Genomic DNA, 57671 nt, shown 5'->3' with positions numbered 1-57671 from the left:
CAGGTAGATTAGCTTGCCCTGCGGATTGGCAACAAAGCTGCCACCCCAAAACTTCATGGCGCCATCCTGCTCAAAGCCCACGCGGTTAACGCTAACTACGTGAACGCCGTTTGCTACAGCATGGGAGCGTTGAATAATTTGCCAGGCATCGTACTGCTCTTTGTTAGTGTCTTCGTCCTGATCTGTAGCCCAGCCAATAGCGGTAGGGTAAAACATAACTTCGGCACCCATAAGGGCTGTTATGCGGCTTGCCTCAGGGTACCACTGGTCCCAACAAATAAGGATACCAATCTTGGCATACTTGGTCTGGAACGTTTTATAACCCAGGTCGCCGGGTGTAAAATAGAATTTTTCATAAAACGCCGGGTCATCCGGAATATGCATCTTGCGGTATTTGCCAAGGTAGGTACCATCGGCATCAATGACGGCAGTAGTATTGTGGTAAAGGCCTTCGGCACGTTTTTCAAAAAGCGATGCAATTATAACTACATTAAGCTCTTTAGCTACAGCAGTTAAAGACTCGGTGCTCGGCCCAGGAATGGCTTCTGCCAGTTTAAAGTTCTCGTAATCTTCTACATCACAAAAATAAAGCGATGTAAACAACTCCTGTAAACACACAATCTGTGCGCCCTTAGCGGCGGCATTGCGCACTTCGCGTATTGCTTTTTCAAGATTTTGCTGCTTATCTGCAACACAACTCATTTGCACTAATCCTATTTTTACTTTACCCATGGTATGTATATAAAATTGAGGCGCAAATTTACGTAAAAAAGTTGGTTTTTTAAATAGGGTAGGGTGTTAGGGTTTGGTTAAATGAGGATGTAGTTAGGTATTATTTTAAAGATTTTCCAAAAATATATCCGATACTAATTCCAAGAATATGCTCTTTATTGATTTCTTTCCACTGTAATTCAAAATTTACACTTGGTTTATCTTCTTTATCTTTCAAGCTAACTGGAATTCCTAGTTTCCAGTTGGTGCTTTCAAAGGTTTTATAATTACGCTCTACATATGCGCTAAGACCAATAATATCTTTTATAAAAAAACTAATACACTCTAATTTTATGCTTTTTGTAATACCTTTTTTGAATTCTCCAACGTATATATTATCCTTAGATTCTACTGCTTGGTTTAGGCCTCCCTGACTTTGAATGGTTTGAAAATCATATGATTTTAATTCCTGAGACATAATATTATTATTATTAAAAACAGAAGCAGATCCGGTAAGATAAAGTACTCGGCTTGAATTCCATTTTTGCATAAATGTTAATAGTCCCGCAAACTTATAGTTTAAAACATTATTTGTGCCAAAATTTGAATTGGTAATTGAAGATGAAATTTTATATTCATGCTCAGTAATAGGGAGGTAACCATATATAGTGAACCACCATTGTGAGATATGATTATAAAGATTATTATCTGTTAAAAATTTTTCTTCTGCAGTGGCTATTTTTTCGTAAGTTTTGATATAAGTTTCCTGAACCTCATTTTTTCTATCTTGATCGTTAGGTTTAGTGTATTCTATTTTTGCTTCAAGTTCAGTATCAATAGTAATTGTATCTTTAAATTTTGCCAAATCTGCTGCAAACTCTTTTTGCAGATAGTTGATTCTATGCTCTTGCATAGCTACTCTTTGATTTCGACTAAAATTAATATTTCTACCAAACAAATAAGTATATCTAGCACTAAAACCAAGTTCTTTAGAATACTCTTTTTCTTTATAAATGGTAACAAAACCATCTTTTGATTTTGCATGTGCACCAATATTAAATATATGTTTTAGATTATCGATTTTGCTTTTGGCGCCGACGTTAATATTATATCCAAAAAAAAATGCTCCTTCGTCTGTATCAAGTACTGCGTATGTCTTTTGTAAAGATAAATCTTTAGAAGAAGTTACATATGATGCTATGTTATTTGCAAAGAACATATTTAACATCTTTGGGTTATATGCTTTATCCTTTATTTTTTCAATTTTTGAATTTAGTTCTGAATCAGTTAATGAATTTCCAGTTATTTTAGAATTTAAATTATTAAGCAATTTTGATTTATTACTTGAGACCTTAAAATCATTATTATAATTAATGAATGTATTTGCAATTTCTGATATTTCTGTAGGAACTTCATGAATACCATTTTGTTGTTGTGCAAAAATGTTGACATATATTAATATGAACAACAATGAAAGTAATTTTGTTTTCATAAGTAAGGGTTTTTAAATTAATTACTCTCCAAAACTACCTCACTCCCTTTACTTCTACAACAGTATAAAACCTATACCCAATAATATTTTGCCTAATTAACTTAAAAACAATACACTATGTGCTATTTGTTAAGAAAAAACTCATATTTTAGCTACATACTATGTAGGCATATAACTATTGATTATTAGGGTTTTACCTATTGTGGTTTTAATGCAGTTTTAGCAGCTTTACATGAAACCAATTATTAACCAATAAAACTTTTAATTATGAAGAAAATTTTACTAGCTGTAGTGTGTCTTATTGTTGGGCTTGTACTAGGAATTCTTTTCTGGCATGGCGATGATAAATTAAATTGTTCTATTTGCTCAGATGTTGTTATTGTTGATAAACTTTTATTGTCGGGTGATAACTCATGGAGACAAGCTAACGAGAAATTTATATGCAGCGAAGATCAGAACTATATATCTATAAATCTTCCATGCATTGGGAATGTGCAAAGCCAGGCCGAGTGGATAAAAAATAATAAGAATAAATTAGAATACATACTTACGAGAAGACATGCAGAAATCGATCATAGGGTACCGATATTAAATTATGCAACAGGAGATGATAGAATAACTCTTAATGACCTAAAAAGTAAAATTAAACTTGGTGGAGGTAATTGGGATACTGATAAATATGATAATTATTTAAATTTTTCGTTTGACACAACTAATAAACTTAGAGTTGATTTATCGGTAAATCATGACCCTCAGGCATTTTGCTTTTCAATTCAGCTTTTCAAAGCAATAATAGAAAATAATGCACTTCCTGCAAATCCAACATTTGAATTCAAAAAAATTAACTTTGCTAGTAAGGATATACTTGTATTTTGGGTTTTAGGTGCAGGGGGTGCTTATTATGATTTTTCTGAAAATCCAAAATTTACAAAAGACAGTACTGGTGAAAAAATAATAAAATCTGTTAAATAAGGATGTTAGAAATCTTACATATTTACTTCGGTAATTTTGTGAGAACACTTGTTTTCATAACATTTTTGGTATGTTCATTTTCCTTAAAATTTAAGAAAAAAGAACATACCATATTATTTTTAATATTATTAGTTTGTTTTTGTGCGGAAGCCTTAAATGCAATTTTTAAATTTTACGGAAAGAGTACTGCTGCAGGTTCAAACATTACCACCATTTTATACTATGGGTTATGGCTCATGTTAATAGGTTATGAAGTACAATTTAAAAAAATATATAGTTTTATTCTATGTTTATTTTTTATTGTTGCGCTTCTAAATATAACATTGTTTGAAGGGATAAATGAATTTGACTTTTCAACATATATAATAGGCGCATTCGTATATATTTCAACTTTTATATATGAGAGTTTTCGGCAGTTAAAAAGGGAAAATTTTAATTATTTTTTATCAAATCGTTTTCTGCTTTATTCGGCTCCAGTTCCATTAATGCTTGGACTAAGTTTTTATTTTGGTTTTAAAGATATATCACTTGGAGAATACATAGTATTTAGTAGATTTAAATTTTATGATTTTATATGCTACTCGGTAAATTTCATTTCCTATGCATTGCTAAATATTTATGTTTATCGCGAAGTAAGAAAGAATGAAACACCATAGTAGTATCGCATTCGGAATCATTATTGGTTTACTTTTTGTAAGCCTTTTGGTGCTTTTTTGTGCGCTTATTATTAAACTCTACATCCACAAAATAAAAACCTATACAAAGGTTATTTACCAAAAAGACCTCGACTTCCAGAAAACGCTTACTACTACAGTAATAGAAACCCAGGAGCAGGTGCTAAATAACATCTCTCAGGATCTGCACGACGATGCTGGTCAGCAGCTTACCTGCATCAATTTCTTTATAGAAAACCTTAAGCTGGATAGCCCGGAGCTTACCGATGTTTTGCAACCCATATCAAATTCGGTTTACCAGCTTTCCAATTCCATTCGCAGTATCAGCCACTCTTTAAACAATCAGTTGCTAATGCAGCAGGACCTTTTTAAGGCTATTGAAGCTGAAACCGACCGCCTACAAAGCAATGGCCGTATTACCATTAATTTTGTACAGGAAGGTATTGAGACTAAAACATTTGGCACCAATCAAAAAATTGTTGTTTACCGTATCTTTCAGGAAATTATTAATAATATCTTTAAACATTCTAAGGCTACTGAAGTGGAGGTTGCTTTAAAAAGCAGTCCCATTTTTACAATGATCATTAGCGATAATGGTACCGGGTTTGATTATAATGCGGTTAAAAACAGCGATAAAGGCATTGGGCTTAAAAACATTGTAAGCAGGGCGCAAATTATTAATTTTGATGTAGATATAGTTTCTAAGCCGGGCAGGGGCACTACAATTACGGTATTTGAAAATAACACACCTTAAGTATGGAGAAAATTACAATTGGCATTATAGACGACCATAAAATTGTGAGGCAGGGCTTAAAAGAGTTGCTGGAAAAAATAAGCAATTATAAGGTTACCCATGAGTTTGAAAGTGGTAACGATTTTATTGCTGCCCTACCGTTACAAGATGCTCCCCAATTGTATATTGTAGATTATTCTATGCCCGGTTTAAACGGACTCGATGTGCTTAAATTTTTAGAAGAAAAGGAAGAAGAATATAAAGTGCTGCTCCTAACGCAGCATTTTGATGAAGATATTATAGATGCTGCCTATCACTATGGGGCAAGAGGTTTTTTACATAAAAACTGCACAGCCCAGGACCTAAAATATGCTATAGATAACATTGCAAAAATTGGCTACAACAATGTGGTGGAAATTTTAAAGCGGGTACGCAAATATGATGCATCGCAATCTAAAAACCAAACCAATAGTATTGTGCTTTCGTTCAGGGAACAGGAGTTTTTAAAGCTGGTTTGCGATGAGCGCGAACTGACCTATGAACAAATGGCCGATATCATGTCGCTTTCAGTAAAGTCTATAGAGTCATACAGGACGGCTTTGTTTGAGCGGTACAACATAAAGTCGAAAGTTGGGCTGGTGCTGTTTTCGTATAAAAACAAACTGACCGACCCGTTTTTATAACTTAAAACACCGACTTGTAAAGCGTATACCCCGACGTTATTATAATAAGAGTACCCACCATAAAAAATAATACCCTTTTGTTAATACGCGATGCCGCATAAGCACCTATAGGGGCGGCAAGAGCGCCACCGGCAATAAGGCCTAATATTATCTGCCAGTGTTTTACGCCTAAAAAGAATACAAAAATGGCCGTTGCAAAATAGGTAATAAAAAATTCAGCAGTATTAACGGTGCCAATAGCCTCGCGCGGATCTTTGCCCTGACTTAACAGATTAGAGGTTACAATAGGGCCCCAGCCACCACCGCCTATGGTGTCTAAAAATCCACCTACTAAAGCCAGTAATGGTGCTTTTTTAACTGTTTTGTTTTTGGTAGATTTATTAGCTATGCCCTTGTAAATTATATAGCTGCCCAATAGTATTAGGTAGGCCGATATATAGGGTTTAATTATGTTACCATCAAAATAGTCGCTTATTAAGTAGGCCCCTAAAACAGCACCCAGCGTACCTGTAATTACAATTTTAAAGAACAGGCCCTTATCTATATTATTAAATTTTATGTGCGACAGGCCCGATATACCCGTAGTAAATATCTCTGAGGTATGCACACTTGCCGAAGCCAGGCTGGCCGGTATACCAAAGTTCATGAGCAGGGTAGTACAGCTAACGCCATAAGCCATGCCCAGTGCGCCATCTACCACCTGCGCAAAAAAGCCAATTGCAAGAAATATAAAAAAAGTACTGTCAAAACTTAAAGTACCATTAGTTACTTCGCCAATTAACAGGTAAGCAAAGTAGCTTATTATTATAAGTTTTAGTAATAGCATTGTAATGGCTATTTGCCTGAATGTTATATTATTTGTAGCCCTTTCAAGCTGTAGTATTATCTTTGTCATTCTCAAAACCGTAATAGTATACTAATTCTATAGAGTAATAGTGTTGCAAATATAGTAAAGCAAATTAATTAACGGTGTATTTAAATGATAATAGTGTTATAATAAAAAATTATTTTGCTGTAAGCCGTAGATTACATTTTGTTACTTAACTTTATGGTTAAATCAACAATTACATTTTCTATGGAAAACACAAATGCATCATCTGATATAATTGACAATATTTTTACAGATGAAAGCCAGATACCCGAACAGTTCAGAATACCCGAAATACACCAGCGGGAGTATCTTTTAAACGGAGAACTGGTACAATGGGATGGCGATGTAACCGAGGTTTTATCTCCGGTTTATATTAAAACTGCCGACGGGCTTAAACGTAAACTTGTGGGCACCATACCGCACACTACCCCAAAAGAATCTATGGAGGCTTTAGATGCCGCCGTGGCTGCCTATAATAACGGGCAGGGCGTTTGGCCAACCATGAGCGTGGATGACCGAATTAAATGCATGCAAAAGTTTGTGTATTTAATGATACAGCAGCGCGACCTGGTTATTAAGCTTCTAATGTGGGAAATTGGTAAAACGCTGGGCGACTCTACCAAAGAGTTTGACCGTACTGTTGAGTACATTAACGCTACCATAGATGCTCTTAAAGACCTTGACAGGGAATCATCGCGCTTTCAGGAGGCTGAAGGTACAATTGCACAAATAAGGCGTGCGCCACTGGGTGTGGTGCTTAGTATGGGTCCGTTTAACTATCCGCTAAACGAGATATTTACTACCCTTATCCCGGCACTTATAATGGGTAATACCATATTATTCAAGCTGCCTAAGCACGGTGTTTTGGCTCACTACCCATTATTACAGGCATTTAAAGAGGCTTTTCCTGCAGGAACGGTTAACACGCTTTACGGTAAAGGATCTGAAATTATTTCGCCATTAATGGAGAGCGGTAAAGTTAATGTGCTTGCATTTATTGGTACCAGTAAAGTGGCTAACGGACTTAAAAAGCTACATCCTAAAGTAAACAGGCTAAGGGCTATTTTAAGCCTTGATGCTAAAAATGCAGCTATTGTTACTAAAAACGCCGACCTTGATGTTGCCGTTAGCGAGTGTATTTTAGGATCGTTATCGTTTAACGGTCAGCGTTGTACGGCACTTAAGCTGATCTTTGTTCAGAAGGATGTGGCCGATGAATTTGTGAAAAAACTGGCTGCTGCCGTTGCTGCCCTTAAACCGGGATTACCGTGGGATAAAGATGTAAAAATTACCCCGGTGCCCGAAGCTGATAAACCTGCTTATCTTAAAGCCTGCCTTGATGATGCCATTGCAAACGGTGCAAAAATTATTAATGAAAATGGTGGTTATGCCAACAACTCGTTCGTGTTCCCATCTGTAGTATATCCGGTTAATGATAAAATGACATTGTACCATGAAGAGCAGTTTGGGCCAATTGTACCGGTTGTGCCTTTTGATACTATTGAAGAGCCTATAGACTACCAGATAAACGCATCACACGGTATGCAGGTAAGTATATTTAGTAACGACCCTATGGAGGTTGCTAACCTTATAGATCCGTTTGTTAACCTTGTAAGCCGGGTAAACATTAACTGCCAGTCGCAGCGCGGGCCAGACGTTTTCCCTTTTACAGGAAGGAAAGACAGCGCCGAAGGTACACTATCGGTATTTGATGCGCTTAGGTCGTTCTCTATCCGTTCATTAGTTGCTACAAAAGCTACCGATGCCAATAAACAATTGTTCAATACCATTGTTAGGGATCACGATTCTAATTTCCTTAGTACCGATTATATTTTTTAATTGTAGTACAATATACAAAGCAAGGGCAGCCAATTGGCTGCCTTTTGTTTTAAAGTATAGGTTTTAGTGGTATGCATTAACATGCCTTTCGGGTAATATTACTGTAAAGGTAGAACCCTCATTCTCTACGCTATGTGCCTGTATATCGCCGTAGTGGTTCTGCATTATTTTTTTACAAAGTGCCAGGCCTATACCCGTACCGGTATATTCGCTCTTGCTGTGCAGCCTCTGAAAGATATTAAATATCTTATCGGCATACTTTTGGTCAAAGCCAATACCATTATCCTTAAAGTCAATTTTATAATAATGACCTGTTGCTTTAGGTCCGAAAGTTTCTATAGCTTCGGCAGTGGTAAGTGCTTTACTTGTAATGGTAATTACTGGGGGTACACCCGGTTTATTGTATTTTAATGCGTTTGATATAAGGTTGCCAAACAACTGCGACATTTGTAGCGGTATGGCATCTATAACCGGCAGGTTATCATAAATTACCTGTGCGTGGCTTTGCTCTAATATCAGCTCAAAATCGCTTATAATATCATTGGTAATTTTGGTAAGGTTTACCGGCGTAAACACCTGGTGCTCTTTAGATAGTTGCGAATAGCCCAACACATCGCGCACCAGGGTTATCATCCTGTCTGCCGACTTGTTTATTTTATTTAGATAGCTTTGCGAACGTTCATCTATACTATTCAGGCTTTCGCTAAGCATATTAGCAAAGATGCTTATTTTGCGTGCCGGCTCTTGTAAATCGTGCGATGCAATGTAAGCAAACTGTTCCAGCTCCTTATTGTTTTGCATCAGGGCATTGTTGGCATCGGCAAGCTCTTCGTTAGTGGCCTGTAACTCCTCGGTACGCTCTGCTACCTGAAACTCCAGTTCCTGTTGTAATGTTCTTTCTTCGGTTACATCCTGTGCTACCCCCGTTAAAAATTCGGGCTTACCTTCACTATCATAAAATACCTGTGCTACGGCGTGTACTATCCTTACCTGGCCGGTAGTGCGGTTTACAATAGGGTGTTCATTATCATATACACCCGACTCGCTTTTTATAGCTGCCACTATAGCATTGGGCACCACGTTGCGGTATTCCGCAGGCAAGGGGTTGTATGCACTGTCAATATCTTTGGTAGCTTCGGCAAAGCCCAGCCAATCCATAAAGCGTTCAGAATAGGTAAACGTATTATCCTTTATATTATAACGCCAGTTGGCGAGCTGTGCAAGTTCTATAGCGCTACGCAATGATGCCTGTGTATTTTCCAGGTTTTGCCTTGCAGTAACGGCTTCGGTAACATCTATAGCAATATCTAATATTGCGTACACCTCGTTATTTTCATCAAAAAGAGGGGTGTAGGTAATGTTGTAATAATTATAGGTCATTACACCGTTTTGAACGATCTTAACCTGCGAGCCGTAACTCTGGAACATTACACCGGTGGTAAAAACATCGTCTAATATTTTCAGGAAGGGCTGGCCTTCGGTAAGCAGTTCGGGCATGGCTTCGCGCAACGGCTTGCCCACAATATCCCATCCTTTGCCCACAATATCTATAAAGGTTTGGTTGGGCAGCTCTACAATAAGGTCGCGCCCCACAAACAGGCCCATGCCCGCTGGGGCAGTAGCTATAATAGATTTTAACCGCGCCTCACTGGCCTCAACGCTTTTGCGTGAGCGTACCTGCTGGGTAACATCGGTAGCTACAACAAGTATGTTTAAAAATGTTCCGTTTAAATCATATCTTGGCTGGTAGGTAAGGTTTACATATATTGCCTCAAGTATGTTATTTCTAAGAAGCGTAACTTCTACCTCATTAGCAATATATGCATTACCTGTGGCAATAACATTGCGCAATATGTTATCAAAGCCCTGGCCGGCAAGTTCCGGTAGTGCTTCAAGCAATGGCTTGCCCACAATATCTTCGGGTTTACGGCCTACAAGTTCACCATAAAAAGGGTTGGCCATTGTAAAAGTAAGGCCTTCTTCTATAATGGTTGCGATACCCACGGGCGAGTCTACAAACGATGCTAACAGCTGGCGCTGGCTTTCCTCTATTTTTTGCTGGGAAAGTATCTGATCTGTAACATCAATAGCCATATCCATAATGGCATATACTTTACCTTCGGCATCAAAAAGTGGCTTGTAAGTATAGTCAAAATAATATGTACGCAGGGTACCATCAAGGTTAAGCATTGCCGGGGCGGCTTTTTCTTCGTGGGTAATCCCGGTTTCGTATATTCTATCTAAAATATCTAAAAAGGGTTGGCCTATAAGTTCCGGTACGGCTTGTGCCAAAGGCTTGCCAATAACTTTTTTAGTTTTGCCCCAGTAGCTAATCATAATATCATTAGCCACGTCTATAACCATGTCTTTACCGGTAAACAGGCAGGTAGCCACAGGAGCTTCCTCCACCATAGACCTAAAGCGCTCTTCGCTTTGCACAAGGGCAATACGCTGGTTTTCCTGTAGTGTAACATCGCGCACCGTACCGGAAAACATTACTGCGTTACCCGCAGAATCAAAAGTATTGGCACCCATAACTACAATGCGGTGTACAGAGCCGTCATCCCAAATGGTGCGCGGAGAGTAAATAAACTCGTTATTAGCCTTACCGCTTTCCAATGCAGCTGCCCTTGCGGCCATGTCATCCGGGTGTATACGGTCTATAAACGATTTGCGGTGCAGGTCTTTATTATTGCGGTTGCCTGTAAGTATACCAGCAAATGTAGGGTTATATTCCATACGGCCGCTGCGCAAATCTACCTGAAACAAGCCCAGACCGGCACTTTTAATAGCCAAGTCGGCCATGTGGTTGGCGTTATCTATTTCCTTTTGTGCAAGGCGGCGTACTGTAATATCCTGTAAGGTACCGTTAAAGCGATAACATTCTTTATCATCGTTAAACCAGGCGCGGCCTTTAGCGCGCACAATTATTTTTTTGTTGGTAATAGGGTTAAGGATGATATATTCTACATCATAATGCCCACCCGACTCATAATTCATGGCAAACTCAATGGCCTCCTTAACGCGCCTGCGGTCTTTTTCTACAATAACATCGGTAGCGGCACTAAGCGGAATTTCTTCCTCGGGCTGTAAGCCAAACCAGGCTTTTAAGCGCGAATTGCCTTTAAACCTGCCGGTTTCGGGGTTAAGGTCCCAAGTACCGAGCTCGGTGGCATCAATGGCAAATTCAAGCTGGTTCTTGCTATCCTCTAAATTTTTTATAGTAGTAATTTTCTCGGTAGTTTCGGTACAAACCACAAGTACACCCTCTATTTCACCGCTATCGCCATTGACGGCGCTGTAGCTAAACGTCCAGTAGCTATCCCTGAATTCGCCGTCCCTAAAACGGGGTAGTTTCATATCTTCAAACCAAACGCCATCGCCTTCGGTCATTACTTTATCTATAAGCGGCTGTATGGTATCCCATACCTCCGGCCAGCATTCTTTGGCTTTTTGCCCAAGTGCAGACGGGTGCTTGCCGTCAAAGCCAAGGGTTTTGCGGTAATCGTCATTATAAAATTGTATGTGGTGCTCTCCCCAGTATAAAAACATAGGAAATTTAGAAGCCAGCAGCATGGCTACTGCATTACGAAGGCTTATAGGCCAGTTTTCTATTGGGCCAATGGGTGTTGCAGCCCAGTCATGGTTGCGTATAAGCGCTCCCATTTCGCCACCGCCCCTCAAAAAAGTATATACGTTACTTTGGTTTTCCAAACTCAAAAATTTATAGTAAAGTGCTAATGTAAATTGAAAATCTAAAAAATTAAATATACTATTATTTCTTAATCCTTATGGTATAAGGTATAAAAACACCCCTAAAAAATGCAGGGTGCTGCCGCCCAGTACAAACAGGTGCCAAATGGTATGGTTATAAGGTATTTTTTCTTTGGCGTAAAAGTAAATGCCAAAGGTATAGCACAGCCCTCCGCTTAAAAGATAGAACAACGCCCCGGCAGCCATATTTTCTATTAAAGGCTTAATGGCAATGATTATAAGCCACCCCATAAGGGCATACAGGGTTAGCGATATTTTTTCTGACTTGCGCAATGGCGAAAACTTGAAGATAAATCCGGCAATGGCAAATGCCCATATAAGCCCAAAGATCGTCCAGCCCCAAACGCCTTTAAGCCCTAAGAGCGCTATTGGAGTGTAGGAGCCTGCAATTAACACGTAAATACAAAGATGGTCTATACGTTGCAGTATGCGCTTCCATTTAAGCCTCCAGGCGGCATGATAGCAAGCAGATGCCGAATACAGTAAAACAAGGCTTACGCCAAACACTATAGATACTGCTATGTGCAGCATTGTTCCTTTAATTACCGAATAGGTTATCATGGCTATTAACGCAGCCACTGATAGTACTGCCCCCGTGCCGTGGGTAATAACGTTCCACATTTCTTCGCGTTTCCTGTTCTTTTTTGCCATGATAATTAGTGTTACTACAAAGATAATTAAAGTTTTGCGCCACCTTATTAAAGAAATTGTAAATAAGGTTACCATGCCAAAAAACGTGTTATCACATTGCAATTGAAATACCAGTTTAGCGATATCCTTCTTTTTATATGGTCTTTTCGACCTTTTGAGTAAAAAAACTTTATATATTAAGAAAAATGCAATAGTTTTATGCTTTGGTGCAAACGATGTAGCACCGTTAAAAAATAACCAATCTTTAATAGTTAAAATGAAAACGTTTAAAAACAGTTTTTTAATTGTACTCGTAGTGGTTTTAGGCATGGCAAATAAAGCTATGGCCAAGGTAACGTTACCTACTTTTTTTACGGACAACATGGTGCTTCAGCAAAAAAGCAGCGTACCGTTTTTTGGTGCCACCAGTGCGGCAACCGTAAAAGTTACCACCTCTTGGGATAACAAATCGTATTCGGCTACAGCCAAAAACGGCAAGTGGGAGGTTAGCCTTGCCACGCCAAAATTTGGTGGCCCGTATACCATTACCATTAACGATGGCGATAACCTTGTGCTTAAAAATATCCTTATTGGTGAAGTATGGCTGTGCAGTGGACAAAGTAATATGGAAATGCCCTTAGAAGGTTGGGGTAAGGTAGATAATTATAAAGAAGAAATAAAGAACGCTAATTATCCTGAAATACGCCTGCTACAGGCAGAGCATGTAGACAGCGCAGTGCCGTTAGAGACGCTACAGGTGCAAAACGGCGGTTGGCAGGTTTGCAGCCCCGCTGCCATTGCAGGGTTTTCGTCTACCGCATACTTTTTTGCAAGAAAGGTGTATAAAGAAAAACACGTTCCCATTGGGCTTATCCACAGCTCCTGGGGTGGGACGGTGGCAGAAGCTTGGACAAGCGCCGGTGCCCTGAACACCATGCACGATTTTGATGAGGTACTTAAAGGCATGGCATCTGAACCTAATAAAAATGACCTTCAGAAAAAATTTGATGCTGAAATAAAAGTTTGGAATGAAGAGCTTGAAAAAGCGGATAAAGGCGGTTTGCAGGGTAACACTGCAGTTTTTGCAGGTACTGATTATAATGATGCATCATGGAAAACCATGCAGTTGCCCAACTTTTGGGAATTTGATGCCCTTGTGGGTTTTGATGGCATAGCGTGGCTTAGGAAAAAAATTACACTGCCCGAAAGCTTTGCAGGCAAAGATGCCGAGCTTGAATTTTATGCCGATGATAATGATAAGGTTTGGGTAAACGGTACCTACATAGGCGGTACCGATGGTTACACGGTACAGCGCCACTACACCATTCCGGGTAAATTATTAAAAAAAGGCAGCAACACTATAACCATACGTGTGTTTGATGGTACGGGCGGTGGCGGTATTTACGGCAACCCCGGCGATATGTTCATAAAATCGGGCAGTGAGAAAGTTTCCCTTGCTGGTGACTGGAAGTATGCCGTGGGTGTAGATACCAAAACATTGCGCCCGGCACCTTATCTGCCGCAAGGCCAAAACAGGCCATCGGCGCTCTATAATGCCATGATCCATCCGATATTAAAATACAAACTGGCCGGTGTTATATGGTATCAGGGCGAGAGCAATGCCGACAGGGCTAAGCAATACCAAACACTTTTCCCATTACTTATAAGCGACTGGCGTGCCAAATTCGGCAATAAAGATCTTCCATTTTATTTTGTTCAATTAGCTAATTATATGCAGGTAAAAGACCAACCGGGTTCATCGGCTTGGGCAGAACTGAGGGAGGCACAGCTTAAAACGCTATCGGTTCCTAATACAGGTATGGCGGTAATTACCGATATTGGCGATGCTAAAGACATTCACCCCAAAAACAAGCAGGAGGTGGGCGAGCGCCTTGCCCGTATTGCGCTGGCTAAAACCTATGGCGAGAAGATCGAGTATTCGGGTCCGGTGTATGCATCACACAAACAAATCAATAACATTATAACCTTAGAGTTTAAAGATAACAAAGGCCTTAAAACAGCCGACGGTAAATACCTTAAGGGCTTTGAAATTGCAGGCGATGACCAAAAATTTTACTGGGCTGATGCCAAAATAGAGAACGGTAAAGTGGTGGTTTCGGCAGCACAGGTGGCTAAACCGGTAGCGGTGCGTTACAATTGGGCCGATAACCCACAGGGCAATCTTACCAATGCTTCGGGATTGCCGGCATCGTCTTTCCGTACTGATACCTGGAAGGGCATTACTGAAGGCAATAAATAGATAGTAATCAATTTGATATATGAAAAAAACAGGGCAGTGGGTTATAACGGCGGCACTCGCTTTCATGGCGGGCATCACACCGCTTGTGGCGCAGCAAATTATCCCCGTAAAAACAAAAAATAACGCATTGGTATTGCAGGTAAATGCCGCTAAAGAGGTTAACACACTGTACTTTGGCGAAAAACTTGCTAACGATTCCGATTATACCAAAATACCGGGGCAGTACCACCAAGGCAACGATTATACCGGTATTTATAACGCTGCTTACACACCCTCCGGCTCCAAAAATTTACTGGAACCCGCCATTACGGTAACGCATGTAGATGGTAACACATCGTTAGATTTGCATTACGTTACCCACAAAACAACACAGGCAGGAGAGGGTGTATCGCAAACCGATATTACCCTAAAAGACCCGGTGTACCCGTTTGAGGTGCATTTGTTTATAACCGCTTATTTTGAGAATGATGTTATAGAGCAGTGGACTACTATTAAACATGCCGAAAAAGGTACGGTTACGCTAAACAAGTATGCATCGGCAAACCTATATATTAAAGGTAACAACAACTTTTGGCTGAACCACTACCACGGCGAATGGGCTAAGGAAATGCAACCCGAAGAAACCCGTTTAACACACGGTATTAAGGTGCTGGACTCTAAACTGGGTACGCGTGCCAACTTGTTTATGCCATCGGTATTTATGGTATCGTTAGAAAAACCGGCAACTGAAGATGAGGGCAAAGTACTGTTTGCAGGCTTGGAATGGAGTGGTAACTTTAGGACCGACCTTGAAATAGACCCGCTTAATAATTTAAGGATCATATCGGGCATTAATAATGCCGCTGCTGATTATAAACTGGCTAAGAACGAAGTGTTTACTACCCCTAAATTTTGGTATACACTCTCAACCAAAGGTAAAGGCTTTGCAAGCCGCAACCTGCACGACTGGGCACGAAGCTATAAAATTTTAGACGGTAAAGGTACTCGGTCAACCCTGCTTAACAATTGGGAGGCCACTTATTTTGATTTTGATGAAACCAAGCTTAAAGGCCTTATTGCCGATAGTAAAACTTTGGGTGTTGACCTGTTTTTGCTGGATGATGGCTGGTTTGGCAACACCCACCCGCGTAATGACGATACAACATCGTTAGGCGACTGGGATGTAAATAAAAAGAAACTGCCTAACGGTATTGCCACGTTGGTACAAACCGCTAAAGATAATAAGGTAGGCTTTGGCATATGGATTGAGCCCGAAATGGTTAGCCCTGCCAGTAACCTGTACAAGCAGCACCCGGATTGGGTTATTAAACAACCCGAAAGGCCGGAGCATTATTTTAGGAACCAGTTGGTGTTAGACCTTTCTAACTCTAAGGTGCAGGATTTTGTTTTTGGCGTGGTAGATAACCTTTTTACCCAAAACCCACAACTGGCCTACATTAAATGGGATTGTAACGCAGTAATTTACAATGCGTATTCAAAAAATTTAAAAGCGAATCAGTCTAATTTATATACCGATTATGTAAACGGTCTTTATAAAGTGCTGGAGCGCATTCGTACCAAATACCCTAAAGTGCCTATGATGCTATGCTCAGGCGGGGGTGGGCGTGTAGATTATGCTGCGCTTAAATACTTTACAGAGTTTTGGCCCAGCGATAATACCGACCCGTTAGAGCGCGTGTTTATGCAATGGGAGTACTCGTATTTTTATCCCGCGCTTACGCTCTCTGCCCACGTTACCGATTGGGGCAAACAGCCTATTAAATACCGCACCGATGTTGCCATGATGGGCAAACTGGGTTTTGATATCGTGGTAAAACACCTAAGTGAAACCGACCTGGCATATTGCCAGCAGGCTATAAAAAACTATTCGGCATTGGGTGCCACCATCTGGCAGGGCACGCAGTACCGCCTGCAAAGTCCGTGGGGCAACGATGCTGCATCGGTACTATACATAAACAAGAATGGCAATGAAGCGGTTATGTTTAACTATTTGGTAAACAGCAGGTATGATGCAGGCAGCCACAACCCGATAAAATTGAAAGGATTACAGGCAAATCAAAATTATCGTGTTGAAGAAATAAATGTATATCCCGGCAAAAAGCCATCGGTTGCAACCGAAACATTTAGCGGCGACTTTTTAATGCAGGTGGGCTTAAACCCAAATGTTAACACTACCAACACCAGTGTGGTTTTAAAGTTGACGAAAGTTTAAATTTACTATTAGTAGTGTATTATTTTAACCGGTAGTTTAAAGCTGCCGGTTTTTTTATGGTAACTATTTTATATTAGCATAGTAATTTACAATACGTCTCAAAACTCTTCCCTTACCCGATGCAAAATTACAACAGGAATTAAATCGCAGTACTGAAGTGGTTCTTTCAGTAAACAGGAAATCGCTTTTTTTTAAATATGATGCATTGTAAAGTATATACATGACCATTTTTATACTTTCTTGAAAAAATGCAAAAAAAGGGCGTATTCCAGAATCCAAAAGTGAAATATTAAAATGTAGTTTTTTGTTTATCAGTTGAATGTGGTTTCAATTTGTGTTGAAAATTATGTCTTAATTTTTCTTGCTAATTTTGTATACATTGTAAGTTTTTACATATAATTCTTGATTTTTAATTGATTATATTTGTTTTACAGCGAAACATTATGCAATACAATGTATTAAAAAGGTCGGGTTTAAAAGTCAGTGAAGTTAGCTTTGGGTGCATGTCGCTAAAATCAGAAAGTGCTGATAATGATATACTTATAAGCAGAGCGATAGAGGCAGGTATCAACCTTTTTGATACGGCAGACCTGTACGAAAAAGGCGCTAACGAGACACTGTTAGGCAAGGCTTTAAAGGGCAGGAGGCATGAGGTTTTGATTAGCACTAAGGTTGGAAACCGTTGGAAGCCAGATGGTTCAGGTTGGGATTGGGATCCTTCTAAGAAGCACATCCTCACGGCGGTAGACGATAGCCTGCGCCGACTTCAAACTGACCATATAAACCTGTACCTACTTCACGGCGGTACTACCGAAGACCCTATAGATGAGGCTATTGAAGCCTTTGAGCGCCTTGTAGATAGCGGAAAGATAAGGAGTTACGGGTTGTCATCCATCCGCCCGAACGTGATTAGGGAGTACGTAAACCGCTCTAATATCTCGGCCGTAATGACACAGTACAGCTTATTAGACCGCCGCCCTGAAGAAGAAACACTTAAACTGTTGTTAGATAATGAAATAGAAGTTTTGGCAAGGGGCGGTTTAGCCTCGGGATTGCTGGTAGATAAGCCTGTAAAAGACTATCTCGGACTTACTAAAGAACAGGTAACCAATATATTAACCGGTTTTGCAAATGCATTGCCCGAAGGCAGGTCAAAATCAGAAACTGCATTGCGCTATGTTGTTGACAACGAGGCGGTAACTACAGCGGTTGTTGGCATCAGGACTTTAGAACAGTTAGAAGATGTGCTGGCTTCGGCTAACGCTTCCTGCTTGACGGATAGCCAGTTAGCAGCACTGCGACAGGTGTGGCCGGGAAACAAATACCAGGAGCATCGATAATATAATTAATTAGCTATCTGATAGTTACGCTAAAAATGAAGAAACGGCACGAACAAAAGCTCATTATCCTTTCCATATTGATGCTCATGGCATTCAATATGCCGTTGCTGTTGCTTTTTGACAGCTCCGGTTCGGTAGGTGGGGTGCCGTTAATATACGTTTATTTCTTCTCTATATGGCTGATATCTATACTTATAAGTCTGTTTGTAATTAAAAGGTACTATGAGTAGCGCAACCCTTTTGCTCATATTATCGGTCTATCTTGGCCTGCTCTTCTTTGTGGCTCATTGGGCTGAGAAAAAGGCCAACGCCAAGTGGACTAACAATCCCTATGTTTACTCGCTCTCACTGGCCGTATATTGCTCAGCGTGGACGTATTACGGTAGCATAGGCGTAGCGGCAAAGTCGGGGCTTAATTACCTGCCTACCTACATAGGCCCTATCATCATTATACCTGCCTGGATGGTGGTACTCAGGAAGATAATCAGGATATCGCGCGTAAACAAGATATCCAGCATAGCCGATTTTATCTCACTCCGTTACGGCAACAGTCGGTTCTTAGGCGCTTTAGTATCAATGGTTTGCCTGTTCGGAATCCTGCCTTACATAGCGCTGCAACTAAAGGCTATAGCCGAGACTTTTCACGTGGTGACCAAAACATCGTTAAGTTCTAATTTCTTGAACGATACCACCACTTATGTGGCTATTGCACTTGCCTTATTTGCATCATATTACGGTACCCGTTATGTAGATGCTTCTGAGAAAAGGAAGGGAATTGTAACTGCCGTTGCAATGGAATCGCTATTAAAACTGTTCTTCTTTTTACTGGTAGGCCTTTATGTAACCTTCTTTGTTTTTGATGGCTTTGAAGACATCTACCTAAAAGCCAGCGTTATGGAAGATTTCGCCCAAAAGAATACTATAGGCGGGCTGCCACAGGCCATCAACTGGTTTTTGCTTTGTATAGTGTCGTTATTTGCCATTTTTTTGCTGCCCAGGCAATTTCAGATGAGTGTGATAGAAAACAACCGCGAGAGCCACGTGAAAACAGCGGTATGGCTATTTCCGTTATACTTACTACTCATAAATATATTTGTGTATCCCATAGCGTGGGGCGGCAACATTTTGTTTGAAGGCAGCCACGTAAATGCCGATACCTACTCGCTGCTTATCCCCCAATTAATGGGCAATAAAACCATTACGGTACTGGTATTTTTAGGCGGATTTTCAGCAGCGATATCCATGATTGTGGTATCGTCTATAGGCTTGTCTACCATGTTGAGTAATAACGTGTTGATACCCTACGGATTTTTAGGGGCATTAACCAGCGGCAGTACAGAGCAAAATACCAGGCGTATTGTAAACATAAGGCGTGTGGGCATTTTTAGCCTTATTATATTGGCATACTTTATATACCGCGTAGTGGTGCTGGATTATAATCTGGTGTCTATTGGGTTGGTATCGTTTGTTGTAATTGCACAGCTCGCCCCCTCGTTTTTTGGAGCCATAACCTGGAGGCGTGGTTCAAGAAGGGGCGCCATCTGGGGTATAATAACAGGCTTTGCTGTGTGTACCTACACGCTGCTTATACCGTATGCTACAGGAGCTTCGCACATTGGCAGCAGCTTTATTACCGATGGGCCTTTTGGCTACGCATTGCTAAAACCGTTTGCATTGTTCGGGCTTGATTATTTAACGCCCATTCCGCATGCGCTGTTTTGGAGTATGTTCTTTAACATCTTTGTGTTTATGGGGGTTTCGGTCAACTTTCGTGGAAACTACCGCGAGCGTAACTATGCCGAAATGTTTGTAGATATAGACAAGTATATTACCATGCACGAAAGCGCTTTTATATGGAAAGGTACGGCCTACACCAGCGATATTAACAAGGTCCTAAAGCGGTTTTTAGGTGAGGAGCGTACCAAACGTGCCATGAGCATCTTTCACACTAAATATGGCGTAGATAACAACCAGGATCTTGCCGATGCCCGGCTTATTAAGTTTGCCGAGAACCTGCTTACAGGGCACATTGGTACAGCTTCGGCTAAAATATTAATTGCCAGCGTGGTTAAGGAAGAAAAGATAACCCTACCCGAAGTGCTTAAAATATTGGAAGAGTCGCACGAGAACATCATCATCAATAAAAAGCTAACGGAAACATCTAACGAGCTTAAAGCCATTACCGGCGAGCTTAAAGAGGCAAACAATAAACTGATACTGAAGGACAAACAAAAAGATGAATTTTTAGATACCGTTACCCACGAGCTGCGTACGCCCATAACAGCTATTAAAGCTGCCAGCGAAATTTTGTATGATGATGACGAAGTTCCGGAAGAGTTGCGAAAACAATTTTTACAGAATATTATATCCGAGTCGGACAGGCTGAACCGCCTTATTGACAAAATACTCGACCTTGAAAAATTTGAGACCGGTAAGCAAAAGATAAATTCGGCGTACTACAACCTGGATCATACCATAGAAAAGGCTTTGGAGCCATTGCAGCAACTTATTCGCAACAAGGGCATAAGTATCCACCAGGTGCAATGCGGCATTACCGATGCGTTTTATGATGAAGACAGGATCGTGCAGGTTATTACCAATTTGATATCTAACGCTATAAAATTTTGCCCGGAGCATAATGGATGCATTTATATTACCGTTAATGAAGATGATACCCTGATTACAACCATAATTAAAGACAACGGCAAGGGTATTAACCCGGAGGATATTGAAACGATTTTTGACAAGTTTTACCAGTCTAACAACCAGAATATAAAGAAACCCGTGGGCAGCGGACTGGGCTTAGCCATTAGCCGCCAGATAATTGAATACCACGGTGGTAAAATTTGGGCAGAAAATAGGGAAGAAGGCGGTGCCAGCCTTATATTTACACTGCCAAAAAGCTAATTAAAAAAGGGAAACATACTTATTTGCAATGAAAAAGATACTGATTGTAGACGATGAGCCTAACATTGTGATGTCGTTAGAGTATACGTTTAAGAAAAATAATTTTGAGGTTTTTATAGCCCGCGATGGTCAGGAGGCACTGGACTTACTAAAAACGGAGAGTCCGGATGTGATAATATTGGATGTTATGATGCCTATGGTTGATGGCTTTGCCACGCTGGAGCAAATTAAAAAAGACGACAGGTTAGGAGACTGTAAAGTAATATTTTTATCGGCTAAAAATAAAGAAAGCGATATAGAGAGAGGCCTTTCGCTTGGGGCTAACCTTTATATGACCAAGCCATTTTCTATAAAAAAACTGGTAGAACAGGTTAATGAGCTTGTGGGGGTGTAAAATAACATTTCAATGTTTATTAGCCTCTGGATTTTCTTTTCCTGACCAATTTCCATTTGCCATTTTCACCTATATAATCAAAATCTGTAGTGCTATTCCTTTTATAACGCTCCTGTCGCGATTTTTTTAAGGGAATTGCGATTAGGTTGTCTAATTTATAAGTACTCTCTTCTGAAGCCCCATAGGCGCTTCCATCTAAAGTACAATGAATTATACCTGTGTCCGAATCAAATTCCGGCCTGTTCCAAATGGCAGTATTATCGGCCATATCGTAAAGGTTAACCAGTTTATTTTGAGCGGAATCATTTAAGTAGATACTAGTCCAGTCATTTCCATTCATATTTGAAGCCACTAATATAGTAAGATCTTCATCGCCATCTTTATCAAAGTCAGTAATTTTAAATTCAGAAATGATATGGCTGTCAGTTATTACTCTAATAGTCCACTCAGAAATATATATGTTTTCCTGAAAAGTCGATTTGTCATTATGAAATTGAGACAGGCTGGCTGTCGTGTCATTTATTATTTTAATTGAATAGTGCAAAGGTATATTTCCCTTTAGTACAAAATCTGAAACAAGGTTTTCTTTTTTCCAATCAATACCAAATGCCGATGTAGTATCCGTTGCGAATTCAAGTTTAAAATCAAGATGTTCAATGCCATCTGACAGAACAGTTTGGGCATAGATTCCGATAGACGAGATTAGACAAATTGCAGCAATTAGGAGTTTCATTTACAAAGAGATTTACCCTCCAAATGTAAATAATTGTTTGATATAGAGGCATAAAAAAACCTCCCGTTTTGGGAGGTTCTATATAAAATAATCAGGATTGATTACTTGTTTTTTCTTTCCATAAGTGCCATGTAAAAACCATCAAAACCACTATCAGATGCCAGTACTTTGTTGTCTTTTACAAAGGTAAATGCTTTACCGATTTCGGTAGCAAGGAACTTTTTAACCTGTTCCTGGTTTTCAGATGGTAGTACAGAGCAGGTAGCATATACCAGTTTACCGCCCGGCTTCACAATTTTAGAATAGCTCTCCAACACTTCTGCCTGAACTTTCCTTATGTTGTCTATAAATTCCGGCTGTAGCTTCCACTTACTGTCAGGGTTACGTTTAAGCACGCCTAAACCGCTGCATGGTGCATCTATAAGCACACGGTCGGCTTTTTCATGCAGTTTTTTTATAACCTTGGTACTGTCTATAATACGATATTCAATATTAAAGGCACCATCGCGCTTCGCACGGATTTTAAGTTGTTTAAGCTTGCTTTCATACAGGTCCATTGCAATAAGCTGGCCTTTATTTTCCATAAGCGATGCCATGTGCAGCGTTTTACCACCGGCACCGGCACAGGTATCTACCACGCGCATGCCCGGCTCAACTTCAAGAAAACGCGCCACAAGCTGAGACGACGCATCCTGAACTTCAAACATTCCTTCTTTAAATGCATCGGTTAAAAACACATTAGAACGCTCTTTTAAAACAAGCGCATCCGGGTAATCTTTATAAATCTCGGTATCTATATTAAGATCCATAAGCAAGGCGCGCAGTTTTTCGCGGGTAGTTTTAAGTGTATTTACACGTAAAATAACCTTAGCCTGCTCATTTTGTGCAGAAAGTTCTTTCTCCCATTGTTTTTCGCCAAGCTCCTTAACACCAAGTTCATCCATCCAGTCAGGAATAGATTCGCGGTATTTTCTTATTTTAGAAAGCTCATCGTAACGGCCTTTAATACGGCGAAGAGGCGTTTCCTCAAAATACTTCCAGTCCGGCAGGGTAATACCCCTAAGCACGGCCCATACGGCAAAAATGCGCCATAGGTTATCGCGGTCATACGGTTCTTTAACCTCTGCAATTTCGGAGTAAAGGCGCTTCCAACGCACAATTTCATATATTGTTTCGGCTACGAATTTTCGGTCGGCGCTGCCCCAGCGCTTGTCTTTTTTAAGGGCGCGGGCCACCACTTTATCGGCATATTCGCCATCGTTAAAAATAAACCCAAGCGAGTCTATAACCGTAAAACATAAATTCCTGTGTAATCTCATTGCAAAAAATTGAGCTGCAAAGGTACTATTTTTTGACGGATGTTTTTAATGTAATTTTTTAGGAGATCGAGGCATCTAAAATCTCAAATCTACACTCTCAAATCTTAAATTTTTACTTCCCGTACCTACCTAAAAATCCGGAAGGTGTTTCCCCGGTTTTATTCTTAAACAACCGCGAAAAATAAGCGTAATCTTCATACCCAAGCGCGTGGGCAATTTCGGCAAAGCTGCCGCGCTGTAATATTAGTTCTTTTTTAGCCTCTAAGAGTACACGGTCTAAAATAATATCGGTAGAGGTTTTGCCGCTTACCTGATGCGTTATACGGTTTAAATGCTTGGCTGTCATGGCCATTAAAGAGGCGTAGGCCGATGGCGACTTTTCGTTTTTATAATGCTGCTCAACAAGTGCTTCCAGCTGTCTGAATTTTGCATAATAGCCGTTGTGGCTGTCTACCGTTGCAGGGTTCTGCTCCTCATATAAACGAGTGCTGTATATATAAACCAAATCAATAAGGCTTACAAGGGCGTGTGTCTTGAGGCTTTGTGCCGATGTATTTTCCTCTAAAATTGATTGGAATTGGTCGGCTATTTTTAAAAAGGACTCTTCCTGCAAATAAAGGCAGGGCGTATTGTGCATGCTGTAGTAAAAGGGGAACTGCCCAAGCGGACTCTGCGTGTAATGCAGCTCGTAAAATGCACGTGTGTGGAAAAATATGTAGCCTTTAGTATCAGGCGAAAGCTCCCAATGGTGTGTTTGACCCGGGTTAAGAAAAAATAATGCACCGGGTTTTACGGGGTAGCTGGTAAAGTCAACCTCGTGCGTGCCACTGCCATGCGTAAATAGTACCGCAAGGTAAAAGTTATGGGAGTGGGGCAGGGCAATGTCTTTATGGCGCGTTATTAAATGATCCTGCAGCGTGTTGGCGTAAAACTCCTCGGCGCTGTCATGATCGTGAAACTGGGCTATATCTAATACGTTTACTTTTTTCATGGTGACTGAACTGACACGAATTTCACAAATTTACACGAATCATATAATTGGAATTTGTGATAACTAGGAAATTCGGGGGAAATATAAATATGTCCTAAAAGTACAAATATCTGCGCACATATGCCATTGACTTTACCCCTTTATGTGCCGTACATTTGAATAAAAAAAGATCATGTCACAGTTTAAAAATATCTTAGATGAGAAATGTCCTAAATGTGGAGAAGGACAGGTATTTGCAAAAAAAGGCAATCCTTTGTTGTTCAGGATGCCAACCATGAACGCCAACTGCCCTTGCTGCGGACACAAATTTGAAAAGGAAACCGGCTACTTTTTTGGCTCTATGTATGTTAGCTACGGCCTTACCGTTGCCGAAATGATTAGCGTTTTCCTAGTTGCACACTTTTTTATAAAAAGCTTTAGCGGTATGATGTTCCTAATAGGCACGCTTGCTGTGTTGTTAAGCACGTTTAACTTCAGGCTATCGCGCATGATATGGATCTACCTGCTGGATGGTAAGAACCGGGAAGTGTAATTTAGATCGTTAGATTTTTGGACTTAACTAATCAAAATACGCTTCAAAATCGGTAGTAATAGCTTTTTGATATACCAAGTCGATTTGCCTTTTAAGGATACGGTCTGTTGAAAGTTCCGGTAGGTTATTAGCATCAAAATATTGGGCATCGAGCATATCAAAACCGTTGGTAAGTTCTACAGATGTTGCCTCGCATAGTATCACCATTTTGTAAACATAAAAAGGCTGCGGCGGGTGGGGGTGCATGCGTTTATCAAACACGGCAAGCAATGCTTTAGGCATTACATCCAGTCCGGTTTCTTCCTTAACTTCTTTAATAGCCACTTCTCGCGGAGATTGCCCAACATCGGCCCAGCCACCGGGTAACGACCATTTGCCATCGGCACTTTCGCGAGCCAGTAATACCTGCTTTTTATCAGCCGAAAGCACCAGCGCCCTGACATCAGTTTTAACGGTAGGGTAGTCGGTTACCGGGGCAAACATCTCATTAAGCGCTTCGGTACTATTGCCGCTGACTTTGCTCATTAAATCGAGGCTTATCTCGTGCAGTTCGGTATAGCGTTCGCGGTCATAATCGTTAGAAGCGTACAAAAGGCCGGTATCAGCCAGGGCTTTTAGTTTTTTAATCTGGTCCAGTATTGTGTGCATGTAAAATCGTATTGATTACTCAAATATATAAAATACATCAACTCCAACTTCAAAACTAAAATTATTATCTTAGCTTTTTAAAGCTATCCAAAACCATGAAAAACCGCCTGCTGATTGCCCTTTTCGCTACCGTTATATTTGCCTCATGCAAAAAAGAAGAACCCCGCGATTACAAAGCGTCGTTTACTACTGCGAGTGTAGATACCCTTTTACAGGATGAAATAAGCATACGCGCCCTTGCCATAGACGGCGATAAGGCGTGGTATGCAGGCAGTAACGGTAAATACGGCTGGGTATCGCTTAACGGGGGTAAGGATTTTAGCGGTGTAATTGCCAGGGATACGCTGTTTCCCGAATTCAGGAGCCTGGCGCAAACAAAGGATGGCGTTTTTATACTAAATGTGGGAACCCCGGCATTGCTCTACAAAATTTCTAAAGACGGCAAACGCAACGATTTGGTGTATACCGAAAGCGGCGAGAAAGTATTTTACGACTGCCTTAAATTTTATAACGATAAAGAGGGTATTGCCATGGGCGATGCTATGGATGGAGCGCTATCGGTGCTTACTACTAAAGATGGTGGCGCAACCTGGGTTAAACAGCCTGCGCAGAACATGCCCAAGGCTGCCGAGGGCGAAAATGCTTTTGCGGCCAGTAACACCAATATAGTGATTAAAGGCGATAAGGTTTGGATAGCATCCGGTGGTAAGAAATCACGCATTTATTATTCTGAAGATAAAGGCAGGAAGTGGGAGGTTTTTGATACGCCTATTGTTCAGGGTAAGGAGATGACGGGTATTTTTGGCGCCGACTTTTATGATGACCAAATAGGTTTTGCCGTGGGTGGCGATTATGAGCACCCCGACCAAAACTTTGGCAATAAGATATTAACAGAGGATGGTGGCGAAACGTGGAAACTTGTTGGCGAAAAAACCGGTTTCGGGTATGCTTCGGGGGTACAGTTTGTGCCGGGGAGCAATGGCAACGAGCTTGTAACTGTAGGCCAAACCGGGGTTTGGTACAGTTTTGACCGTGGGGCTACCTGGAAAAAAATACTGGACGACAAGAATTTAAATACCCTTGTGTTTAAAGATGCCAAAACCTTTATTGCCGCCGGGCAAAAAGAGATCATCAGGGTTACGCTAAAGTAGTTTCGGTAGCCGCAATTAATTTCTTACACTTTACTATAAACAACAAACGCGGACTATAAGTCCGCGTTTTCGGGTATTTGAGCTATTTCCATAGCGGCAATACGGTTATCGGTAATGGTAAAAATATGCTTTACATAGCCATCAAAAACTATGCTACCGGCTAAATCTTTTACTACCTGGTGCACGGTAACTTCTGTGCGGCCATTGGGTAATTGGGTGATAGTTTCAGGGTCTACCTTTGGGTTAATTTCGGACCATTGGCGTGTCCAGTAATCGCGAATTTCGTCGTAGCCCGTTACAAAGTCGCCTTCCCAGGCCTTGGGCCAGCGTACGTTAGGTGTCATGGTAGCAAGGGCAGCATCAATATCGCGGGCATTAAAGGCGTTGTATGCGGTTGTTATAAGTTTGTTGGTCATGGTTTGGTTTGTTGTTTGTGTAGAGCTAAGGTAGGGAATATTAGGTTATATTTATATTTGGCACGAGCTTGAAGCTCGCGCCAGCGAACGTAACCGAATTTGGAAAACTGTTGCTAGCGCGAGCGTCACGCTCGTGCCGGTAATGCTTTTAAAATGTTTGAAACATTATTATATTTACAAAATGAGCCGTAAATACAAATTTGGTGAGAAAACCGGTGCTTACTTTGTGAGTTTTGCAACTGTAAATTGGATTGATGTTTTTACAAGAGATGAATATTTTTGGTGCATTATAGAATCTTTAAACTATTGCCGACAAAACAAGGGTATGGAATTATATGGCTATTGTATAATGCCGAGCCACATCCATTTAATTTTCAGGTCTGCATTAGGCGACCCATCAGGTTTAATGCGAGATTTTAAAGGTTTTACATCCAGAAAAATGTTAAGGCTGATTTCCGAAAATCCACAGGAAAGTCGCAAAGAATGGATGCTTTGGATGTTTGAACGTGCCGGTTTAAAGAACAGTAACGTTAAAGAACGTCAGTTTTGGCAACAGCACAATATGCCTATAGAAATATGGTCGTATACGGTTTTTGAACAGAAGCTTACATATATCCACAATAACCCTGCGGAAGCAGGTTTTGTCACCGACCCGATAGATTGGAAATTTAGTAGTGCCAGGAACTATGGTAATAATGATAATACAATTTTAGAAATAGATTTGAGCTAATTTATTTGGGCACGAGCTTGAAGCTCGCGCCAGCGAACGTAGCTAACCCTATGCTATGCATTGTTGCTAGCGCGAGCGTCACGCTCGTGCCGTTTGTTTAACAAGCCCTAAGTAAATTGTGCACGAGCTTGAAGCTCGCGCCAGCGAGGGGCCATTTGTTTAACAAGTCACAATTATCATATAGTAAATTATACAGGAAATTTAAGACAGAAGGAATTTGACATATTATCTAATGTTTTGTGCGATATATTTGTTAATTTTAAACAATAATTACCTTATTTATATGACAGGATTTGAATTTTTAGATAAGCATAGATATATTAGAAATACTTTGTTTTTAATTATAATTTTATTAGTAGGTACAATAATATATTCATTACTAAATGGTTCTAATATTTCAACTCCATACTTGAATATCACTCGACCGAAAGATACTATAGCGAGTTTACCAAAAAAAAATATAGATACAACAAGTTCGAAATCTTTAAAAACAGTTACTGGAAAAAGCAAAAATCAATATAAAGTAAATGAAAAAAAAGACTCTATTAATAATCTCAAACCCTCAACTGCTTATAGCGTAACGAGTAATAATCAAATGGGCGGAATCACGGCAGGGCAAGTTTATATAAACGAGAATAACCAGAGAAAGTTAACAATCCAATCTAAAGAATTTTTATTAAGCAAATTTCCTGATAAGAATAAATCTATAGATGTTAATTACATTATGGGAGACAAAGAAGGCTATAATTTTGCAGCGGAAATCTTAAGCTTTTTAAAATCTAATAATTTTCCAAAAGCAAAGATTAATAGTGCTATGTTTATGAGTGAACCGTCTTACGGTGTTGAAATTGAAGAGAAGGACACTGTAACTAACATTAATGTATTTAATGATCCAGCAACCAAACCGAAGTAAACACATTTCAAAAATATTTCTTAATAGCATCACTTCAAAATAAATTTTTATAACACTACACCAACATTCTGTTATTTTATTACTTTTGAATAACTAAAGATTATTTAAAAATAGCCATGGATTTCGAAAGAAAACAATTAACCAATCAGGAATTACTCGATTTATATAAGAAATTATTAAAACCAAGGCTTATAGAGGAGAAGATGCTCATACTCATTAGGCAGGGTAAAGTTTCTAAATGGTTTAGCGGCATTGGGCAGGAGGCTATCTCGGTTGGGGTTACCGCCGTGCTGCACCAGGACGAATATATTTTACCCATGCACCGCAACCTTGGGGTGTTTACGGGGCGCAATATACCGCTGTACCGCTTGTTTAGCCAATGGCAGGGCAAGGCCAATGGCTTTACCAAGGGTAGGGACAGGTCGTTTCACTTTGGTACGCAGGAGTTTAAGATAATAGGCATGATATCGCATCTGGGTCCGCAACTGGGCGTGGCCGACGGTATTGCCTTAGCCCATAAATTGCGCCACGAGGGTAAGGTTACCGCGGTGTTTACCGGAGAGGGCGCCACCAGCGAGGGCGATTTTCATGAGGCGCTTAACATTGCCGCCGTTTGGGAGCTGCCGGTGCTGTTTATTGTAGAGAATAACGGTTACGGGCTTAGTACGCCCACCAACGAGCAGTACCGCTGCGAAAACATTGCCGATAAGGGCATTGGCTACGGTATGGAGGCCCATATTATAGATGGTAACAACATTTTAGAGGTATACACTAAACTGACCGATATTGTTAAGAGCATGCGCGAAAACCCAAGGCCGGTGCTGCTGGAGTTTAAAACCTTCAGGATGCGCGGGCACGAGGAGGCGAGCGGTACAAAATACGTTCCGCAGGAGCTGATGGACCTTTGGGCTGTTAAAGACCCGGTAGATAATTACCGCAGCTTTTTAAAGCAGGAGGGTGTGCTTACCGAGGCGCATGATGCCGAGCTTCGCGCCGAATTAAAGCGCGAAATTGACGAGCATTACCAACAGGCAAGTGCCGAACCGGCTATTGAAGCCAGTTTAAGCGAAGAATTAAATGATGTTTATAAACCGTATATATTTGAGGAGGTTAGTCCGAATACGGATATGGATAATGTAAGGATGATCGATGCGATATCGCAGGGATTAAAACAATCGATGCAGCGCCACGATAACCTTGTTATTATGGGTCAGGATATTGCCGAATACGGTGGCGCCTTTAAAATTACCGATGGCTTTGTGGCCGAGTTTGGCCGCGACAGGGTTAGGAACACCCCAATATGCGAGTCGGCTATTGTGTCGGCCGGTATGGGGCTGTCGATTAATGGGTACAAGTCGGTTATCGAGATGCAGTTCGCTGATTTTGTGTCAACCGGATTTAACCCCATTGTAAACTACTTAGCCAAAGTGCATTACCGCTGGCAGGAAAACGCCGATGTGGTGGTGCGCATGCCTTGCGGGGCAGGGGTGCAGGCGGGGCCTTTCCATAGCCAGACCAACGAGGCGTGGTTTACCAAAACACCGGGGCTTAAGGTGGTGTACCCGGCGTTTCCGTATGATGCCAAAGGCCTGATGGCTACCGCTATAAACGACCCTAACCCGGTTATGTTCTTTGAGCATAAGGCGTTGTATAGAAGCATTTACCAGGATGTACCTAAAGATTATTATACCCTGCCGTTTGGTAAGGCTGCCCTGCTTAAAGAGGGTAACGATGTTACCATTATTACCTTTGGCGCGGGTGTGCACTGGGCTTTAGAGACGCTGGCGAACAACCCTGACGTTAAAGCCGACCTGTTAGACCTGCGCACGTTGCAGCCGTTAGATACCGAGGCTATTTATGCGTCGGTTAGGAAAACGGGTAAGGTTATCATCCTGCAGGAAGATACCCTTTTTGGAGGTGTAGCCAGCGATATTGCCGCCATGATCATGGAGGAGTGCTTTGAGCACCTGGACGCTCCGGTTAAACGTGTGGGCAGCCTTGAGAGTGCCATACCGTTTACCAAGGCTCTGGAAGACCAGTATCTTGCCAAAGGGCGTTTTGAAAATTCGCTGAAGGAGCTTTTGGCGTATTAAGAAAGTTTACAGTTGACGGTTTACAGTTGACAGTTGACAGTTGACAGTTTGTCGGTTGTCGGTTGTCGGTTGATGGATGAAAAATTTGGGCTGACTATTTGGTCCGCTTTTTTTGTTTTTGGAAGGGGAAATTTCGATAGCAGAAAAATTGTGAAAATAACCATCTTTTGAAAAACTCTAAACCCAAAACTCTAAACCCAAAATAGATTTTTCCAACTCAATATCTAAAAGTGAAATATTAAGCTAATTGTAAGTTTATTCTTAATTTATTGATTGAAAAAACGCGGTGTTTTTACTAACTCAGAATCCAAAAGTGAAATATTAAGCCCTTTTTTGATGTTTGAAGCGTAAATTCCATACATTTGTATATACAAATATCGAATAGTATGTCATTACATAGCTTTAAAAACTGGACCGACGGATTAGGTGAAGTGGACAAAAAATTGCCTGTACTTTTTATAGGGCATGGGTCGCCCATGAATGGGATAGAAGACAATGAATTTTCTCAAATCTGGGCGGCAATGGGTAGGCAAATATCACGGCCTAAGGCAGTTATAGTAATATCTGCACACTGGCTAACCCGCGGTACACACATTACAGCTATGGAAGAACCCAAGACAATTCATGATTTTGGGGGCTTTCCGCAGGCATTATTTGACGTGCAATACCCTGCAAAAGGCGACCCTGAGCTGGCTGAGGCGGCTTCTAAGCTAATTACCTCGACACATGTGGGTTTAGACCATGATTGGGGCTTGGATCACGGCACCTGGACGGTGGTTCGGCACATGTATCCTGATGCCGATATACCTGTACTTCAGCTAAGTATAGATTACGGCAAGCCACCACAGTACCATTATGACCTGGCTAAGCAGTTGGCTGCCCTCCGTAAAAAAGGCGTGCTGATTATTGGTAGTGGCAATATGGTGCACAACCTGCGAATGGTTGACTGGCAGCGACTTAGCGAACCAAACTACGGTTTTGACTGGGCAATAGAAATGAACAGTATCTTTAAGCAAAAGATTGCTAACGGCAACCACGCCGACCTTATTAACTACGAGAAGCTAAACAAGGCTGCAACGCTGGCTATACCAACACCGGATCATTACTTCCCGCTACTGTATACGCTTGGTTTACAGGACAATGAAGACGGTGTTAGCTTCTTTAACGACAAGCTGGTAGGAGGCTCTTTGAACATGACATCGGTAAAAATAGGGTAAAAATCTTACTTTTATAGCCATAAAATACCCTTTAAACGGGTCTTAACTTTGCAGTGCGTGGAAGGGGCAGAACCTTTGCAGGTGTCATCAATAATTTCCAGTATTTCAGCTTTCAGATCTTTGATTGTTAATGCTTGTCCGTCAGCTTTATACGCTATAATTTGTTTGATATTGTATACTTCCGGCTCTTTGGTTTCCGTTTGTTTTTCAGGATAATACTGGTTTAATATGTTTTGGATTTTACCATCAAAACCATCTTCATCGGTCTCCATGATCCTTTTTATGATCTCAAATTTTAGTTCGGTTGTGCTCATAATGCATTCATTTAGAGGTGGGTATTATTTAGTTTGTAATATATAGTCACGGTACCATTTGCCTATGGCGAATACTTTTTCAGCAAAGATCATTACCGCGACCGGTATAAATAAATATTCTATATATCCCTGATTGTAAAGTAAGTATGCAGTAAGTAGCAGCAATCTGCCATACTCCAGGTAATATATCCATTTGCGTTGCTCTAACAGGGCGCCGCAATTGATTAAGGTTATAAGTATAAATAATGCTGTAAACAGCTTGTCTTCAGCGTGTTGATAGGCAATAAAATAGGTAAACCACATAAGCATACCGGTAGACAGTGCCACCTGGAAAGCAAGATAACCTTTGAACCTCAGTGCGTTAAGCTTAAGACTACGGTCCTGTAAGAACTTCTTTTCAAGTTCCGGACGGATATCCTGATCCATATCAGCGGGGCTGCCAAAAACTGCTTTCCATTTGGCTGTGAAGCCATTAGCACGTTTATAGCTTTCGTAAATCTCAAAATAGTAATGAAAATGCTGCCACAAAAAGCTATAGCTTTTTAAAGGGTGGGTAAGGCCGTACTTAGGTTTTTCTTCCTCAATCTGGAAGGTACCAAACATCTTGTCCCAAAACACGAACATATCGCCGTAATTCTTGTCGAGGTATTTTTCATCGGAAGCATGATGAATACCATGTAATGAGGGAGTTATGAATACATATTCCAGCCATTTTATGCGCCCTACTATCTGCGTATGCGTAAAAAAGGAATAGGCTCCATGAACCAATAGCATGGTTATTACCATAGTAGGATGGAAGCCAAATAACGGCAGCAGGCACCAAAATGCAGTACGTATAACTGCCTGAATAGTAGTTATTCTGGCGGCAGCGGTGAAGTTAAACTCCTCGCTATGATGATGTACTATGTGTGCCGCCCAAAAAATATTGACTTCGTGCCCTAACCTGTGATACCAGTACCAAACAAAGTCGGTTGCTAATATTAATGCAATCCAAATGAGCCAGTTAGCCGGGATATCGAATATTTTGTAGTTATCATAAACAAAATAGTATAATTGGTAAAAGCTGGCCGCCACGAAAAGGTTAAGCAAACGCTCTGCAATACCGATACTTACGTTAGATATTGAGCTCTCGTATTTAAATAATTCGGGTTTCTTTTTGCGCTGCGCTGCTTTATATTCCAGGAAAACAAAAAGAAAAAAAGCAGGCATGGCAAATGCCAGATAGTTGTGTTTTTCCATTACGGTAATTTTATATCCGCAACAAAAATAACAATACTCTACTAAATTAGTAGACTAAAAAGTCATAAAATTATTAACCAACCCTGGTTAATAAACATTATTGGGTCTAAAACGTTGTAAATAAAGGGTTTCAAGAGTTATTCGGCACCGTCTTCTTTATCCGGTTTAATAGGATATTTGCCAAAAAGGGTAGAAAGCTTCCAAATTTTGTACGGTTTGTATGAAAATTTGTTAGACAATGCTATCATGGCAACGGTATCGCCCTTTAAGGTAACGTAAGACGATGTATTGCCATGCCACCAACCGTTATGGTAAAACAGCTTTTCGCCGGTTTTCCACTCGTGCATGCGTATGCCAAGGCCGTAATTGCGTTCGCCTTTATGCTCGTAACTATACCCCTGAAAAACCTGCTTAACCAGCTTAGGATTAAGGAATTTCTTAGAATAAGTAGCCAAATCGAACTTAAGCATATCGCGAGGAGTAGAGTAGATGTTCTTATCACCATAGATATTATCCAGAAAATCATAGTCATACAAAACATTATTGCCTTTGTAGGATTGCGATGCTGTTTCCTTATCCTTATAATAATCAAATACATAGGTGTTCTTCATACCCAGCGGATCAAAGATTATCTTTTTCATGGCATCGCGATAATTCATCTTTGTAACTTTCTCAATTACAAGGGCAAGCATAGCGTAGTTGGTGTTGCAGTAGCCAAACTTCTTATCGGGTTTAAAATACAGATCGAATTTATGCAATGCAAGCAAATCCAGTATATCCTGGTTTTTCATCATACTACGGTCCCAAATTGTTCGGTCATCGCCAAAATAAGCATAGTTAGGCAGTCCACTACGGTGGTTAAGCAACATTTTGATGGTAATATCCTCGTACGGAAATTCAGGGAGTATGCTATTAACTTTGGCATCAATATCCAGCTTTTCCAAATCGATAAACTTTAAGATAACGGCAGCGGTAAGCACCTTACTAACAGACGCTAAGTGAATAGGAGTATTAGCATCAATTTCGGTCTTGTTTTTTCTGTTGGCATAGCCACCGTAGGTTTCAAACAATATCTGTCCGTTTTTTGCTACAAGAAAACCTCCGCTTAAATCGTCTTTAGGCCATGTCTTGTTGTAAAATTGCTTAACACTATTAGTTTTACTCGTTTTCCAGCCCGAAGTCAGCTTGTTAAGCTTTACATCAAGCGGGGTGATATGCAGCACGGTATCCTTTACATTTTGTTCGGTATCAGCACTTGCAACAGTATTTTTATCTTTTTGGCACGAAGCTAAAAGCAATATAAATATATAGGAGGTAAATTGTAGAAATTTCATTTTTGGAAATACGTAAAACCGCAAATATAACTAAACCAAACTTTTCAGAAAGGTTTTTTTAGTAAGGTTAACAGTTAAAATTTAGATTTTTTTACATCGTAAAACTTAATATTTTGAAATGCAGCGGGTTTGTATCTTATGCCCGTTTTTTATTTTATGCCTTGAGCAAAATTGCCTATTTTTACGGTAAATTATTATAGCGATATGGACAAAATACAATGGCAGACCGTAAAAGAATTTACAGATATAACCTATAAAAAATGCAATGGCGTAGCACGTATAGCCTTTAACAGGCCCGATGTAAGAAACGCTTTCAGGCCTAAAACCACATCCGAACTTTTTGAGGCATTTTTAGATGCCCGTGAAGATACTTCTATTGGCGTGGTGCTGCTTTCGGCGGAAGGGCCGTCATCTAAAGATGGCGTGTATTCTTTTTGCAGCGGTGGCGACCAAAAAGCGCGTGGCCATCAGGGTTATGTAGGAGATGACGGTATGCATAGATTGAATATATTAGAAGTTCAGCGCCTTATCCGCTTTATGCCTAAGGTGGTTATTGCTGTTGTACCGGGTTGGGCCGTGGGCGGCGGGCACAGCCTGCATGTAGTATGCGACCTTACCCTTGCCAGTAAAGAACACGCTATTTTTAAACAAACCGATGCCGATGTTACCAGTTTTGATGGTGGATATGGGTCGGCTTACCTTGCTAAAATGGTGGGCCAGAAACGTGCCCGTGAGATATTCTTTTTAGGAAGGAACTATTCGGCTCAGGATGCTTACGAAATGGGGATGGTAAATGCCGTTATCCCTCATAGTGAATTAGAAGATACTGCCTATGAGTGGGCACAGGAAATACTGGGCAAATCGCCAACATCTATCAGGATGCTTAAATTTGCCTTTAACGCTACCGATGACGGTATGGTGGGCCAGCAGATATTTGCCGGTGAAGCTACACGCCTTACGTACATGACCGAAGAGGCTAAAGAGGGCCGTGATGCTTTCCTTGAAAAGAGAAAGCCTAATTTTAGGGAGATTAAATGGATTCCATAACATAGTTAACAGTTGTTAGTTGACAGTTGTCGGCTTCCATCTTTACTGTTATTATATTTGACAACCATTAACTAACAACTGCCAACCTCTAATGCAAGAGCCTTTTTTAAACGAAACTATAGATACATTGCAGCTGCCTAAGTATGAAGGTGTGGTGCTAACACCACTGCATCCATCGTATTTTAAGATCATCATCTTTAATATAGGATTGGTGTTTGGCTTGCTGGCAATCGGCGCGGGTTTGGGTTTTTACTACTTAGAAGAACTAAATCCGTATCGGCTTACCATAACCATAGTTTATATTGTAATCTTATTGTTTACAATATTAATAAATGTTATAAGCTTTAAAAACAGGGGTTTTGCCTTTAGGGCGCACGATGTTATTTACCGCAGCGGTGCCATTGCAACCACTACTACTATAATTCCGTACAACAGGGTGCAGCACGTGGCGGTTCATGAAGGATTGCTTTCGCGAAAGCTGGGACTGGCTGCTGTAGAGGTATTTACAGCAGGAGGCAATAGCAGCGACATACAGGTGCCGGGCATTGATAAAGACCAGGCAGAGAAAATTAAGTATTTGCTTATGGGCAAAATTAATCCGCAGCAGGATGAACAGCAACTTTAGCCAGCCCCAACGCCAGTCGCTTATTGGGGTAGTGGTTATGTTTGCCGATACCTTTCAGGGTACGGCGCGTGCTTTGTGGCCATTTTTAATTGTATGGGTATGGAAAATAAACCAGTACAATAAACTATATATTGGCCTTGCTGTAGGTGGCGTTATGCTGTTGGTTGCTATAATTGCCTATCTTAAATATCTGAACTTCACCTTTTTTTTAGATGAACAGAATGAAGAGTTTGTGGTGCGTAAAGGCATACTAAACAAGAGTCGCATTGCAATTCCGCTTGATAAAATTCAGCAGGTAAACATCAACCAGTCATTTATACAGCGATTAATTGGCGTGCATGCACTGGAGGTTGACACAGCAGGGAGTAACGGCAAAGAAGTATCTATACGTGCCATAAAAGAGAGCCTTGCAGTATCTTTAAAGGAGCGATTGCTGGAAGGGGTACGGGATGCTGTAATTGATGATGATGAGTTTAACAGTAAAACCTCTTATTCCCGGCAAACTATAAACAAACCATTTATCCAGATCAGTTTTTTGAGCCTTGTTAAAACCGGGATAACTTCTAATTATATAAGGAGTTTCGCGGTATTACTGGCTTTTATGATAACTATTTTTCAGAATCTGGAAGAGTTTATAAATGTTACAGGGTATGACGATAGTCCATTAGATGATTATATAAATGCCGAGGTGCTGCTTAAGTTTATAACCTTTATAATAGGGGCAATTATATTTTTAACGCTGATTGTTAACCTGGTACGAACCATTGTGCGGTATTATAATTTCAGGATAACCAAACAGCAAAATGGTTTGTTATTGAGTTATGGTTTACTGAATACCAAAAACACCATCATAAGGCCGGAAAAGGTTCAGGTAGTAACGGTAGGGCGTAATTACTTTCAAAAGAAATTTAACCTTAACGACCTTAAGATACGCCAGGCATCGGGTACGGAAGCAAATGATAAAGACCAGAAAAAGACAGCGATAGAGATTCCCGGTTGTAGTGAAAATGAGAAAAATATGCTGTTACAATTTTTACTTGAAAAAATCCCTGAAAAGGGCGTAGTAGTTAAGCCTAATTTGAGGAAAATAATATTTGAATCGTTTAAGCTTTTGGTTATACCTATTGGCATCTATTTTTTATTTGCTTTTAAAATTGAGCCATCCGTAAAGGATTACATCATCTTCGTTCCTATTTACGGGGTATTTGCGGCCATATTGATATATTTTGCTTTTAGGAACAGCAGGCTGTTTGTGAGCGATGATTTTATTATAAAACAAAGCGGCGCCTGGGATATTGATAACGATTATATAGCGCCTCATAAAATACAATCCGTATCGTTAAAGCAGTTTTTTTGGCAAAAAGGATCTGATGTAGGTGTTGTTACTTTGCATACGGCAGGGGGCACAATATCGTTCGGATTGGCTAATTTTACAAAACTTAACGAATTGGTTAATTACTGGCTGTGGCAGGTAGAAACTACAGATAAGCATTGGATGTAAATCCATTTAAGATTTAAAAATTTAAGATTTAAGATTTAGAATATATACAAATGTCAAATACAAAAGCGTGGCTTGAGGCCGCACGTTTACGCACACTGCCATTATCGGTATCCGGAATATTGGTGGGTAGTTTTTATGCGTTTTCTCAAGGATTTTCTAACTGGGCTATTTTAGCCTTTGCACTCGTAACTACGTTGGGTTTGCAGGTGCTTTCTAACTTTGCCAATGATTATGGCGATGGTGTAAAAGGTACCGATAACGAGCATCGTATAGGTCCGCAACGGGCCATACAAAGTGGCGCTATAACAGTTCAAGCCATGAAAAAAGGCATCATAATGACTTCGGTTTTAACCATGATAGCTGCCGTAGTGCTTATTTACCTGTCTTTTGGCAGGGAGAATTTTGGTTACTCGGTATTCTTTTTCTTTTTAGGATTGGCTGCCGTTGCCGCAGCCATTAAATACACAGTGGGCAGTTCTGCTTACGGTTACAGGGGGTTGGGCGACTTGTTCGTATTCATCTTCTTCGGCCTTGTTAGTGTTATTGGCTGTTACTTTTTATTTGCCAAACATATTGACAGCCTTATCATTATGCCGGCAATATCTATAGGGTTGCTTAGTGTAGCGGTACTTAACCTTAATAATATGCGCGACCAGGTTAGCGATGCAATGAGCGGTAAAAACACCCTTGTGGTTAAAATAGGCGCTGAAAAGGCTAAGATTTACCACTATTTTGTAATTGTTTCGGCATTGGCTTTAATACTTGCGTTTGCGGTTTTAAGCGGCTTTGGCCCTGGGCAGTATATCTTTTTATTGGCTTATGTGCCGTTTATCATGCATCTTAGAGCAGTAGCTAAAAACACCGTACCCCGTGAACTTGATCCTGAGCTTAAAAAAGTGGCTTTGGGTACGTTTTTCCTTTCGCTGATGCTTTGCATTGCAATGCAGTAGCCAATTGGATAAGCAATAGGCAATTTGCAACAATCAAATAACTATACAACACATTAAATTAAATAGTATGAAGATTACTTTTTACGGCCATGCAAGCCTTGGTATAGAGGTTAACGGCAAAAACATTATTGTAGACCCTTACATTACGGCTAACGAGTTGGCTAAGCATATAGATATCAATACGCTTAAGGCAGATTATATTTTAGTTACGCATGCGCATGGCGACCATATTTTAGATGTTGAAGCCATTGCCAAAAACACCGGTGCAACTATTGTATCTAATGCAGAAATTGCAGGCTATTATGCCAGCAAAGGCTTTACTGCCCACGGTATGAATCATGGTGGCAGCTGGAAATTTGACTTCGGAAAAGTGAAATATGTAAATGCTATCCACTCAAGCTCGTTCCCGGACGGTAGCTATGGTGGTAACCAGGGTGGTTTTGTTATTGAGGCGGACAAAAATATTTATATTGCCGGAGATACTGCACTTACTTATGATATGAAACTGATACCGCTTCGCACCAAATTAGACCTCGCTATTTTACCAATTGGCGACAATTATACCATGGACGCTGAAGATGCTATTATAGCCTCTGACTTTGTGGAATGTAACAATATACTTGGTTATCATTACGATACCTTTGGCTACATCAAAATAGACCACGAGGCTACTAAAAAACTTTTTGCTGATAAAGGCAAAAATTTTACGCTTTTAGAAATTGGTTCTTCGCTTAATCTGTAGATTTTTTTTACACGAATTTCACAAATTAGCAAGAATTAATTTGTGTGAATTTGTGAAATTCGTGTCTATTATTCATAATTATAATGAAAGCCTCATACCAAAAATACATCCTCGATTTTAAGCGCCCCAGCGGTACTTCGCGTGGCGTAATGACAGAGAAAGAAACCTGGTTTGTTATCCTTGAAAAAGAAGGTATGCGGGGTATAGGCGAGTGTGGTATTTTACGATTGCTTAGTGTGGATGACCGCCCGAACTATGAGGAAAAATTGAAATGGGCATGTGAAAATATCCATTTAGGGGAGCAAAAATTATGGGAGGAGCTAATTGAATTTCCGTCAATTCAGTTTGGAATTGAAATGGCTTTTAGGTCGTTAGAAGGGAATACTCCTTATGATTTATTTCCGTCTGATTTTACAAAAGGGAAGGCTAATATTCCTATCAACGGACTCGTTTGGATGGGTGATGAAGCCTATATGAAAGAGCAGATCGAAGACAAATTACAAATGGGTTTTAAATGTATAAAACTTAAAATAGGGGCAATAGATTTTGATACAGAATTGAGTTTATTGCGCTTTATTCGAGCCAATTTTAGTCCCGAACAAATTGAAATTCGTGTAGATGCTAATGGTGCTTTTAATTTAAACGATGCTTTAAGTAAATTAAAGCAGTTATCTGAATTTGAGTTACATAGCATCGAGCAGCCTATTGCCAAAAACCAGACTGACAGCATGGCAGCCTTGTGTAAAAATACACCTTTGCCTATTGCTTTGGATGAAGAGCTTATCGGGGTTTTTAATCATTCTGAAAAGGATGCCTTGCTTCAAAAAACACAGCCTCAATACATCATATTAAAACCAAGTTTGGTGGGAGGTTTCAGAGGTTGCGCCGAATGGATAGCGCTTGCTGAAAAATACAATATTGGCTGGTGGGTAACATCGGCATTAGAAAGTAATATTGGTTTAAACGCTATTGCTCAATGGACGTTTTTACAAAATAATCCTATGCCGCAGGGTTTGGGTACAGGTGCTTTATATACCAATAATTTTGAGAGCTCTCTTGAAGTTAAAAATGGCGAGTTGTGCTATAATCCTAATCTAAAATGGGAAGTAAACTTATAATGAAGCCCTCGTTATATTTACTCGCGTTTGCATTCATTCTTCTTTCGTGCCTGAAAGAAAAAACCATTACTAAAGAAACCGTAGTTGGTGTTATTCCATACGAGGGTATCAGTGCTAAAAAGGTTCAAGATCTAAAAAATGCAATTGAAGAGTATTATGGTGTTTCGGTGCAAATACTTCCTCGGCAGGACTTACCTCAGTCGGCATTTATAACTATTAAATCACCCCGCTACAGGGCAGATAGTCTTATTAAAATACAACAGCGCGCAATACCTAAGGGGGTTGATTATATTTTAGGCCTTACCGATAAGGATATTTCTGTTACCAAACGTAATTCGGACGGATCTGTTAAAATGCCTTTATGGCGCTATAACGACTTTGGTATTATGGGTTTAGCGTATTGTCCCGGTAATAGCTGTGTGGTGTCAGGATTCAGGCTTAAGCACAAGAGTAAGGATATCTATTTCGGGCGGTTTAAAAAAGTGGTAATACATGAATTGGGTCATAATTTTGGGCTACCGCATTGCTCGGATAAGAAATGTGTAATGACTGATGCTGTTGAATCAATTAAAACCGTAGATAATGCCAACCCGGCGTTATGTGCATCCTGCAAAAAGAAAATCCAATAGCTCTTTAGATAGTTACAGCCTGATCATTAAAATCAAGAAGAGCCAAATCTCTATATAAAAATCATAATAATCGGGTTAAAATTGTATACTGAATAAAAAAAGTGAATTATTTTTTTATTATTCGTTTTTATATAATTGCTAAATTAGTATATTTATGCAAAAATAATATATATGGAGATTTTAGCCTGCCCTAAATGCCAGCAAAACCACATTGTTAAGAGCGGCGTAATTAACGATAAACAAAGGTATTTATGCAAAGACTGCAACTATTATTTTACCGTGAATAAAATAGGTAAAAAGATAGATAATTACTATGTTACCAAGGCATTGCAATTATATCTTGAGGGGCTTAGCTATAGGGAGATTGAACGTATATTAGGCGTATCGCACGTTACGGTAAGCAACTGGGTTAAGGAGTTTAAAGTTAAAAAGCCGGCACATGGCGATTATCATCCTACATATAAGATTTTTAACCATTTAGAACTTATAGAATACCTTAAAAACAAGCAGCAGTTAAGCGGTGCAGGCATGATTATTACCGAGCTTGGCGATAAGTTTATGCTCATAAAATGGGAGCGTTTTAAAGATTAACTATACCGGTTTACATTTATATATATTATTATTTCTTCCATTCGTTTGAATTTTGGAATTTGGCTGTATCGAAAACGATGTTATCAAACCCAAATTAACAACTATGAAACGAATATTAATCATTGCAGGCATTTTACTGTTTTCGGCGGCAGGATTTGCCCAGGGCTCCCCGGAATATGGGTCGGGGCTAAAGTTTAACCTTGATTCTACTGGCAACAAGTACATGAGGGCCATTATCTGGGATCAGATATGGTTCCGCTCTACCGAAATGAACCCCGGCACTATGATAAATGGCGAAGAGGCATCCAGCAGTACCGACATTGGCAACAGGCGCCTAAGGATATTGCTATATGCGCAAATATCTAAGCGTTACCTTATTGTAACTCATTTTGGTATCAACAACCAAACCTTTACTAACGGTGGCGCGGCGGGTACTACAGGAACGGGCGGCTACGGCCAGGGTAAAAAACCGGGCATGTTTTTTCATGATGCCTATAACGAATATGCAGTAGTGCTGCCTCAGGCCGATAAGAAATTCAGTTTGTCAATAGGTGGGGGGCTTCATTATTACACAGGGCTATCAAGGTCTACAATGGCATCTACACTTAACTTTTTAACGGCTGATGCACCTATATTTAACTGGCCGCTAATTGAGAATTCCGATCAGTTTGCACGCCAGATGGGGCTTTTTGCAAAAGGTAAATATGGCCATTTTGAGTACCGTTTAAGTTATAATAAACCCTTTGCTACTAACCTTGTTCCTGTAGATGTGCCTGCGGGTGCTAAAGAGGTGGCTGTAGATAACAATGGCAATACCAAATGGAGCAAAGGTGGTTATTTTGAATACCAGTTCTTTGATATTGAGTCGAATCTGCTTCCCTACAAAGTGGGCAGCTACCTGGGTACTAAAAAAGTATTTAACCTTGGTGCAGGCTTTTATACCGCGCCTGATGCCACACAATCATCGGTTGATGCGCAGATACGAAAACATGACATTAAGTTATTTGCGGTGGACGCCTTTTTAGATATGCCTGTTGGCACTAAAAAGGGTGCGATTACTGCCTATAGCGTGTTTTATGATTACGATTTTGGGCCCAACTACCTGCGCAACCTGGGTATTATGAACGTTGGTGTTGCCAATCCTGATTTTACAGGCCAGGCAGCCCTTGCAGGAGCCGGTAATTTACAGCCAACAATGGGTACCGGTACTATATGGTACACACAGGCAGGGTATTTAATCCCGGATTCATCGGCAAAACCAATAGTACGGTTCCAGCCATTTGGGGCATTTACCCACAAAAACTTTGATGCGCTGGATAAAGCCAGCTCTCAATTTGATGTAGGCGCCAACTTTTTTATTGACGGGCACCATGCAAAAATCACTACACAATACTCTACAAGGCCGGTGTACACAACACCAGGCACATCAAGCCTTAAAGGAGAATTTTTAGTACAACTGCAAGTATATCTATAAACCTTAACTATCTATAAAACAATGAGCGAAACAACAACATCAACAAAAGGGATATGGAAGGTAATTACAGCCTCCTCCCTTGGTACATTAATAGAGTGGTACGACTTCTATATTTTTGGGAGCCTTGCCGTGGTAATTTCCACAAAATTTTTCCCATCAGATAATCCAACGGCGGCATTCCTATCAACCCTTGCAACGTTTGCCGCAGGTTTCGTGGTACGTCCGTTCGGCGCGCTGTTTTTTGGCCGCCTGGGCGATATTATAGGCCGTAAGTATACCTTTATGGTAACGTTGCTATTAATGGGTGGGGCCACCTTTTTAATAGGCTGTATTCCCAGTTATGAAAGTATTGGCTTTTGGGCACCATTGGCTGTACTGATCTTAAGGTTATTACAGGGTTTGGCGCTTGGTGGAGAGTATGGCGGTGCAGCAACGTATGTGGCAGAGCATTCGCCTAACAACCAGCGTGGTTACTGGACTTCGTGGATACAAACCATGGCAACCTTTGGGCTATTCATATCGCTGATGGTTATCCTTGGCACAAGAGCCTTTTTATCTCCCGAAGAATTTGATGCATGGGGATGGAGGGTACCGTTCTGGATATCGATCATCATGGTAGTGGTATCGTATGTTATCCGTAGAAAAATGCACGAATCTCCGGTGTTTGCAAAAGCTAAAGCCGAAGGTAAAACAACCACCAATCCGTTAAAAGAAAGCTTTGGTAATAAATACAACCTTAAATTTGTATTGCTTGCCTTATTTGGTGCAGCAATGGGGCAGGGTGTGGTTTGGTACACGGGCCAGTTTTATGCCATGAGTTTCCTTAAAACTGTAATGTTTATAGATTCGAGCCAGGTAGATGCCTTGCTGGGTATAGCGCTTTTACTGGCTACTCCGTTCTTTATCTTTTTTGGATGGCTGAGCGACAAGGTAGGCCGTAAACCTATAATGATGCTGGGTATGCTACTTGCGATACTATTATACAGGCCTATTTATGATAAGATGTACAAAACTACTGATGTTGTAAATAAAACCGAAATAGCTGCCAACGCCAAGAACGAGGTGGTGCTTAAAGAGGTTAAGGAAGGTAAAATGGATTCGGTTTATACCGCTAACAAAGAATTTACCGACGGCACAAAATGGACACAGGTAAAAAGCGTACATTTAGAGAACGGCCAGCCGATAATAGTTGATGGTAAGGCTAAAGCCGATACTAAAACAACCATAACCATTAATAATGAAGACCGATGGGTACTTATATTCCTGGTATTTATACAGGTAATATTTGTAACTATGGTATATGGGCCTATTGCAGCGTTCCTTGTAGAAATGTTCCCAGTTAAGATACGCTACACATCCATGTCGCTACCATATCACATAGGTAATGGTATTTTTGGTGGACTGTTACCGGCAATATCCACCTACTTTGTTACGACGGCTAAAGACGATGGAAATCCGGAGTTTTACCTTCAGGGCTTGTGGTATCCTATAGTAATAGCATCGGTAAGCTTCCTGATAGGTATGGTTTATATTAAGAGGAAAAATAACGTAGAACACGACTAAAAAAATCAATATGAAAACATTAAAAAGAATATTAGGCGTGCTATGGTTAGCATTGGCACTCGCAGCAGCATATTTTTGTATCTTTATCTTTGGACTACCCAAGTTTGGTACAGGCAAGCAGGACGATTTGGTTTTTGGTATCATAATCCTGTTTATACTAACCCCGCTAATTGTTTTAGGGTTAGGCACCTTTGGTTACTACGCTGTTAAAGGCGAATATGATAATGTTTAGATAGTTTATAAATGAAGAAAGCCCGATCGTGAGATCGGGCTTTCTTGTTTTTGATGTCCCGTCCTACAATAAGTTGACACAAAATCGACTTATTATGAAAGACAAAGAAAACAAGAGGCTTAAACGCTCTCAACGGGATTATAATATGGCTTTTAAATTAGCCGTCATTTCCCGTGTTGAAAAAGGCGAAATGACTTATAAACAAGCCCAATCTACTTATGGCATTCAGGGAAGAAGCACAGTTTTGGTCTGGCTCAGAAAATTTGGTAACTTAGACTGGAGCAAACCTAATCTGTTATTTATGTCAAAATCTAAAGAAACTCCTGCGCAAACTATTAAAAGGCTTGAAAAGGAACTGTCAGATGAACAACTGAAGAACAAGATACTTAACACCATGATTGATATTTCAGATAGCCAATATGGTACTCAGATCAGAAAAAAGTTTTCTCCCAAACCATCTTCCGCCTCAGGCAAGAAAGAGGAATAAGCCTATCTAAAAGTTGCCGATTGTTTGGGATTAGCAGGCAAGCTTTATATCAACAGCAGATAAGAATTGATCACAGAGAAGCTGAATTATTGAAAGTAAAGAATTTGGTCATTAACATCCGGCTGAAAATGCCGCGTATCGGAACACGTAAACTGTATCACATCCTTTCACAACAATTTTGTAAACAAGGAATTAAAATAGGGCGCGACGCTTTTTTTGATTATTTACGAAGAGAAAAATTACTTGTAAGGCCAATGAAAAGCTATACCAGGACTACCTTCTCGAAACATTGGCTGCGTAAGTATGATAACCTATTAAAAGAATGTAAAATTGAGCGGCCTGAGCAAGTATATGTTAGTGACATTACTTATGTGAAATCACATGAAAAAACACATTATCTATCCTTAGTTACTGATGCCTATAGCAGAAAAATAGTAGGCTATAAACTTAGTGATGATATGAGTGCAGAGAATGTTGTACAAGCTCTAAAAATGGCGATTAAGGGCAGAAAATCAAAACTACCTCTTATACATCATTCTGATAGAGGATTGCAATATTGTTCTAAAATTTATCAGGATGTATTGAATCAGAACGGTATTAAACCATCAATGACCGATGGATATGATTGTTATCAAAATGCTTTAGCAGAGCGGATAAATGGAATTTTAAAAAGTGAATTCCTGATTTATAAATGTAAAGATGGAACAACATTAGAGAAACTGGTCAATGTGTCAATAAATACTTATAATACTAAAAGACCACACTTAAGTTTAATGATGGAAACTCCTAACTTTATACATGAAAAAACCAGTCAGGAGAACCTGACTGGTTAATATAATTTTTATTGTAAAACTTGTCAACCTATTTTAGGACGACTCATGATATTAATTTAGTGAATTACCACAATTTTTACGATTTGCGATGCATTATTAGCAGATGTAACTTTGCACATATAAATACCATTGGATAAGCCTGATACATTTACAGTACCACCATTAATTGCCGCTTTCAGCACCGATTTACCTGCTACATCAAACACTTCGGCAAATTGTGGCTGGCTGCCGTTTGCAGATGTTATGTGCAGTGTAGTATTCGCAGGGTTAGGGTAGGCTGTAAATACATTAGTCTGTGTATTGTTAAGCCCTGCTGTTTGTTCGCAATTCTCTGCTGTACCGGGAATATTCTGGTCTAACCAGTAAAGGCGTAGTGATATCCAGTTCTTAAACTGAGCTATCTGGCCGGCAAACGTTGCAGGATCCTGCTCAACCTCCGGCGTACCGGTATTGATACCCAGGTTACCCCATTTATCAAAGTGGCGTTCCTGTGCTTCATCAAGCTGTGCTGCAACTCCGTCAATATACTCATTAAGAGCATCCTGGCTCATAAAAGTACTCCTAAATGTTTCCCAACGGCAACGCAGCCTGTTAGCAAATATCGGGTCCTGTAACAACCTTAAATACCAGCCTGTAGAGGCTACATCAGGATTACAATCGTTGATTAGATGCGCCCATCCGGAGCCATCGGTAGCCTCAAAAATTGAACAGCTCCAGATATCTTTCCAAGCCCAGTCAAAATCCCAAACAGGGCCTGCCTTAAGTTTGGATATCTCGGTTTCACTTTCATCTTTATCCTTGTTGAAAAAGCAGCTTTTTCTAAAGCCATCAATATTCCTTGATAGCTCATTTACAATAAAATAGTCGATAAACGAGTCAGTGTCAAGGTACTTATTATAACCTGTTTCAGAGTTAGTAAAATCATCGCCATATAAAGCTGATTCTAACTGGTTTACAAATCCCTGAATATATTGTTTTTGATCATAACTAATATCTTCAGGCTTAGGATATTCGTACACCAAACGCACGTCAAGGTCTGGGTGGTCTAACGGATGGTATTCCAGTTCCCAACTGTCTTCCCAGGTCCAGTAATCACACTTTAAAATATAGCCACCGGTAACGTCAAGCCCTTCATTTTCATCTTCTTCCAGCTTGGCAATATCTACACGGTCGTTATCACGCTTAATTTTTTCCATAAGCAGGTACACCCCCTGATAGCTACCGTTAAGCACCACCTCGCAATACTGGCTGCGGGCGGCATAGTTGCCCATTTGGGTAAACAGGTTGTATGCCAGCTTGTTTCGCATAAAAACCTTGTCGTTATAATTGGCTATCAGGCACCAGTCGTGCTCTTCGGGCATACCTAATAGCGATACGTTAAGATCTTCACCCTCAGCATCACGGGTTTCAAAATTATACGGTTTTTGAGGCAGCCCCTGCGAGTAGTTTCCACGCAGTTCTATGCCCACATTGCCATCATACTCATTAGGAGTATCTGTAAGGTAATTTATCTGGCCTTCGCCATTGCTAATAATGCTCATAACAGCATCTATCTTAGGCTCATCCGGTATGGTAACACCGCTGGTATTAATAATAACAATGGGCAGGTTAGACGACGTAAACACAAACGGAACCGTAGCGTTAGCACCAAATTCGAGGCTCCAGCTGTTTACCGTTCCCGTATCGGCAAAGGCATAGGTGTCAAGTATTCGCAGCGTCCAAATACCGTTACCGTCTTGTCCGTTATTTTGGTTACCCAGTGTTTCCTGCGGTTTGTAAACGCCGGTAAATGGCGCTGAGCCCGCATTAATTGTAGTGGCCCCGCTCTGGCTCAGGCAGGTATTAGTGAAATTATCATCGCCACCGCCGAGGGCAGAAAACAGGTTGATGTCTACACCCGTAGGCGAAATAAGGTGCACATTCAGGTCGGAATCATAAGTATGCGCAATATCGAGGCATACGGTAATTAGCCCATTATTTGCATTTAACTGAGCCGGTAATCCTGATACGGTTGCAGTATAGGTATTAATAGTACCATCATCGCTAATAGCGCCGGTGCTACCGTTAAAGGTTTGCGACCATAGCGCGGCGGTAGAGAGCAAACAAAATAAAAGGGTAATTTTTTTCATGTATAGCTGTTGTTTTTTGGTGTAATCTAAATGTTAAGTTTGTGTTAACAATTTTTCAAATATAAATAAAAAACCGTTGCATTATTTTTAAAATGCAACGGTTAGTTTATAAAATTTCACAGCTAATTATCCGTTTACAAGCGGAATCACTTTGCTACCTATTAGTTCTATAGCATCCATTAATTGCTTGTGCGACAGACCTGCGTTATCCATCTGGAAGGTAAGGCGCGAAATACCTCCCAAAGCCTCGCTGTGGCGGAGTATTTTCTCAGCGACTTCTTCGGGGTTGCCCACGATCAGCGCTCCGCGTAGGCCAGCTTGTGCATCAAAGTGCTGGTGGGTAACAGGTGGCCAGCCGCGTTCCCTGCCAATCTTAGTAAAGGTTTCGGCATAGCCGGGAAAGAAATCGTTAACGGCATCTTTGGTGTTATTTCCCACATAGCCAATGGAGTGTAGCCCTACAGCAAGTTTTTCGGGAGCATGCCCAGCCTCTTTACCGGCCTCACGGTACAGGTCTACCAATGGCCTGAAACGATGCGTTTCACCACCAATAACTGCAACCATTAGCGGAAGCCCCAGCACACCGGCACGCACAAACGATTCAGGAGTGCCGCCAACACCTATCCATATAGGCAGTTGCTCGCGGTATGGTCTTGGGTAAATGGCCTGGTTGTTAAGCGCGGGCCTGAACTTGCCCTGCCAGTTAACTACTTCATTTTCATTGATGTTTAATAGCAGTTCGAGCTTTTCGGTAAACAAATCGTTGTAATCCTGAAGGTTGAACCCAAATAGTGGGAACGACTCGGTAAACGAGCCCCTGCCAACAACCATTTCGGCGCGGCCACGGCTAATCAGGTCGAGTGTTGCGGCATTTTGGAAAACACGAACCGGGTCGGCTGCACTCAATACCGTTACAGCGCTGGTAAGCTTTATATTTTTAGTGCGTGCCGCAGCGGCAGCCAATATTACGGCGGGAGCCGAGTCTAAAAAATCTTTACGGTGGTGTTCGCCAATGCCAAAAACATGAAGCCCGCAGCGGTCGGCGTGTTCTATACGTTCTAAAAGCTGGGCAAGTGCATCGGCACTATTTACGGTACCGCTGGCCTCGTTGTGGGCTGCGGCAAAACTGTCTATTCCTATTTCCATGTGGTGTATTGTTGTGTGTTACGAAGTTACGAAAATGAAGGGGAATTTTAATGGCGGCTATACTTTGGAGTAGTGCTATGGCATGCTAAAATATAAGAGAAGTATACCAATGCTTCGCGGTATAAAAAGATAGTTATATTTTTCTAATACATTTTTATGTAGTAATTTTAGTATAGCCAATTGTTGCTGATAGGAGATTGGCCTAAACTTAAAATAAACCAACATGAGTGCGTATAAAAAAGAATTTAGTATAGGTGGCGATCTTACCGTTAACAGGCTGGGGTATGGCGCTATGCGTATTACTGGAGACGGTATTTGGGGTCCACCAAAAGATAAGGTAGAAGCGCTAAAGGTATTGTCGCGTGCGGTAGAGATGGGTGTTAACTTTATTGATACCGCTGACAGCTACGGCCCTAATGTATCTGAAGAGTTGATTGCCGAGGCACTGCACCCATACAGGGACAGCCTTGTTGTTGCCACTAAAGGTGGATTGCTGCGCACAGGCCCTAACCAATGGCCGGTTGATGCCAGCCCCGAACACTTAAAAGAAGCGCTGGAAGGAAGCCTTAAACGTCTTAAAACTGATGTAATAGACCTATACCAATTGCACCGCATAGACCCAAAGGTTGAAGCTTCTAAAACTTTTGAATTTTTACAGAAAGCACAGCAGGACGGTAAGGTGAAACACATTGGCCTCTCTGAAGTTAGCGTAGAAGATATTAAAAAGGCGCAGGAGTATTTTGAGGTGGTATCGGTACAAAATATGTATAGTGTAGACAACCGCAAATGGGAGAGTGTGCTTAAATATACTGCCGATAACAACATAGCTTTTATACCGTGGTATCCGCTTAACGCCGGAAATGTTACGGCTGTAAATGCATTACAGTCAGTTGCCGATAAGCACGGCGCAACGGCGCACCAGGTTGCACTGGCATGGCTGCTGTACCATTCGGATAATATATTGTTGATACCCGGCACCTCTAAATTAGCGCACCTTGAAGAAAATATGAAAACCGCCCAAGTACAGCTTACCGATGAAGATATACAGGCCTTGAGTAATTTGTAATAGTAAATTATTTAGTGAAAGGAATCTCTGTATTTAGAGATTCCTTTTTTGCTTATAGTTTAGGCTGTTGTATTGATAAATTATCTCAACTTTTTAATGGTGTATAACTCGTTATGGTCTTCCACCTTGGGATACATCCTTACAGAGTAAGCGTCATTAAAATGTGATTTATATAACGCGTTACGTTCGCTATCCTTTTTTGTCAAAGTCATCGTGTTAAATAAAATAAACCCGTTTACATTAAGCAGTTGGTTAACCCTGTTTATAAAGTAATCTTCAAATAAAAAGTTAGGCATAACGGTATCTTTAAAGATATCAATTATAATTAGGTCATACTTTTCCTTTGTTTTAAGTACAAATTCAAACGCATCGCAAATAACAATTTCAAGGTTAGGAATTGTATCAAGAGCAAAGTAAGTGTTGGCAATTTCAATTACTTTGGCATCAATCTCTACACCTGTAATTTTGCCTTTAAAGTTAATTTCTTCGGTTAAGGTCTTAATCACGCTGCCACCGGCAACACCTAAAACAAGTATATTCTCAAAACCCCTTATTCGCTCAAAGCCTATATAGTTTAAGCCCTTGCGTAGTATACGCTGCAGGCTGCCGTATGAGTAATTGGTGTTTTTAGAGTCGAGCACCAGTTGGCCGTTGTTCCAGGTTACTTCAAGGTTTTGGCTAATTTCCGAGTCTTTTTTTACAATATTTATCGGGATAAAGAAGCTTAGTAATCTCTTAAGCATTTTTAGTAGTTGAATTTAAAGCGGTAAATATATGCTAAAATTATAAGGCTAATTTTGATGCTGCCGCAAAATTTATTAACTTAATGCTATGATTAGAGTTCAGCAACATTTTGGTTTAAAATTGATGTAAAATTGAATAATTAAGAACAGATTAACTATTCGTTTAGATTTATTAACAAATTACCGTTGTAATTTTATATCAGCAAAATATTTAGCCGATAAAATAGTATACTTATACAATATACTTTTAGAAGGGTTAAAGATAATTTGTGTTTGTTTTATTGGTTAATGGCCCCGGCTGCTTTTTATAAAGCAATCGGGGTTTTTTAATTTTCAGGCATATAGTTTTTAAAACTTCCGTTTTTATAAAATACCACAATACGCTCAATCTCTTTATTATCAAATAATTGGGAGGGTTGGTTTGCTATAGTGGGCTGTGTTATTTTATCATTTTTAGTTTCAGAAAACAGATCAGGCATTTCATTAACTTTTTCAGATGTTGGAGCAGGGGCAGGCTGCGGAATACTATGCTGCGGGTTGTCAGATTTTGGAAATTCTCCCACATCTGCCAGCAGCCAGTACAGGTCTACTTCTGGAAAATTCTCTACAATTTTCATTACAAAATCAAGGCTGGGTTTATTGCGGCCCGACATTAAATGCGACAGCCCTGAGCGTTGCACGCCTACTTTATCGGCAAATAAAGAAGCCGATAAGCCATAATATTCCAATAGTATTTCCAATCGTTTAATAAAATCTTCTGTGTTTACCATTGTAATTTTGTTTTGAATTATTATGTTGTTACAAATGTAAACAATTGCATTGCTATATCCTAATCACAGTATAAAAAGACTAATATAACTAAATAGATTATATAAGTAATACGTACTAATCTTATGAAAAACAAAGTATTGATACAGTTTAAATATCTCTTATAAGAATATGTGCTAATTGTAATTTAAAGTTGTTTACAATTGTAATTAGTTAGCCGTGTTTGTGTGTTTACAATTGTAAAATATATGATGTTTACTTTTGTAATCTAATACAACACCATGAATTTAGAAGCTATATACTCCGCATCAAAAGAAAATTCCATATCTGGCAGATACCTTACTAATGATCATATCGAGCCGTTGCTTGATGACCTTAAACAATATTTTAAAATTTCGGTACGCGGTACATCCGTTTTTGGTAAACCTATATATGATGTAATTGCCGGCAACGGGCCGATTAAAATATTTATGTGGTCGCAAATGCACGGCAATGAGGCTACCACCACTAAAGCTATTTTTGATTTCCTGAATTTTCTAAGTAGTGATGATGCATTTGCCACTGCACTAAAAAACAGTTTTACTTTTTTAATACTCCCTATAGTTAATCCCGATGGAGCAGAACTTTACACTAGAGAAAACGGCAATAAAGTCGATTTAAACCGTGATTCATTAAATCTGTCACAACCGGAGAGCATTGTGCTGCGGAAGGCTTTTGAGGAGTTTGCGCCTGATTATGCTTATAACATGCACGACCAGCGTACAATTTTTGGTGTGGGAAACGATCCTAAACCCGCTACAGTGTCGTTTTTAGCGCCTTCTTATAATGATGCCCGGGATATTAACGATCCGCGTTTAAAAGCCATTAACGTTATTACAGCAATGAATAATACGTTGCAAGAGTTTATACCGGGCCAGGTGGGTAGGTTTGACGACTCATTTAATATTAATTGCATAGGCGATATGTTCATGTCCTTAAACGTACCCACTATACTTTTTGAGGCTGGGCACTACCAAAAGGACTACGAAAGAGAAATTACACGAAAATTTATATTTTTTGCATTATTATCAGGATTTCATGCGATTAACGAAAACGTTATAGTATTAGATAAAAAACATGAATATTTTAATATTCCTCAAAATAAGATAATATTTTATGACGTGATGTACAAAAAAGTCAAAATAAATTATGAAAATACAGAAAAAATCACGAATTTTGCCTCACAATATAAGGAAGTGTTATTTGAAAAATCTGTAAAATTTCAAGCTATTATTAGAGAAATAGGCAATTTAGATGATCATTACGGCCACGAAGAATTTGACTGCCGGGGAGAAGAATTTGTAGGACAGGATCACAAAAAAATGCCGAAAATAGATGAAAAAGCAGACTTTTTAATAGGAACCGACAGGAAATTTGTTAATGGACTGGAGGTTTAAACAATAACTTTCTTATAAATGTAAAATTTTAATAAAACAAGACCTGATAGATAACCTAAAAACACACATTTATGAGCAAGTTTCGTTTAGATGAGGTTGATCACCAAATATTAGACATGCTGATTGACAACACAAGGGTGCCGTTTACTGATATTGCAAAAAAACTTTTAATCTCTGCGGGTACTGTCCATGTTAGGGTAAAAAAAATGGAAGATGCGGGTATCATAATGGGCTCTTCATTAACACTGGATTACGAAAAACTGGGATATTCTTTTATAGCTTATGTGGGTGTATTTTTACACAACACATCGCAAACCAAATTTGTACTTGAAAGAATTAATGAAATACCATTTGTTACCGTTGCACATGTAACAACAGGTAAATTCAACATCTTCTGTAAAATAAGAGCTAAAGATACTAAACACGCTAAAGAAGTTATCTTTATGATAGATGACATTGAAGGTGTTTATCGTACGGAAACCATGATATCATTAGAAGAAAGCATCAACGACAAGAAAAGGCTGATGCACACAATATTTAAAGATCTGTAAGATTTTTTCACAAAAAATTAAGACCCTCATGTTTATTACATGGGGGTTTTTTTATTAAATTCAACAAAAATTTATTTCATGTATCCTGCCACCCGAATAGAACGCTTTTACGAAGACGTTCAGCTTAAATACCAGCTTTTTAATAGTATATTCATTACCCTGCCTTTTAGGGCTATAGATAACACCGGCGTATTGCTGCCGCTGTTTTCTGAGCTTTGCGATGAGGGCTTTAAGAATAACAAAAGTCCCGAAGAGATTTTTGAAGTATTTGCCGATAAATACCTTCAGGACGTATCCGAAGAGGATAAGGTAAGCCTTATGTTTAGGTTTATACAGTATGTAGAGCGCCAGATAGTACTTTTTGATGCTATAGAGGATGCTGCCTTTTCTACCCTTAACAACCTTGAAGGAAGCGGCTCATTGCGCGAAAGCCGTGAGCGTGCCGAAAACCAGGGGCAAATGCAGGAGGTAAGGGAGTTCCTTGAAGACTTTAGTATAAGGCCGGTATTAACCGCACACCCCACACAGTTTTACCCCGGTTCTGTACTGGGTATCATAACAGATCTTACAGAGGCTATTAAGAATAACAGCCTGGGCGAAATTAAAACACTCCTTGCACAACTTGGTAAAACCCCCTTTATTAAAAAGGAAAAACCAACCCCTTATGATGAGGCCGTGAGCCTTATATGGTACCTGGAAAATGTATTTTACCAGGCGGCGGGCGATATCTCATCTTACCTGCAGGATTCTATTTATAAGGGCGAGAATTTACCCCATCCGGTAATGTCGTTCGGGTTTTGGCCGGGAGGCGACCGCGACGGTAACCCGTTCGTTACTACCGAGATTACCCTTAAAGTGGCCGACAGGCTGCGTACCTCTATATTAAAATGTTATTACGGCAATGTACGTTCGCTTAAGCGCAAGCTTACGTTTAATAGTGTTCAGGATAAAATTGCCGATCTTGAAGATAAACTGTACCGATCGGTATTTTACTCTAAAGGCGATATTTTTATAACCTTAGATGAGTTAACCACCGCCCTGCACGATATCCGTAAAGTAATTGTAGAGAATCACCAGTCGCTTTACCTTGACGAAATTGACAGCTTTATTAATAAGGCTAACCTGTTTGGCTTTCACTTTGCCTCATTAGATATTAGGCAAAACAGCAAGATACACAATGCTGTTTTTGCCGATGTGCTGGAACATCTTGAAAAAGAGAATAAACACGTTGCCGGTTACGAAAAGCTTGACGAGAAGGCAAAATTAGAAGCCCTTGGCTCTATTAAGGCTACCATAACGCCCGATATGTTTACTGAGGAGAACACCCGTGGCACGCTGGAGTCTATAATTGCTATAAAAACCATTCAGGAAAAAAATGGAGAGAAAGGCTGCAACCGCTACATAATAAGTAATAATGAGAGTGCATTAAATGTGCTTGAGCTGCTTTCTATGTTCGATTTCCTTGGCTTTAAGGAGCCTAACGTAGATATCGTTCCGCTTTTTGAAACAGTAGACGACCTTGAGGATGCCGGCCATGTTATGAAACTTCTCTATGAAAACGAAAAGTATGCCGCCCACCTAAAACGCCGCGGCAACCGCCAAACTATTATGCTTGGCTTTAGCGATGGCACTAAAGATGGTGGCTACCTTATGGCTAACTGGAGTATTTATAAGGCTAAAGAAGACCTTACACTCATGGCCCGCGAGCACGGCGTTAAAGTGGTATTTTTTGATGGCCGCGGCGGACCACCGGCACGTGGCGGAGGTAAAACACATAAGTTTTACGCATCGCTTGGGCCTACTATAGAAAATAACGAAATCCAGGTTACTATACAGGGGCAAACCATAAGCTCTAACTTTGGTACGCTTGATGCCTGCCGCTATAATTTAGAGAACCTTATTAGTGCCGGTATTACCAACGGTGTGTTTAATAAAAACGATAAGGAATTTACTAATGAGCAGCGCGCCCTGTTCAACCAGATGGCTAAGCTTAGTTATGAAAAATATACGGCCTTTAAGGCACACGATAAATTTTTGCCGTATCTGGAAAAATTGAGTACGCTTAATTTTTATGCTAAAACCAATATTGGCAGCCGCCCTGCTAAACGTAACAAGGGTTCTGAACTTGATTTTGCCGACCTAAGGGCTATACCTTTTGTGGGTTCATGGAGCCAGATGAAAATGAATGTTCCTGGTTTCTTTGGCTTAGGCCACGCTTTAGGCAATATGGAAAAGAATGGTAAATGGGAAGAGGTTCAGGCATTGTACCATGACTCGTTGTTTTTCAGGACATTGCTGGAAAACAGTATGATGGCGCTTACCAAATCGTTCTTTCCACTTACGGCCTATATAGGTAAAGATCCTGAATTTGGCGAATTCTGGAAGATCATTTACGATGAATACCTGGAGACTAAACGATTGCTATTGAAAATATCTGGTTACACAGTGCTGATGGAAAATTATCCTGATGGCCGCGCATCTATTAAAATGAGGGAACACATTGTGCTTCCGTTACTAACCATTCAGCAATATGCGCTTAATGCTATCAGGCAGATGAAAAATGGCAAGCGCGATGATAAGTTGCAGGAAGTGTACGAAAAAATAGTAACACGATCGTTGTTTGGAAATATTAACGCAAGCCGAAATTCTGCATAATGAAAGTAACTGAACTGCCAAAAGGGGAGTATGCCCCGTATCAGGAATCGTATATTTCCTTAGTCGACGATGCCTGGAGCCTTGTTGAAGAACTGGAAGTTAGTGTACATGCTTTTATAAAGTTTGTACAGGAAATACCTATGGATAAATACGACTACCGCTATGCTAAAGGCAAGTGGACGATTAAGGATATTATTCAGCATATCATAGATACCGAAAGGATATTTAGTTACAGGGCATTACGCTTTGCCCGTAACGACAAT

General features: G+C 40.2%; 51 protein-coding genes (2 of these 51 cut by a window edge). 34 read left to right on the top strand and 17 right to left on the bottom strand.

The genetic code is table 11. From position 1 onward, the window contains the following. Positions 1-732 carry the 5' portion of a carbon-nitrogen hydrolase gene (locus tag FMM05_RS06045; protein WP_143372446.1) on the bottom strand. It extends 144 nt beyond the left edge of the window, so the window shows 732 of its 876 coding nt (coding positions 1-732); its start codon is at positions 730-732; its stop codon lies beyond the left edge, outside the window. A 100-nt stretch (positions 733-832) separates the two neighbouring features. Beyond that, complete coding sequence (locus tag FMM05_RS06040; RefSeq protein ID WP_143372445.1) at positions 833-2203, bottom strand: hypothetical protein; 1371 nt, start codon at positions 2201-2203, stop codon at positions 833-835. 267 nt (positions 2204-2470) lie between these two features. Between FMM05_RS06040 and FMM05_RS06035 the strand changes: the two genes are divergently transcribed. From FMM05_RS06035 to FMM05_RS06020, 4 genes are read left to right on the top strand one after another with little or no spacing between them, the layout of a single operon-like run. Next, on the top strand, positions 2471-3175 hold the full coding sequence (locus FMM05_RS06035) for a hypothetical protein (protein WP_143372444.1): 705 nt from the start codon (positions 2471-2473) through the stop codon (positions 3173-3175). Positions 3176-3177: 2 nt separating this feature from the next. Next, on the top strand, positions 3178-3831 hold the full coding sequence (locus FMM05_RS06030) for a hypothetical protein (protein WP_143372443.1): 654 nt from the start codon (positions 3178-3180) through the stop codon (positions 3829-3831). Beyond that, on the top strand, positions 3818-4603 hold the full coding sequence (locus tag FMM05_RS06025; protein ID WP_143372442.1) for a sensor histidine kinase: 786 nt from the start codon (positions 3818-3820) through the stop codon (positions 4601-4603). Before FMM05_RS06030 ends, FMM05_RS06025 begins: the two co-directional genes overlap by 14 nt. A gap of 2 nt (positions 4604-4605) precedes the next feature. Continuing rightward, positions 4606-5265, top strand: a complete 660-nt coding sequence (locus tag FMM05_RS06020; protein ID WP_143372441.1) for a response regulator transcription factor — start codon at positions 4606-4608, stop codon at positions 5263-5265. Position 5266: 1 nt separating this feature from the next. Here the strand turns inward: FMM05_RS06020 and FMM05_RS06015 are convergent, their stop codons facing one another. Next, complete coding sequence (locus FMM05_RS06015; protein WP_143372440.1) at positions 5267-6160, bottom strand: sulfite exporter TauE/SafE family protein; 894 nt, start codon at positions 6158-6160, stop codon at positions 5267-5269. 180 nt (positions 6161-6340) lie between these two features. Between FMM05_RS06015 and FMM05_RS06010 the strand changes: the two genes are divergently transcribed. Further along, the gene (locus FMM05_RS06010) at positions 6341-7975 is read left to right on the top strand and encodes an NADP-dependent glyceraldehyde-3-phosphate dehydrogenase (protein WP_143372439.1); all 1635 of its coding nucleotides are present in this window, start codon (positions 6341-6343) and stop codon (positions 7973-7975) included. A 63-nt stretch (positions 7976-8038) separates the two neighbouring features. On the opposite strand, the gene FMM05_RS06005 is transcribed toward FMM05_RS06010, so the two are convergent. Next, on the bottom strand, positions 8039-11689 hold the full coding sequence (locus FMM05_RS06005) for a PAS domain S-box protein (RefSeq protein ID WP_143372438.1): 3651 nt from the start codon (positions 11687-11689) through the stop codon (positions 8039-8041). 75 nt (positions 11690-11764) lie between these two features. Further along, positions 11765-12400 (bottom strand): PAQR family membrane homeostasis protein TrhA, encoded by a 636-nt coding sequence (gene trhA, locus FMM05_RS06000; RefSeq protein WP_143372437.1) that lies wholly within the window; start codon positions 12398-12400, stop codon positions 11765-11767. 256 nt (positions 12401-12656) lie between these two features. On the opposite strand from trhA, the gene FMM05_RS05995 reads away from it, so the two are divergent. The 6 genes from FMM05_RS05995 (at position 12657) to FMM05_RS05970 (ending at position 21492) form a co-directional block, all read left to right on the top strand. Beyond that, a complete protein-coding gene (locus FMM05_RS05995) occupies positions 12657-14639 on the top strand; it encodes a sialate O-acetylesterase (RefSeq protein ID WP_143372436.1) in 1983 nt (660 codons plus the stop codon). Positions 14640-14658: 19 nt separating this feature from the next. After that, on the top strand, positions 14659-16851 hold the full coding sequence (locus tag FMM05_RS05990; protein ID WP_143372435.1) for an alpha-galactosidase: 2193 nt from the start codon (positions 14659-14661) through the stop codon (positions 16849-16851). A 443-nt stretch (positions 16852-17294) separates the two neighbouring features. After that, on the top strand, positions 17295-18191 hold the full coding sequence (locus FMM05_RS05985; protein ID WP_143372434.1) for an aldo/keto reductase: 897 nt from the start codon (positions 17295-17297) through the stop codon (positions 18189-18191). A gap of 35 nt (positions 18192-18226) precedes the next feature. Then, positions 18227-18421, top strand: a complete 195-nt coding sequence (locus FMM05_RS05980; RefSeq protein ID WP_143372433.1) for a hypothetical protein — start codon at positions 18227-18229, stop codon at positions 18419-18421. After that, positions 18414-21098: a sensor histidine kinase gene (locus FMM05_RS05975; RefSeq protein WP_143372432.1), complete on the top strand. Its 2685-nt coding sequence runs from the start codon at positions 18414-18416 to the stop codon at positions 21096-21098. The genes FMM05_RS05980 and FMM05_RS05975 overlap by 8 nt, the downstream gene beginning before the upstream one ends. A gap of 28 nt (positions 21099-21126) precedes the next feature. Next, positions 21127-21492 carry a response regulator transcription factor gene (locus FMM05_RS05970; RefSeq protein WP_143372431.1) on the top strand — a complete coding sequence of 122 codons (366 nt, stop codon included), beginning with the start codon at positions 21127-21129 and terminating at the stop codon, positions 21490-21492. A gap of 19 nt (positions 21493-21511) precedes the next feature. On the opposite strand, the gene FMM05_RS05965 is transcribed toward FMM05_RS05970, so the two are convergent. The 3 genes from FMM05_RS05965 to FMM05_RS05955 form a co-directional block, all read right to left on the bottom strand. Continuing rightward, positions 21512-22225 carry a hypothetical protein gene (locus FMM05_RS05965; RefSeq protein WP_143372430.1) on the bottom strand — a complete coding sequence of 238 codons (714 nt, stop codon included), beginning with the start codon at positions 22223-22225 and terminating at the stop codon, positions 21512-21514. Between the two features lie 101 nt (positions 22226-22326). Further along, a complete protein-coding gene (locus FMM05_RS05960) occupies positions 22327-23544 on the bottom strand; it encodes an RsmB/NOP family class I SAM-dependent RNA methyltransferase (RefSeq protein WP_143372429.1) in 1218 nt (405 codons plus the stop codon). A 112-nt stretch (positions 23545-23656) separates the two neighbouring features. Beyond that, positions 23657-24535: an AraC family transcriptional regulator gene (locus FMM05_RS05955; protein ID WP_143372428.1), complete on the bottom strand. Its 879-nt coding sequence runs from the start codon at positions 24533-24535 to the stop codon at positions 23657-23659. A 172-nt stretch (positions 24536-24707) separates the two neighbouring features. Here FMM05_RS05955 and FMM05_RS05950 point away from each other — a divergent pair, with 172 nt between their 5' ends. Further along, complete coding sequence (locus FMM05_RS05950; RefSeq protein ID WP_143372427.1) at positions 24708-25067, top strand: DUF983 domain-containing protein; 360 nt, start codon at positions 24708-24710, stop codon at positions 25065-25067. Between the two features lie 27 nt (positions 25068-25094). On the opposite strand, the gene FMM05_RS05945 is transcribed toward FMM05_RS05950, so the two are convergent. After that, positions 25095-25715, bottom strand: a complete 621-nt coding sequence (locus tag FMM05_RS05945; RefSeq protein ID WP_143372426.1) for an NUDIX hydrolase — start codon at positions 25713-25715, stop codon at positions 25095-25097. A gap of 95 nt (positions 25716-25810) precedes the next feature. Between FMM05_RS05945 and FMM05_RS05940 the strand changes: the two genes are divergently transcribed. Continuing rightward, positions 25811-26866: a beta propeller repeat protein gene (locus tag FMM05_RS05940; RefSeq protein ID WP_143372425.1), complete on the top strand. Its 1056-nt coding sequence runs from the start codon at positions 25811-25813 to the stop codon at positions 26864-26866. A 53-nt stretch (positions 26867-26919) separates the two neighbouring features. Here the strand turns inward: FMM05_RS05940 and FMM05_RS05935 are convergent, their stop codons facing one another. Then, complete coding sequence (locus FMM05_RS05935; RefSeq protein WP_143372424.1) at positions 26920-27282, bottom strand: nuclear transport factor 2 family protein; 363 nt, start codon at positions 27280-27282, stop codon at positions 26920-26922. A 181-nt stretch (positions 27283-27463) separates the two neighbouring features. Here FMM05_RS05935 and FMM05_RS05930 point away from each other — a divergent pair, with 181 nt between their 5' ends. From FMM05_RS05930 to ygiD, 4 genes are all read left to right on the top strand, one after another. Then, entirely contained in the window at positions 27464-28012 is a 549-nt protein-coding gene (locus FMM05_RS05930) for an REP-associated tyrosine transposase (RefSeq protein WP_143372423.1), read from the top strand. A 283-nt stretch (positions 28013-28295) separates the two neighbouring features. Then, positions 28296-28925 (top strand): hypothetical protein, encoded by a 630-nt coding sequence (locus tag FMM05_RS05925; protein WP_143372422.1) that lies wholly within the window; start codon positions 28296-28298, stop codon positions 28923-28925. 116 nt (positions 28926-29041) lie between these two features. Continuing rightward, positions 29042-31018, top strand: coding sequence for an alpha-ketoacid dehydrogenase subunit alpha/beta (locus FMM05_RS05920; protein ID WP_143372421.1), 1977 nt, complete (start codon positions 29042-29044; stop codon positions 31016-31018). Between the two features lie 386 nt (positions 31019-31404). Beyond that, entirely contained in the window at positions 31405-32235 is an 831-nt protein-coding gene (ygiD, locus tag FMM05_RS05915; protein ID WP_143372420.1) for a 4,5-DOPA-extradiol-dioxygenase, read from the top strand. A gap of 11 nt (positions 32236-32246) precedes the next feature. Here ygiD and FMM05_RS05910 read toward each other — a convergent pair whose 3' ends face one another. The 3 genes from FMM05_RS05910 to FMM05_RS05900 form a co-directional block, all read right to left on the bottom strand. Next, entirely contained in the window at positions 32247-32549 is a 303-nt protein-coding gene (locus tag FMM05_RS05910) for a hypothetical protein (protein WP_143372419.1), read from the bottom strand. 24 nt (positions 32550-32573) lie between these two features. Then, on the bottom strand, positions 32574-33788 hold the full coding sequence (locus FMM05_RS05905; RefSeq protein ID WP_143372418.1) for a sterol desaturase family protein: 1215 nt from the start codon (positions 33786-33788) through the stop codon (positions 32574-32576). A 137-nt stretch (positions 33789-33925) separates the two neighbouring features. Beyond that, the gene (locus FMM05_RS05900) at positions 33926-35122 is read right to left on the bottom strand and encodes a serine hydrolase domain-containing protein (RefSeq protein WP_143372417.1); all 1197 of its coding nucleotides are present in this window, start codon (positions 35120-35122) and stop codon (positions 33926-33928) included. 204 nt (positions 35123-35326) lie between these two features. Here FMM05_RS05900 and FMM05_RS05895 point away from each other — a divergent pair, with 204 nt between their 5' ends. From FMM05_RS05895 to FMM05_RS05840, 12 genes are all read left to right on the top strand, one after another. After that, positions 35327-36169, top strand: coding sequence for a 1,4-dihydroxy-2-naphthoyl-CoA synthase (locus FMM05_RS05895; protein WP_143372416.1), 843 nt, complete (start codon positions 35327-35329; stop codon positions 36167-36169). 91 nt (positions 36170-36260) lie between these two features. Beyond that, positions 36261-36794, top strand: coding sequence for a PH domain-containing protein (locus FMM05_RS05890; RefSeq protein ID WP_143372415.1), 534 nt, complete (start codon positions 36261-36263; stop codon positions 36792-36794). Continuing rightward, a complete protein-coding gene (locus FMM05_RS05885) occupies positions 36778-38295 on the top strand; it encodes a PH domain-containing protein (RefSeq protein ID WP_143372414.1) in 1518 nt (505 codons plus the stop codon). Before FMM05_RS05890 ends, FMM05_RS05885 begins: the two co-directional genes overlap by 17 nt. A 50-nt stretch (positions 38296-38345) precedes the next feature. Beyond that, entirely contained in the window at positions 38346-39245 is a 900-nt protein-coding gene (menA, locus tag FMM05_RS05880) for a 1,4-dihydroxy-2-naphthoate octaprenyltransferase (protein ID WP_143372413.1), read from the top strand. A 67-nt stretch (positions 39246-39312) separates the two neighbouring features. After that, the gene (locus tag FMM05_RS05875) at positions 39313-39987 is read left to right on the top strand and encodes a metal-dependent hydrolase (protein WP_143372412.1); all 675 of its coding nucleotides are present in this window, start codon (positions 39313-39315) and stop codon (positions 39985-39987) included. A gap of 83 nt (positions 39988-40070) precedes the next feature. Continuing rightward, the gene (locus FMM05_RS05870) at positions 40071-41105 is read left to right on the top strand and encodes an o-succinylbenzoate synthase (RefSeq protein ID WP_143372411.1); all 1035 of its coding nucleotides are present in this window, start codon (positions 40071-40073) and stop codon (positions 41103-41105) included. Continuing rightward, positions 41087-41734: a zinc-dependent metalloprotease family protein gene (locus tag FMM05_RS05865; protein ID WP_143372410.1), complete on the top strand. Its 648-nt coding sequence runs from the start codon at positions 41087-41089 to the stop codon at positions 41732-41734. Before FMM05_RS05870 ends, FMM05_RS05865 begins: the two co-directional genes overlap by 19 nt. Before the next feature lie 171 nt (positions 41735-41905). Beyond that, positions 41906-42325 (top strand): IS1/IS1595 family N-terminal zinc-binding domain-containing protein, encoded by a 420-nt coding sequence (locus tag FMM05_RS05860; protein WP_143372409.1) that lies wholly within the window; start codon positions 41906-41908, stop codon positions 42323-42325. A 103-nt stretch (positions 42326-42428) separates the two neighbouring features. After that, complete coding sequence (locus FMM05_RS05855) at positions 42429-43799, top strand: porin (protein ID WP_143372408.1); 1371 nt, start codon at positions 42429-42431, stop codon at positions 43797-43799. Between the two features lie 21 nt (positions 43800-43820). Further along, the gene (locus FMM05_RS05850; RefSeq protein ID WP_143372407.1) at positions 43821-45362 is read left to right on the top strand and encodes an MFS transporter; all 1542 of its coding nucleotides are present in this window, start codon (positions 43821-43823) and stop codon (positions 45360-45362) included. 10 nt (positions 45363-45372) lie between these two features. After that, positions 45373-45594, top strand: coding sequence for a DUF6814 family protein (locus FMM05_RS05845; protein ID WP_143372406.1), 222 nt, complete (start codon positions 45373-45375; stop codon positions 45592-45594). A gap of 94 nt (positions 45595-45688) precedes the next feature. Continuing rightward, positions 45689-46914, top strand: a protein-coding gene (locus FMM05_RS05840; protein WP_394345145.1) for an IS3 family transposase whose coding sequence is annotated in 2 segments (ribosomal slippage) — positions 45689-46025 and positions 46025-46914 — 1227 coding nt in all. Because the reading frame shifts where the segments join, the coding sequence is not laid out codon by codon here. Positions 46915-46970: 56 nt separating this feature from the next. Here the strand turns inward: FMM05_RS05840 and FMM05_RS05835 are convergent. Both FMM05_RS05835 and FMM05_RS05830 read right to left on the bottom strand, forming a co-directional pair. Continuing rightward, positions 46971-49043 (bottom strand): CotH kinase family protein, encoded by a 2073-nt coding sequence (locus FMM05_RS05835; RefSeq protein WP_143372405.1) that lies wholly within the window; start codon positions 49041-49043, stop codon positions 46971-46973. A 126-nt stretch (positions 49044-49169) separates the two neighbouring features. Continuing rightward, the gene (locus FMM05_RS05830; protein WP_143372404.1) at positions 49170-50189 is read right to left on the bottom strand and encodes an LLM class flavin-dependent oxidoreductase; all 1020 of its coding nucleotides are present in this window, start codon (positions 50187-50189) and stop codon (positions 49170-49172) included. Between the two features lie 223 nt (positions 50190-50412). Here FMM05_RS05830 and FMM05_RS05825 point away from each other — a divergent pair, with 223 nt between their 5' ends. After that, on the top strand, positions 50413-51255 hold the full coding sequence (locus FMM05_RS05825) for an aldo/keto reductase (protein ID WP_143372403.1): 843 nt from the start codon (positions 50413-50415) through the stop codon (positions 51253-51255). An 80-nt stretch (positions 51256-51335) separates the two neighbouring features. Here FMM05_RS05825 and FMM05_RS05820 read toward each other — a convergent pair whose 3' ends face one another. Continuing rightward, positions 51336-51998 carry a spermidine synthase gene (locus FMM05_RS05820; protein ID WP_143372402.1) on the bottom strand — a complete coding sequence of 221 codons (663 nt, stop codon included), beginning with the start codon at positions 51996-51998 and terminating at the stop codon, positions 51336-51338. Positions 51999-52324: 326 nt separating this feature from the next. Continuing rightward, a complete protein-coding gene (locus tag FMM05_RS05815; RefSeq protein WP_143372401.1) occupies positions 52325-52768 on the bottom strand; it encodes a helix-turn-helix domain-containing protein in 444 nt (147 codons plus the stop codon). Positions 52769-53047: 279 nt separating this feature from the next. Between FMM05_RS05815 and FMM05_RS05810 the strand changes: the two genes are divergently transcribed. The 4 genes from FMM05_RS05810 to FMM05_RS05795 form a co-directional block, all read left to right on the top strand. Continuing rightward, positions 53048-54202: a M14 family metallopeptidase gene (locus tag FMM05_RS05810; RefSeq protein WP_143372400.1), complete on the top strand. Its 1155-nt coding sequence runs from the start codon at positions 53048-53050 to the stop codon at positions 54200-54202. Positions 54203-54273: 71 nt separating this feature from the next. Continuing rightward, positions 54274-54753, top strand: a complete 480-nt coding sequence (locus tag FMM05_RS05805) for an Lrp/AsnC family transcriptional regulator (RefSeq protein ID WP_026300077.1) — start codon at positions 54274-54276, stop codon at positions 54751-54753. 78 nt (positions 54754-54831) lie between these two features. Continuing rightward, positions 54832-57408, top strand: coding sequence for a phosphoenolpyruvate carboxylase (locus tag FMM05_RS05800; RefSeq protein WP_143372399.1), 2577 nt, complete (start codon positions 54832-54834; stop codon positions 57406-57408). Continuing rightward, positions 57408-57671, top strand: the 5' portion of a protein-coding gene (locus FMM05_RS05795; protein ID WP_143372398.1) for a DinB family protein. It continues 255 nt past the right edge of the window; the window shows 264 of its 519 coding nt (coding positions 1-264); the start codon lies at positions 57408-57410; its stop codon lies beyond the right edge, outside the window. Before FMM05_RS05800 ends, FMM05_RS05795 begins: the two co-directional genes overlap by 1 nt.

This window comes from Flavobacterium zepuense (assembly GCF_007097145.1).
GTDB classification, from domain to species: Bacteria; Bacteroidota; Bacteroidia; order Flavobacteriales; family Flavobacteriaceae; genus Flavobacterium; species Flavobacterium zepuense.
Note: the sequence above shows the minus strand (reverse complement) of the source record. Positions and strands in the feature narration are given on the sequence as shown.

Bases quoted from the DNA above. Each gene is read 5' to 3' on its own strand.
- FMM05_RS06040 (WP_143372445.1), bottom strand. From the start codon at position 2,203: ATGAAAACAAAATTACTTTCATTGTTGTTCATATTAATATATGTCAAC.
- FMM05_RS06035 (WP_143372444.1), top strand. From the start codon at position 2,471: ATGAAGAAAATTTTACTAGCTGTAGTGTGTCTTATTGTTGGGCTTGTA.
- FMM05_RS06030 (WP_143372443.1), top strand. From the start codon at position 3,178: ATGTTAGAAATCTTACATATTTACTTCGGTAATTTTGTGAGAACACTT.
- FMM05_RS06025 (WP_143372442.1), top strand. From the start codon at position 3,818: ATGAAACACCATAGTAGTATCGCATTCGGAATCATTATTGGTTTACTT.
- FMM05_RS06020 (WP_143372441.1), top strand. From the start codon at position 4,606: ATGGAGAAAATTACAATTGGCATTATAGACGACCATAAAATTGTGAGG.
- FMM05_RS06015 (WP_143372440.1), bottom strand. From the start codon at position 6,160: ATGACAAAGATAATACTACAGCTTGAAAGGGCTACAAATAATATAACA.
- FMM05_RS06010 (WP_143372439.1), top strand. From the start codon at position 6,341: ATGGAAAACACAAATGCATCATCTGATATAATTGACAATATTTTTACA.
- trhA (WP_143372437.1), bottom strand. From the start codon at position 12,400: ATGGCAAAAAAGAACAGGAAACGCGAAGAAATGTGGAACGTTATTACC.
- FMM05_RS05995 (WP_143372436.1), top strand. From the start codon at position 12,657: ATGAAAACGTTTAAAAACAGTTTTTTAATTGTACTCGTAGTGGTTTTA.
- FMM05_RS05990 (WP_143372435.1), top strand. From the start codon at position 14,659: ATGAAAAAAACAGGGCAGTGGGTTATAACGGCGGCACTCGCTTTCATG.
- FMM05_RS05985 (WP_143372434.1), top strand. From the start codon at position 17,295: ATGCAATACAATGTATTAAAAAGGTCGGGTTTAAAAGTCAGTGAAGTT.
- FMM05_RS05980 (WP_143372433.1), top strand. From the start codon at position 18,227: ATGAAGAAACGGCACGAACAAAAGCTCATTATCCTTTCCATATTGATG.
- FMM05_RS05975 (WP_143372432.1), top strand. From the start codon at position 18,414: ATGAGTAGCGCAACCCTTTTGCTCATATTATCGGTCTATCTTGGCCTG.
- FMM05_RS05970 (WP_143372431.1), top strand. From the start codon at position 21,127: ATGAAAAAGATACTGATTGTAGACGATGAGCCTAACATTGTGATGTCG.
- FMM05_RS05965 (WP_143372430.1), bottom strand. From the start codon at position 22,225: ATGAAACTCCTAATTGCTGCAATTTGTCTAATCTCGTCTATCGGAATC.
- FMM05_RS05960 (WP_143372429.1), bottom strand. From the start codon at position 23,544: ATGAGATTACACAGGAATTTATGTTTTACGGTTATAGACTCGCTTGGG.
- FMM05_RS05955 (WP_143372428.1), bottom strand. From the start codon at position 24,535: ATGAAAAAAGTAAACGTATTAGATATAGCCCAGTTTCACGATCATGAC.
- FMM05_RS05950 (WP_143372427.1), top strand. From the start codon at position 24,708: ATGTCACAGTTTAAAAATATCTTAGATGAGAAATGTCCTAAATGTGGA.
- FMM05_RS05945 (WP_143372426.1), bottom strand. From the start codon at position 25,715: ATGCACACAATACTGGACCAGATTAAAAAACTAAAAGCCCTGGCTGAT.
- FMM05_RS05940 (WP_143372425.1), top strand. From the start codon at position 25,811: ATGAAAAACCGCCTGCTGATTGCCCTTTTCGCTACCGTTATATTTGCC.
- FMM05_RS05935 (WP_143372424.1), bottom strand. From the start codon at position 27,282: ATGACCAACAAACTTATAACAACCGCATACAACGCCTTTAATGCCCGC.
- FMM05_RS05930 (WP_143372423.1), top strand. From the start codon at position 27,464: ATGAGCCGTAAATACAAATTTGGTGAGAAAACCGGTGCTTACTTTGTG.
- FMM05_RS05925 (WP_143372422.1), top strand. From the start codon at position 28,296: ATGACAGGATTTGAATTTTTAGATAAGCATAGATATATTAGAAATACT.
- FMM05_RS05920 (WP_143372421.1), top strand. From the start codon at position 29,042: ATGGATTTCGAAAGAAAACAATTAACCAATCAGGAATTACTCGATTTA.
- ygiD (WP_143372420.1), top strand. From the start codon at position 31,405: ATGTCATTACATAGCTTTAAAAACTGGACCGACGGATTAGGTGAAGTG.
- FMM05_RS05910 (WP_143372419.1), bottom strand. From the start codon at position 32,549: ATGAGCACAACCGAACTAAAATTTGAGATCATAAAAAGGATCATGGAG.
- FMM05_RS05905 (WP_143372418.1), bottom strand. From the start codon at position 33,788: ATGGAAAAACACAACTATCTGGCATTTGCCATGCCTGCTTTTTTTCTT.
- FMM05_RS05900 (WP_143372417.1), bottom strand. From the start codon at position 35,122: ATGAAATTTCTACAATTTACCTCCTATATATTTATATTGCTTTTAGCT.
- FMM05_RS05895 (WP_143372416.1), top strand. From the start codon at position 35,327: ATGGACAAAATACAATGGCAGACCGTAAAAGAATTTACAGATATAACC.
- FMM05_RS05890 (WP_143372415.1), top strand. From the start codon at position 36,261: ATGCAAGAGCCTTTTTTAAACGAAACTATAGATACATTGCAGCTGCCT.
- FMM05_RS05885 (WP_143372414.1), top strand. From the start codon at position 36,778: ATGAACAGCAACTTTAGCCAGCCCCAACGCCAGTCGCTTATTGGGGTA.
- menA (WP_143372413.1), top strand. From the start codon at position 38,346: ATGTCAAATACAAAAGCGTGGCTTGAGGCCGCACGTTTACGCACACTG.
- FMM05_RS05875 (WP_143372412.1), top strand. From the start codon at position 39,313: ATGAAGATTACTTTTTACGGCCATGCAAGCCTTGGTATAGAGGTTAAC.
- FMM05_RS05870 (WP_143372411.1), top strand. From the start codon at position 40,071: ATGAAAGCCTCATACCAAAAATACATCCTCGATTTTAAGCGCCCCAGC.
- FMM05_RS05865 (WP_143372410.1), top strand. From the start codon at position 41,087: ATGGGAAGTAAACTTATAATGAAGCCCTCGTTATATTTACTCGCGTTT.
- FMM05_RS05860 (WP_143372409.1), top strand. From the start codon at position 41,906: ATGGAGATTTTAGCCTGCCCTAAATGCCAGCAAAACCACATTGTTAAG.
- FMM05_RS05855 (WP_143372408.1), top strand. From the start codon at position 42,429: ATGAAACGAATATTAATCATTGCAGGCATTTTACTGTTTTCGGCGGCA.
- FMM05_RS05850 (WP_143372407.1), top strand. From the start codon at position 43,821: ATGAGCGAAACAACAACATCAACAAAAGGGATATGGAAGGTAATTACA.
- FMM05_RS05845 (WP_143372406.1), top strand. From the start codon at position 45,373: ATGAAAACATTAAAAAGAATATTAGGCGTGCTATGGTTAGCATTGGCA.
- FMM05_RS05835 (WP_143372405.1), bottom strand. From the start codon at position 49,043: ATGAAAAAAATTACCCTTTTATTTTGTTTGCTCTCTACCGCCGCGCTA.
- FMM05_RS05830 (WP_143372404.1), bottom strand. From the start codon at position 50,189: ATGGAAATAGGAATAGACAGTTTTGCCGCAGCCCACAACGAGGCCAGC.
- FMM05_RS05825 (WP_143372403.1), top strand. From the start codon at position 50,413: ATGAGTGCGTATAAAAAAGAATTTAGTATAGGTGGCGATCTTACCGTT.
- FMM05_RS05820 (WP_143372402.1), bottom strand. From the start codon at position 51,998: ATGCTTAAGAGATTACTAAGCTTCTTTATCCCGATAAATATTGTAAAA.
- FMM05_RS05815 (WP_143372401.1), bottom strand. From the start codon at position 52,768: ATGGTAAACACAGAAGATTTTATTAAACGATTGGAAATACTATTGGAA.
- FMM05_RS05810 (WP_143372400.1), top strand. From the start codon at position 53,048: ATGAATTTAGAAGCTATATACTCCGCATCAAAAGAAAATTCCATATCT.
- FMM05_RS05805 (WP_026300077.1), top strand. From the start codon at position 54,274: ATGAGCAAGTTTCGTTTAGATGAGGTTGATCACCAAATATTAGACATG.
- FMM05_RS05800 (WP_143372399.1), top strand. From the start codon at position 54,832: ATGTATCCTGCCACCCGAATAGAACGCTTTTACGAAGACGTTCAGCTT.